At 39.2% G+C, this 57671-nt stretch carries 61 protein-coding genes, 5 tRNA genes and 2 pseudogenes; 10 read left to right on the top strand and 58 right to left on the bottom strand.

Annotation, left to right across the window (positions count from 1 at the left end; translation table 11 throughout):
* Positions 1-92 precede the first annotated feature (92 nt).
* From proW to nrdH, 6 genes are all read right to left on the bottom strand, one after another.
* Positions 93-1322 (bottom strand): glycine betaine/L-proline ABC transporter permease ProW, encoded by a 1230-nt coding sequence (proW, locus tag HMPREF3129_RS09840; RefSeq protein WP_004252252.1) that lies wholly within the window; start codon positions 1320-1322, stop codon positions 93-95.
* The gene (proV, locus tag HMPREF3129_RS09835; protein WP_004247426.1) at positions 1315-2514 is read right to left on the bottom strand and encodes a glycine betaine/L-proline ABC transporter ATP-binding protein ProV; all 1200 of its coding nucleotides are present in this window, start codon (positions 2512-2514) and stop codon (positions 1315-1317) included. The genes proW and proV overlap by 8 nt, the downstream gene beginning before the upstream one ends.
* A 609-nt stretch (positions 2515-3123) precedes the next feature.
* Entirely contained in the window at positions 3124-4092 is a 969-nt protein-coding gene (gene nrdF / locus HMPREF3129_RS09830; RefSeq protein WP_004247427.1) for a class 1b ribonucleoside-diphosphate reductase subunit beta, read from the bottom strand.
* Positions 4093-4117: 25 nt separating this feature from the next.
* Complete coding sequence (gene nrdE, locus HMPREF3129_RS09825) at positions 4118-6244, bottom strand: class 1b ribonucleoside-diphosphate reductase subunit alpha (protein WP_004252248.1); 2127 nt, start codon at positions 6242-6244, stop codon at positions 4118-4120.
* Positions 6245-6272: 28 nt separating this feature from the next.
* A complete protein-coding gene (gene nrdI, locus HMPREF3129_RS09820; RefSeq protein WP_004246072.1) occupies positions 6273-6677 on the bottom strand; it encodes a class Ib ribonucleoside-diphosphate reductase assembly flavoprotein NrdI in 405 nt (134 codons plus the stop codon).
* An 11-nt stretch (positions 6678-6688) separates the two neighbouring features.
* Positions 6689-6913 (bottom strand): glutaredoxin-like protein NrdH, encoded by a 225-nt coding sequence (gene nrdH, locus HMPREF3129_RS09815; protein WP_004246071.1) that lies wholly within the window; start codon positions 6911-6913, stop codon positions 6689-6691.
* Between the two features lie 281 nt (positions 6914-7194).
* Here nrdH and HMPREF3129_RS09810 point away from each other — a divergent pair, with 281 nt between their 5' ends.
* Both HMPREF3129_RS09810 and cspE read left to right on the top strand, forming a co-directional pair.
* The gene (locus tag HMPREF3129_RS09810; protein WP_004246069.1) at positions 7195-7668 is read left to right on the top strand and encodes a methylated-DNA--[protein]-cysteine S-methyltransferase; all 474 of its coding nucleotides are present in this window, start codon (positions 7195-7197) and stop codon (positions 7666-7668) included.
* 197 nt (positions 7669-7865) lie between these two features.
* The gene (cspE, locus tag HMPREF3129_RS09805; RefSeq protein ID WP_004246068.1) at positions 7866-8075 is read left to right on the top strand and encodes a transcription antiterminator/RNA stability regulator CspE; all 210 of its coding nucleotides are present in this window, start codon (positions 7866-7868) and stop codon (positions 8073-8075) included.
* Positions 8076-8377: 302 nt separating this feature from the next.
* Here cspE and HMPREF3129_RS09800 read toward each other — a convergent pair whose 3' ends face one another.
* The 11 genes from HMPREF3129_RS09800 to rsfS all read right to left on the bottom strand — a co-directional run bounded on the left by HMPREF3129_RS09800 (position 8378) and on the right by rsfS (position 18547).
* Positions 8378-8866 carry a hypothetical protein gene (locus HMPREF3129_RS09800; protein ID WP_004246061.1) on the bottom strand — a complete coding sequence of 163 codons (489 nt, stop codon included), beginning with the start codon at positions 8864-8866 and terminating at the stop codon, positions 8378-8380.
* A gap of 608 nt (positions 8867-9474) precedes the next feature.
* Positions 9475-9849 (bottom strand): fluoride efflux transporter CrcB, encoded by a 375-nt coding sequence (gene crcB, locus HMPREF3129_RS09795; RefSeq protein WP_004246058.1) that lies wholly within the window; start codon positions 9847-9849, stop codon positions 9475-9477.
* Positions 9850-9864: 15 nt separating this feature from the next.
* Positions 9865-10830: a lipoyl synthase gene (gene lipA, locus HMPREF3129_RS09790; protein ID WP_004246057.1), complete on the bottom strand. Its 966-nt coding sequence runs from the start codon at positions 10828-10830 to the stop codon at positions 9865-9867.
* Between the two features lie 101 nt (positions 10831-10931).
* Positions 10932-11576 (bottom strand): lipoyl(octanoyl) transferase LipB, encoded by a 645-nt coding sequence (lipB, locus tag HMPREF3129_RS09785; RefSeq protein WP_004246056.1) that lies wholly within the window; start codon positions 11574-11576, stop codon positions 10932-10934.
* A 357-nt stretch (positions 11577-11933) separates the two neighbouring features.
* Positions 11934-12197, bottom strand: coding sequence for a DUF493 family protein YbeD (gene ybeD / locus HMPREF3129_RS09780; RefSeq protein WP_026090527.1), 264 nt, complete (start codon positions 12195-12197; stop codon positions 11934-11936).
* Positions 12198-12395: 198 nt separating this feature from the next.
* Positions 12396-13607, bottom strand: a complete 1212-nt coding sequence (gene dacA, locus HMPREF3129_RS09775) for a D-alanyl-D-alanine carboxypeptidase DacA (RefSeq protein WP_004246054.1) — start codon at positions 13605-13607, stop codon at positions 12396-12398.
* A 126-nt stretch (positions 13608-13733) separates the two neighbouring features.
* On the bottom strand, positions 13734-14687 hold the full coding sequence (rlpA, locus tag HMPREF3129_RS09770; protein ID WP_070486967.1) for an endolytic peptidoglycan transglycosylase RlpA: 954 nt from the start codon (positions 14685-14687) through the stop codon (positions 13734-13736).
* Between the two features lie 10 nt (positions 14688-14697).
* The gene (gene mrdB, locus HMPREF3129_RS09765; RefSeq protein WP_004246052.1) at positions 14698-15810 is read right to left on the bottom strand and encodes a peptidoglycan glycosyltransferase MrdB; all 1113 of its coding nucleotides are present in this window, start codon (positions 15808-15810) and stop codon (positions 14698-14700) included.
* A gap of 4 nt (positions 15811-15814) precedes the next feature.
* A complete protein-coding gene (gene mrdA, locus HMPREF3129_RS09760) occupies positions 15815-17710 on the bottom strand; it encodes a peptidoglycan DD-transpeptidase MrdA (protein ID WP_004246051.1) in 1896 nt (631 codons plus the stop codon).
* A 37-nt stretch (positions 17711-17747) separates the two neighbouring features.
* Positions 17748-18218: a 23S rRNA (pseudouridine(1915)-N(3))-methyltransferase RlmH gene (gene rlmH / locus HMPREF3129_RS09755; RefSeq protein ID WP_004246050.1), complete on the bottom strand. Its 471-nt coding sequence runs from the start codon at positions 18216-18218 to the stop codon at positions 17748-17750.
* Between the two features lie 2 nt (positions 18219-18220).
* Positions 18221-18547 (bottom strand): ribosome silencing factor, encoded by a 327-nt coding sequence (rsfS, locus tag HMPREF3129_RS09750; RefSeq protein WP_004246049.1) that lies wholly within the window; start codon positions 18545-18547, stop codon positions 18221-18223.
* 390 nt (positions 18548-18937) lie between these two features.
* On the opposite strand from rsfS, the gene HMPREF3129_RS09745 reads away from it, so the two are divergent.
* Positions 18938-19693, top strand: coding sequence for a YbgA family protein (locus HMPREF3129_RS09745; RefSeq protein ID WP_036919930.1), 756 nt, complete (start codon positions 18938-18940; stop codon positions 19691-19693).
* 13 nt (positions 19694-19706) lie between these two features.
* Here the strand turns inward: HMPREF3129_RS09745 and nadD are convergent, their stop codons facing one another.
* From nadD to HMPREF3129_RS09705, 8 genes are all read right to left on the bottom strand, one after another.
* Positions 19707-20378: a nicotinate-nucleotide adenylyltransferase gene (nadD, locus tag HMPREF3129_RS09740; protein ID WP_004252240.1), complete on the bottom strand. Its 672-nt coding sequence runs from the start codon at positions 20376-20378 to the stop codon at positions 19707-19709.
* Positions 20371-21405 (bottom strand): DNA polymerase III subunit delta, encoded by a 1035-nt coding sequence (gene holA / locus HMPREF3129_RS09735; RefSeq protein WP_004247438.1) that lies wholly within the window; start codon positions 21403-21405, stop codon positions 20371-20373. Before holA ends, nadD begins: the two co-directional genes overlap by 8 nt.
* Positions 21402-21950 carry an LPS assembly lipoprotein LptE gene (gene lptE, locus HMPREF3129_RS09730; protein WP_004246045.1) on the bottom strand — a complete coding sequence of 183 codons (549 nt, stop codon included), beginning with the start codon at positions 21948-21950 and terminating at the stop codon, positions 21402-21404. The genes holA and lptE overlap by 4 nt, the downstream gene beginning before the upstream one ends.
* Positions 21951-21962: 12 nt before the next feature.
* Positions 21963-24545, bottom strand: a complete 2583-nt coding sequence (leuS, locus tag HMPREF3129_RS09725; protein ID WP_036919931.1) for a leucine--tRNA ligase — start codon at positions 24543-24545, stop codon at positions 21963-21965.
* A 359-nt stretch (positions 24546-24904) separates the two neighbouring features.
* Positions 24905-25630 (bottom strand): amino acid ABC transporter ATP-binding protein, encoded by a 726-nt coding sequence (locus HMPREF3129_RS09720; RefSeq protein ID WP_004246043.1) that lies wholly within the window; start codon positions 25628-25630, stop codon positions 24905-24907.
* On the bottom strand, positions 25631-26305 hold the full coding sequence (gene gltK, locus HMPREF3129_RS09715) for a glutamate/aspartate ABC transporter permease GltK (protein WP_004246042.1): 675 nt from the start codon (positions 26303-26305) through the stop codon (positions 25631-25633).
* Entirely contained in the window at positions 26305-27045 is a 741-nt protein-coding gene (locus HMPREF3129_RS09710) for an amino acid ABC transporter permease (protein ID WP_004247440.1), read from the bottom strand. Before HMPREF3129_RS09710 ends, gltK begins: the two co-directional genes overlap by 1 nt.
* A 118-nt stretch (positions 27046-27163) precedes the next feature.
* Complete coding sequence (locus tag HMPREF3129_RS09705) at positions 27164-28057, bottom strand: amino acid ABC transporter substrate-binding protein (RefSeq protein ID WP_004246040.1); 894 nt, start codon at positions 28055-28057, stop codon at positions 27164-27166.
* 356 nt (positions 28058-28413) lie between these two features.
* Here HMPREF3129_RS09705 and HMPREF3129_RS09700 point away from each other — a divergent pair, with 356 nt between their 5' ends.
* The 4 genes from HMPREF3129_RS09700 to HMPREF3129_RS09685 all read left to right on the top strand — a co-directional run bounded on the left by HMPREF3129_RS09700 (position 28414) and on the right by HMPREF3129_RS09685 (position 32154).
* Positions 28414-28803 carry a hypothetical protein gene (locus HMPREF3129_RS09700; protein WP_004246039.1) on the top strand — a complete coding sequence of 130 codons (390 nt, stop codon included), beginning with the start codon at positions 28414-28416 and terminating at the stop codon, positions 28801-28803.
* 80 nt (positions 28804-28883) lie between these two features.
* On the top strand, positions 28884-30920 hold the full coding sequence (locus tag HMPREF3129_RS09695) for a protein-disulfide reductase DsbD family protein (protein WP_036919932.1): 2037 nt from the start codon (positions 28884-28886) through the stop codon (positions 30918-30920).
* Positions 30920-31651: a DsbA family protein gene (locus tag HMPREF3129_RS09690; protein ID WP_004247442.1), complete on the top strand. Its 732-nt coding sequence runs from the start codon at positions 30920-30922 to the stop codon at positions 31649-31651. Before HMPREF3129_RS09695 ends, HMPREF3129_RS09690 begins: the two co-directional genes overlap by 1 nt.
* Complete coding sequence (locus HMPREF3129_RS09685; RefSeq protein WP_036919933.1) at positions 31651-32154, top strand: protein disulfide oxidoreductase; 504 nt, start codon at positions 31651-31653, stop codon at positions 32152-32154. Before HMPREF3129_RS09690 ends, HMPREF3129_RS09685 begins: the two co-directional genes overlap by 1 nt.
* A gap of 8 nt (positions 32155-32162) precedes the next feature.
* Here HMPREF3129_RS09685 and HMPREF3129_RS09680 read toward each other — a convergent pair whose 3' ends face one another.
* The 6 genes from HMPREF3129_RS09680 to miaB form a co-directional block, all read right to left on the bottom strand.
* Entirely contained in the window at positions 32163-32846 is a 684-nt protein-coding gene (locus tag HMPREF3129_RS09680; RefSeq protein WP_070486965.1) for a hypothetical protein, read from the bottom strand.
* A 76-nt stretch (positions 32847-32922) separates the two neighbouring features.
* Positions 32923-34446 (bottom strand): apolipoprotein N-acyltransferase, encoded by a 1524-nt coding sequence (lnt, locus tag HMPREF3129_RS09675; RefSeq protein WP_036919936.1) that lies wholly within the window; start codon positions 34444-34446, stop codon positions 32923-32925.
* Positions 34447-34453: 7 nt separating this feature from the next.
* Positions 34454-35335 carry a CNNM family magnesium/cobalt transport protein CorC gene (gene corC, locus HMPREF3129_RS09670; protein WP_004246033.1) on the bottom strand — a complete coding sequence of 294 codons (882 nt, stop codon included), beginning with the start codon at positions 35333-35335 and terminating at the stop codon, positions 34454-34456.
* Positions 35336-35405: 70 nt separating this feature from the next.
* The gene (ybeY, locus tag HMPREF3129_RS09665; RefSeq protein WP_004246032.1) at positions 35406-35873 is read right to left on the bottom strand and encodes an rRNA maturation RNase YbeY; all 468 of its coding nucleotides are present in this window, start codon (positions 35871-35873) and stop codon (positions 35406-35408) included.
* On the bottom strand, positions 35866-36927 hold the full coding sequence (locus HMPREF3129_RS09660) for a PhoH family protein (protein ID WP_004246031.1): 1062 nt from the start codon (positions 36925-36927) through the stop codon (positions 35866-35868). The genes ybeY and HMPREF3129_RS09660 overlap by 8 nt, the downstream gene beginning before the upstream one ends.
* 28 nt (positions 36928-36955) lie before the next feature.
* Positions 36956-38386, bottom strand: a complete 1431-nt coding sequence (gene miaB, locus HMPREF3129_RS09655) for a tRNA (N6-isopentenyl adenosine(37)-C2)-methylthiotransferase MiaB (protein ID WP_004246028.1) — start codon at positions 38384-38386, stop codon at positions 36956-36958.
* A 212-nt stretch (positions 38387-38598) separates the two neighbouring features.
* On the opposite strand from miaB, the gene ubiF reads away from it, so the two are divergent.
* A complete protein-coding gene (gene ubiF, locus HMPREF3129_RS09650; RefSeq protein WP_004247447.1) occupies positions 38599-39786 on the top strand; it encodes a 3-demethoxyubiquinol 3-hydroxylase in 1188 nt (395 codons plus the stop codon).
* Positions 39787-39834: 48 nt separating this feature from the next.
* Here ubiF and fghA read toward each other — a convergent pair whose 3' ends face one another.
* The 11 genes from fghA to nagB all read right to left on the bottom strand — a co-directional run bounded on the left by fghA (position 39835) and on the right by nagB (position 46662).
* Positions 39835-40665, bottom strand: a complete 831-nt coding sequence (fghA, locus tag HMPREF3129_RS09645) for an S-formylglutathione hydrolase (protein ID WP_004247448.1) — start codon at positions 40663-40665, stop codon at positions 39835-39837.
* A 53-nt stretch (positions 40666-40718) separates the two neighbouring features.
* On the bottom strand, positions 40719-41831 hold the full coding sequence (locus HMPREF3129_RS09640; protein ID WP_004246024.1) for an S-(hydroxymethyl)glutathione dehydrogenase/class III alcohol dehydrogenase: 1113 nt from the start codon (positions 41829-41831) through the stop codon (positions 40719-40721).
* A 19-nt stretch (positions 41832-41850) separates the two neighbouring features.
* Positions 41851-42126: a formaldehyde-responsive transcriptional repressor FrmR gene (gene frmR / locus HMPREF3129_RS09635; protein ID WP_004246023.1), complete on the bottom strand. Its 276-nt coding sequence runs from the start codon at positions 42124-42126 to the stop codon at positions 41851-41853.
* 262 nt (positions 42127-42388) lie between these two features.
* Positions 42389-42473: transfer RNA gene (locus HMPREF3129_RS09630), tRNA-Leu, on the bottom strand.
* 51 nt (positions 42474-42524) lie between these two features.
* Positions 42525-42599, bottom strand: a tRNA-Gln gene (locus tag HMPREF3129_RS09625).
* 44 nt (positions 42600-42643) lie between these two features.
* Positions 42644-42718 (bottom strand) — tRNA-Gln (locus tag HMPREF3129_RS09620).
* Between the two features lie 25 nt (positions 42719-42743).
* Positions 42744-42828, bottom strand: a tRNA-Leu gene (locus HMPREF3129_RS09615).
* An 8-nt stretch (positions 42829-42836) separates the two neighbouring features.
* Positions 42837-42913: transfer RNA gene (locus tag HMPREF3129_RS09610), tRNA-Met, on the bottom strand.
* Positions 42914-43327: 414 nt separating this feature from the next.
* Complete coding sequence (nagC, locus tag HMPREF3129_RS09605; protein ID WP_004246020.1) at positions 43328-44560, bottom strand: DNA-binding transcriptional regulator NagC; 1233 nt, start codon at positions 44558-44560, stop codon at positions 43328-43330.
* Between the two features lie 9 nt (positions 44561-44569).
* Complete coding sequence (gene nagA, locus HMPREF3129_RS09600; protein WP_004246019.1) at positions 44570-45733, bottom strand: N-acetylglucosamine-6-phosphate deacetylase; 1164 nt, start codon at positions 45731-45733, stop codon at positions 44570-44572.
* A 122-nt stretch (positions 45734-45855) separates the two neighbouring features.
* Positions 45856-46662 carry a glucosamine-6-phosphate deaminase gene (nagB, locus tag HMPREF3129_RS09595; RefSeq protein WP_004247451.1) on the bottom strand — a complete coding sequence of 269 codons (807 nt, stop codon included), beginning with the start codon at positions 46660-46662 and terminating at the stop codon, positions 45856-45858.
* Between the two features lie 387 nt (positions 46663-47049).
* Between nagB and nagE the strand changes: the two genes are divergently transcribed.
* Positions 47050-49053, top strand: coding sequence for an N-acetylglucosamine-specific PTS transporter subunit IIBC (gene nagE / locus HMPREF3129_RS09590; RefSeq protein WP_004252221.1), 2004 nt, complete (start codon positions 47050-47052; stop codon positions 49051-49053).
* 227 nt (positions 49054-49280) lie between these two features.
* Here the strand turns inward: nagE and HMPREF3129_RS09585 are convergent, their stop codons facing one another.
* The 12 genes and pseudogenes from HMPREF3129_RS09585 to HMPREF3129_RS09540 all read right to left on the bottom strand — a co-directional run bounded on the left by HMPREF3129_RS09585 (position 49281) and on the right by HMPREF3129_RS09540 (position 54730).
* The gene (locus HMPREF3129_RS09585) at positions 49281-50282 is read right to left on the bottom strand and encodes a tyrosine-type recombinase/integrase (protein ID WP_026164649.1); all 1002 of its coding nucleotides are present in this window, start codon (positions 50280-50282) and stop codon (positions 49281-49283) included.
* Positions 50239-50484: an excisionase gene (locus HMPREF3129_RS09580; RefSeq protein WP_004246013.1), complete on the bottom strand. Its 246-nt coding sequence runs from the start codon at positions 50482-50484 to the stop codon at positions 50239-50241. Before HMPREF3129_RS09580 ends, HMPREF3129_RS09585 begins: the two co-directional genes overlap by 44 nt.
* Positions 50485-50518: 34 nt before the next feature.
* Positions 50519-51121 (bottom strand): annotated as a pseudogene (locus tag HMPREF3129_RS09575) (MT-A70 family methyltransferase).
* A pseudogene (locus tag HMPREF3129_RS18945) lies at positions 51118-51591 on the bottom strand (SAM-dependent methyltransferase). The pseudogenes HMPREF3129_RS09575 and HMPREF3129_RS18945 overlap by 4 nt, the downstream one beginning before the upstream one ends.
* A 43-nt stretch (positions 51592-51634) precedes the next feature.
* A complete protein-coding gene (locus HMPREF3129_RS09565; RefSeq protein ID WP_017827453.1) occupies positions 51635-52330 on the bottom strand; it encodes a hypothetical protein in 696 nt (231 codons plus the stop codon).
* A 71-nt stretch (positions 52331-52401) separates the two neighbouring features.
* On the bottom strand, positions 52402-52911 hold the full coding sequence (locus HMPREF3129_RS09560; protein ID WP_017827452.1) for a single-stranded DNA-binding protein: 510 nt from the start codon (positions 52909-52911) through the stop codon (positions 52402-52404).
* Complete coding sequence (locus HMPREF3129_RS09555; RefSeq protein WP_017827451.1) at positions 52911-53522, bottom strand: ERF family protein; 612 nt, start codon at positions 53520-53522, stop codon at positions 52911-52913. Before HMPREF3129_RS09555 ends, HMPREF3129_RS09560 begins: the two co-directional genes overlap by 1 nt.
* 1 nt (position 53523) lies before the next feature.
* On the bottom strand, positions 53524-53844 hold the full coding sequence (locus tag HMPREF3129_RS09550) for a hypothetical protein (protein WP_017628824.1): 321 nt from the start codon (positions 53842-53844) through the stop codon (positions 53524-53526).
* Positions 53841-53993: a hypothetical protein gene (locus HMPREF3129_RS18710; protein WP_017628823.1), complete on the bottom strand. Its 153-nt coding sequence runs from the start codon at positions 53991-53993 to the stop codon at positions 53841-53843. Before HMPREF3129_RS18710 ends, HMPREF3129_RS09550 begins: the two co-directional genes overlap by 4 nt.
* Positions 53990-54253: a hypothetical protein gene (locus tag HMPREF3129_RS09545; RefSeq protein ID WP_036919938.1), complete on the bottom strand. Its 264-nt coding sequence runs from the start codon at positions 54251-54253 to the stop codon at positions 53990-53992. Before HMPREF3129_RS09545 ends, HMPREF3129_RS18710 begins: the two co-directional genes overlap by 4 nt.
* Before the next feature lie 7 nt (positions 54254-54260).
* Entirely contained in the window at positions 54261-54416 is a 156-nt protein-coding gene (locus HMPREF3129_RS18705; protein WP_165439118.1) for a hypothetical protein, read from the bottom strand.
* A gap of 53 nt (positions 54417-54469) precedes the next feature.
* Entirely contained in the window at positions 54470-54730 is a 261-nt protein-coding gene (locus tag HMPREF3129_RS09540; protein ID WP_036919939.1) for a hypothetical protein, read from the bottom strand.
* A gap of 199 nt (positions 54731-54929) precedes the next feature.
* Here HMPREF3129_RS09540 and HMPREF3129_RS09535 point away from each other — a divergent pair, with 199 nt between their 5' ends.
* Positions 54930-55427, top strand: a complete 498-nt coding sequence (locus HMPREF3129_RS09535) for a YjcQ family protein (protein WP_017628819.1) — start codon at positions 54930-54932, stop codon at positions 55425-55427.
* Positions 55428-55448: 21 nt separating this feature from the next.
* On the opposite strand, the gene HMPREF3129_RS09530 is transcribed toward HMPREF3129_RS09535, so the two are convergent.
* The 4 genes from HMPREF3129_RS09530 to HMPREF3129_RS18940 form a co-directional block, all read right to left on the bottom strand.
* Positions 55449-55766 carry a transcriptional antitermination N peptide gene (locus tag HMPREF3129_RS09530; protein ID WP_004245994.1) on the bottom strand — a complete coding sequence of 106 codons (318 nt, stop codon included), beginning with the start codon at positions 55764-55766 and terminating at the stop codon, positions 55449-55451.
* Between the two features lie 454 nt (positions 55767-56220).
* A complete protein-coding gene (locus HMPREF3129_RS09525; protein WP_036908285.1) occupies positions 56221-56586 on the bottom strand; it encodes a hypothetical protein in 366 nt (121 codons plus the stop codon).
* Positions 56583-57362, bottom strand: a complete 780-nt coding sequence (locus tag HMPREF3129_RS09520; protein ID WP_036908283.1) for a hypothetical protein — start codon at positions 57360-57362, stop codon at positions 56583-56585. Before HMPREF3129_RS09520 ends, HMPREF3129_RS09525 begins: the two co-directional genes overlap by 4 nt.
* A 34-nt stretch (positions 57363-57396) precedes the next feature.
* Positions 57397-57671: LexA family protein (locus HMPREF3129_RS18940; RefSeq protein WP_302622747.1), on the bottom strand; the 275-nt coding region annotated here is incomplete at its 5' end.

The following is a 57671-nucleotide window of genomic DNA, read 5'->3' as shown; positions in this document are numbered from 1 at the left end:
GAGATAATAGTCGCTGTGTCGTGCTACTGTTATCTCTTATATTAATTGAATAAATATGTTTGATTGTTAGTTAATCTTATTGCCAGTATGAGTTATGCGGCTTTTTTACCAAACAGGCGGCAGATCAAACCAATCGGGCCTGTCATATACCAGCGTCTATTACCTTTCAGGCGACTATTTTGGCCTAAAGATTGAGTTAAGCGGTCAAGAATAATCGCGAGGATCACAATACCAGCACCACCTACAGCCGCTAATCCCATATCTAGGCGACCAATACCACGTAATACCATTTGACCTAAACCACCAACGGCTATCATTGATGCGATAACAACCATTGACAGTGCTAACATTAAGGTTTGGTTTACCCCTGCCATAATTGTTGGCATTGCCAGCGGTAATTGTACTTTAAACAACATTTGTCGAGGATTTGCCCCAAATGATTGAGCCGCTTCAATGAGATCTTCCGGTACTTGTTTGATACCTAAAATAGTTAATCGCACTATCGGTGGTAAGGCGAAAATAATCGTGACAACTACACCGGGTACGTTACCAATCCCGAATAACATCACGATAGGTACTAAGTAAACGAAAGCGGGTGTTGTTTGCATGGCATCTAAAAGTGGTCTGACAATTTTTGATGCTCTGTCACTATGTGCAAGCCATATCCCTAAGGGGAGACCAATAATCAGGCAGAATAGTAATGAGGTCAGCACTAATGCAAGGGTTATCATCGCTTCAGACCATGCACCAATAGCACCGATTAAGATCAGTGAAATAAAAGCGCTTATTCCCATCACCTTACCTGAAAGTTGCCATGCAATCAGTGAAAATAAAATAATCGCAACAGGTGCAGGCATTGAGGTAAGAAAGTTTTCAAAGCCACCTAATACTAAATCGACTGGAACGCGTATCCCTTGGAAAATAGGACGAAAATGCAGCACAATCCAGTCAATACCATCCGTTACCCAAGAATCTAGTGGGATCAGCGTATGATTAAATGGATCCATAATATTAAAGTGATCAGGTGTACTTTCTGTTGGCATGGCATCTAGCCAATCAGTACCAGAAGAGAGATCACTGCCGTCAGTGCCACTCCCTGTACCCCAAGGATCAGCATCAGCTCCACCGGTATCACCGCCAGCGCTACTACTCCAAGGGTCGGTATCAGTAGTGTTGCTATCCGTGGTTGCCCAAGGATCATTGTCTGTATCTGTGTTGTTATGCGTTTCTTGCGCTGAATTTTGTGTTGTATTGGCGTTTTCTGTTGCCGCTTCTTGAGTGTCCGTTTCCCAAGGATTGGCTTGGTTATTTGTCTTACTCATTTGGTGTCTCCTTATCCAGTGCTTGTAACAACATTCCTTTCGAAATTAAACCGATATAACGGTTTTTTTCATCAATAACAGGGATCGCACAGGGAGATTGCGCAACAGTAGAAATCAGTTCATTTAATGGTGTATCACCATTAATCGCACAAGGTTCAGTTAAAATAGCGGATCCAATAGGTTGCTTCGCTTTTAATGCTTCTTCAAGAGAAGTGACAGAAACAATACCTGCAAATTTCCGTCCTCGCTCAATTAAATAACCAAAGTTTCTATCTTCATCTTCCAGTACTTTTAATGCTGAACGGGGACCAAAACCTGGCGCAATATGCAGTAGTGTTTCTGGGCGACGTTTAGCAATATCTTTAGCGCTAAATACATGACTGATATCAACGCCACGGAAGAAGGTACGTACATAATCATTGGCTGGATTATTAAGAATTTCATCAGGGGTACCTATTTGTACCACCACACCACCTTGCATAATCGCGATACGATCGCCAATACGCATGGCTTCATCCAGATCATGAGAAATAAATACAATGGTGCGTTGTTTATCACCCTGTAAGCTTAATAACTCATCTTGCATTTCTGTTCGGATTAATGGGTCAAGTGCGGAGAATGCCTCATCCATTAATAAGATATCAGGATCATTGGCCAGTGCACGAGCAAGCCCAATACGTTGTCGCATCCCACCGGATAACTCATCCGGCCAAGATTGAGCATGAGAGCTTAAGTTAACTTGCTCTAATGCTGCCATGGCTTTTTCATAGCGCTCTTCTTTGCTAATGCCTGCAAGCTCCATACCAAATGCTGTATTATCGAGTACATTCATATGAGGCATTAAAGCGAATGATTGAAACACCATACTGATTTTTTTACGTCGAACTTGTCGTAAATCTTTATCAGACATGGTGGTGATGTTTTCACCATCAATAAGGACTTCGCCTTTAGTGGGATCTATCAGACGATTGAGAAGGCGCACTAATGTAGATTTACCAGAGCCTGATAATCCCATGATGACAAATATTTCGCCTTCTTCAATGGCCAGATTGGCATTTTGCACACCAACGGTTAACCCTGTTTTATCAAAGATTTGGTCTTTGTTCATACCAGATTCTAATAATTCAAAGGCACGTTTAGGGTGCTCACCAAATATTTTATATAGGTTTTTTACTTCGAGTTTAATTGCCATGCAATATCTATTTTCCTATTTAAATATGAAAGGAATAAATTAAATGTTAATAAATTAGTTTGTTGTTTTTCCTAAATTGAGATTTTTAGTAGGGGAATTACCCTATCATAATGAACAAGCCTGACAACCCTATGTTAATTATAATTAAACAAATAATTTTGTGATTTTTTTAGGTTTTTTTTGATAATTAATATTTAAATAAAGTAAAATTATAGAAAAGAAAGAAGTCAAAAAAACCATACTAACTGTATGAAATAACATTATTTTTATTCAGATGTTAATTTTAATTATCATCACAATAGAAATAACAACAAAATAAAAAAATGTAAAAAGATACTAATAAAATAAAAATAGAAAAAAATGCATTAACATTAAAAAATCTTATGATTTTTAAGGGGTGATCTTAAGTTATCGATAACTAGTCATAAAAATCATTCGTAAAAAATTGATAATTCTGGTTAATGGGACGGTAAAAATCACACAATCAGGTTGTTTTTCAAGCAAATAAAAAGGCACTAAAAAATAAGTTTTATTTTTCAGTGCATTATATTAATCGATTAATTCATAATTAATATGAATGTATTCTGTTTTTTTACTATAGAGGGTTAGCTAGAAATCCCAGTCATCATCTTCGGTATTGATCGTTTTACCGATAACATAAGAAGAGCCTGAGCCAGAAAAGAAATCATGATTTTCATTTGCATCTGGCGATAGTGATGAAAGTATTGCTGGACTAACATTAGTTATTTCATCTGGAAATAGTGCTTCATAACCTAAATTCATCAGCGCTTTATTCGCATTATAATGAAGGAATTTTTTTACATCTTCTGTCCAACCGACAGAGTCGTAGAGATCTTCTGTATATTTAACTTCATTATCATATAAATCTAATAATAATGAGAAAGCAAAGTCTTTAATATCTTGTTTCTCTAATGATGATTTATTTAATAACTGATTTTGGAATTTATAGCCAATATAATAACCATGCACAGCTTCGTCACGAATAATTAAACGAATTAAGTCGGCTGTATTGGTTAATTTCCCTCGACTTGACCAATACATTGGTAAATAAAATCCAGAATAGAATAAAAAAGACTCTAAAAATACACTGGCAATTTTTTTCTTTAATGGATCACTATCTTGATAATAACGCAGAATAATATCTGATTTCTTTTGCAAATAGGTATTTTCTTCACTCCAACGATAAGCATCATCAACATCTGTTGTTAAGCAGAGTGTCGAAAATATCGAGCTATAAGAGCGAGCATGTACCGCTTCCATAAAACAGATATTCGATAATACCGCCTCTTCATGAGGAGTCTGAGCATCAGGCATTAAGGTTGGTGCCCCGACCGTATTTTGTATCGTATCGAGCAGTGTAAGCCCTGTAAATACACGGATAGTCAACTGTTTTTCAGCTTGGGTTAAGGTATTCCATGAAGGTATATCATTAGAAAGTGGAATTTTTTCGGGTAACCAAAAATTCATGGTTAAACGGTTCCAAACTTCTAAATCTTTTTCGTCTTCAATACGATTCCAATTTATCGCATTAACACGACTTAAATAAGATGCAGACATAGTAACACTTTCCTTATCATTATTATTAAAGGGCGCATGAAACACAGCCTTTTATTTCTGTGCCGGCTAATGCTGTTTGTCTAATACGAATGTAATACAAGGTCTTTATACCTTTACGCCATGCATAAATTTGTGCTTTATTAACATCCCTTGTGGTTGCTTCATCAGAAAAGAATAATGTTAGCGACAATCCTTGGTCGATATGTTGTGATGCTTGGGCATAGGTATCGATAATTTTTTCTGCGCCAATTTCATAAGCATCTTGATAAAAATGACGGTTTTCATTGGTCATAAAAGGGGCGGGGTAATAAACCCGACCGATTTTACCTTCTTTTCTTATTTCAATCGGTGCCACAATGGGGTGAATACTCGATGTAGAGTGATTGATATAAGAGATTGATCCTGTTGGTGGTATTGCTTGTAAGTTTTGATTATAAATACCGTGAGTCATAATCGAGAGCTTAAGTTTTTGCCAATCTTCTTGGGTTGGAATATGAATATTGGATTGGCTAAATAGCTGGTGGACTTTTTGGGTTTTAGGTAACCACTGTTTTGATAAATATTTATCAAAATACTCCCCAGTGGCATATTTTGACTGTTCAAACCCTTTAAAGCGCTGTTTAGTCTCTATCGCTAATTGGTTAGAGGCTAAAAGGGCATAGTATGTTACGGTATAGAAATAGATATTGGTAAAATCAAGTCCTTCTTCTGAACCATAATAAATCCCTTCACGGGCTAAATAACCATGTAAGTTCATTTGCCCTAAGCCAATGGCATGAGATGCTTGGTTGCCTTTTTCAATAGAAGGTACAGATTCTATTTTAGTCATTTGTGCCACACTCGTCAGTGCTCTGATGGCAACATTTACGGTATGTGCAAAATCTGGTGAGTCCATCGCCATGGCGATATTCATTGATCCGAGATTACAGCTAATATCATGACCAATTTGTCGATAACTTAAATCAGGATTGTATTCACTGGCACTATTTACTTGTAAGATTTCTGAGCATAAATTGCTCATATTAATTCGGCCCGCAATCGGATTTGCGCGATTGACGGTATCTTCAAACATAATATAGGGATAACCTGATTCAAATTGAATTTCAGCTAAAGTTTGAAAAAATGCCCGTGCTTTAATTTTTTTCTTACGTATCTCTGCATTGTTGACCATTTCAGTATATTTTTCGCTAATACTGATTTCTGACATAGGAACGCCATATACTCGTTCTACATCATAAGGTGAAAATAGATACATATCTTCGTTGCGTTTAGCTAATTCAAAGGTGATGTCGGGAATAACGACACCTAATGAAAGCGTCTTAATACGTATTTTTTCATCAGCATTTTCTCGTTTTGTATCTAGAAAATGATAGATATCAGGATGATGAGCATGGAGATAAACCGCTCCAGCACCTTGTCTTGCGCCTAATTGATTGGCATATGAGAAGGCATCTTCAAGCATTTTCATTACCGGTACTACGCCAGACGATTGGTTTTCAATGCGTTTTATGGGGGCTCCTGCTTCTCGTAAATTAGTCAGTAAGAAAGCAACACCTCCGCCACGTTTCGACAATTGCAACGCAGAATTGACTGCTCGGCCAATGGACTCCATGTTGTCTTCGATACGTAATAAAAAACAAGAGACCAATTCGCCACGCTGTTTTTTTCCACAATTTAAGAAAGTAGGGGTTGCAGGCTGGAAACGGCCACTAATTATCTCATCGACAAGGTGAGTGGCGAGTTTGGTATTCCCCTGTGCTAGGGTTAAGGCAACCATACAAACACGATCTTCATAGCGTTCGAGATAACGCTCACCATCAAAGGTTTTTAAGGTGTAACTGGTGTAGTATTTAAATGCACCTAGGAACGATTGAAAGCGAAATTTTTTGCTATAGGCATGCTTAAAAAGCTGTTTGATAAACGGGAAATCGTACTGCTCTAATACTTGTGCTTCGTAGTAGTGTTGTTGCACCAGAAAATCGAGCTTTTCTTTTAGATCATGAAAAAACACCGTATTTTGATTAACGTGTTGACGAAAAAAATGGTGGGTGGCTAATTTGTCTTTATCAAACTGGATATTGCCTTGCTCATCATAGAGATTGAGCATGGCATTTAAGGCGTGATAATCGAGTTGTTCTATAGAATGGGTCATGTTTTTTATCTCATTCACTTTTTAGTCATTATTTGCTTGCTGACCAAAATGTGCTTAATCCGGTTTTTACACGTTTAACATCTTCAGGCGTACCAAGTAACTCAAAACGATAGAGAAAAGGGACTTGGCATTTTTGTGCAATAATGTCACCTGCTAAGCCGTAAGCAGAGCCAAAATTGGTATTTCCTGAAGCAATAACACCGCGTATTAATTGGCGATTTTCAGGGATATTTAAAAACTGGATCACCGCTTTAGGCACTGCGCCTTTAACGCCACCGCCACCATAAGTTGGGCAGAGCAACACAAAAGGTTGTGTGGCTTGTAGTGGTTCATCCTCTTTTATCCTTGTCGCTTGTAGATTAAGTTTTTGTACGAAGCGGTGACAATTTTCTGAGCGACTAGAGAAATAAATTAAAGGGGCAGTCGATTGCATAAGTTGCTCCTTTAGCGCGCTATTTGACGAATTTTATCTGGGCAAAAGCCAGACCAATGTTCGTCACCATTAACGACAACCGGTACTTGGCGATATCCCATAGAAACTATTTTTGCTAATGCTTGAGTGTCTTGGGTGAGATCAACCGCAGTGAAAGGAATTTTTTGTTGTTGTAATGCGCGCTCGGTTGCACTGCATTGAACACAATTTGGTTTGGTATAGAGGATCACAGACATAGAATAACCCTTATAAAAATGTGAATGTGTCTGCTCACAGTCACAATGAAAAGTGCTTAAATACTATATATAGGTTTATTCTTTTTCAACCACACTAGATATGGTGTTTTTTATTCTTGATAATGATTATTATTAAAATTAAGCAGTTAGCAGATTTATTTTATTTTCTTATCGCTCATTTGAGCAATTTTTATTAGGTATAGTAGAAAATTAGATGATTGATTTACTTACAAAGCATGTTTTAATCTTGATGATACAGACAAATCAATAGAGAACACATTATGTACCAAGATTATCTCAATACGCCGAAAGGTTTTCCAAAGCCTTATATATCCATTACCGCAGATGATGATGGCATCACCAGCCTTAACTTTGTTAGTGAAAAAGAGGCGTTAGTTAATTCAAATGCCATAATTGACCTGTGTATAAAACAGTTAAAAGAGTATTTTTCGGGTAAACGAACCCTATTTTCAGTGCCACTAGCGCCAAAAGGAACCGAATTTCAAATACGCGTTTGGCAGACTTTACAGTCTATTCCTTATGGTGAAATTTGGAGTTATAAAAAGTTGGCACTTACATTAGGTTCCGTCAACTATTGCAGAGCGGTAGGAATGGCAAATTCACGTAACCCAATCTCGTTAATTATTCCTTGCCATCGCGTCATTGGTCATAATGGTAAGTTAGTAGGCTATACTGGGGGACTTGATATCAAACGTTGGCTATTACACTATGAAAAAGTGGATATTGATGAATAGTTCATATTGTAAGTATTAAGCACTATTTCTTAAGTGATTAATGGCTTAAGTTATGGGATTTGTCTGAATAATAATCGTTTAACAGAAAAAAAATACGCGTTTCGTGATCTAGACTGTGGACAGCGAATCATCATTTTTGTTTTACTATAGCCAACGCAAAACGCTTGCGTTTATTTTCTATTTTAAAGGTAAACTTGATGTCTAAATTAAAAGGTAACGTTAAGTGGTTTAACGAAACTAAAGGTTTTGGTTTTATCACTCCAGAAGATGGCAGTAAAGATGTGTTCGTCCACTTTTCCGCTATTGTTTCAGAAGGTTTTAAAACACTTGCTGAAGGTCAAAAGGTAGAGTTTGAAGTTACTGACGGCGCGAAAGGGCCATCTGCTGCAAACGTTGTCGCTATCTAATTAACGACTTCTCCAAAAGTAAAAAACGTTTTTGAAATGACCCCCAATAGTTGGACAACCAATTATTGGGGGTCTTTTTATGTCAAATACAGGGGGGATTTAAACATCATCATTGCCAATCAATGGTCAGCGGATGAAGCATTTCAGACACTTTCTGAACAGTATTTATTAAAATAAATTAAAACTATTTTACTAAAAGCTGACTATCTTGTTCTGCCTTCTTTTTAGCCTGCTGAAAACGAAGAAGTAACTCATTTTTCTGGACTTTAATAGCGTTATAGTCAACATTGTCGTTTTTCTTTTTAGATATTTGTTTGTATAACAAAATAAGCCTCCTCAACGTAAACATTTAAATTTTTCGATTCAGCGTACTTATTAATTAATCGAATATAAACTCTTCTGAGCTCTTCACTGTATGCTTGGAAAGTCAAAATATCTATTTTTTCAGTTTGTGCTATCAAAAGAATAATGTCAATGAGTGTTATGTAAAGATACCGAGTTTCTGATGATGTCAAATTAATTGAATCTGGCGGTTTATCAAACATATCACAATTTTGATAGTTTTCAGTCTCTATATTATAAAAACTAACAACACTAATAGTTAAATTTTTTATATTTTCGGCATATAACTTATTAATTAATGAATGATAATTTTCATCTCGGCAAAAAATAAGCCTGTAAATAACACTCCTTTTCCTATTATTGGAAAAAATAAATTTAATATCTATATATTTAAAGATATCAAAACCAATAAGCTCATCATGTAAAATGTAATGTGAATGGTGAGGCATTTAATTTCTCATTATTATAAAAATAATTGAATTAATTTAATAACAATTAAATCATCAAGATACCAACAAAAAATTTCATTTATTAGATATAAAACCCTCATCAAAAACAATAATAAAAAACCTAAAAATAACAAAAATTGAAAATAGATAATAATAAATTAAACTGTTTTCTTAAAAATACTATTTGAAATACTCTAATAGTTGGACAACCCATTATTGGGGGTCTTTTTATGTCAAATACAGGGGGGATTTAAACATCATCATTGCTACTTAGGGTGACAATGCTTGCCACACTGCATAACTCTCGCTCGTTTTGATGATGAAAAAAGACTTGAGAAATTTAAAGAGGAGCTTGCGTATTTAGCTGCGGGATAAATACCGTGGTTGAAAGTTTTTTAAATTATTAAAATCAAGAATACATCATAGCTATCATTTTAAAATATCAATGAATGTATTGATAAAATTGGCTAATTTATTGAGTAATACCACCGGGAACAAAATCAAATTAAAAGGCCTGACATTGGTTGAATATTAAGTTCAGGCCTTATAAATCGCTTAACTAAAAGAGTACAACTTTATGATTAACGGTTTTTATCTTGTTAAAGAGACTACATTTCACGGAGTAGCCAGAATGCGAATGCCGTCATCAGAAACGAGCCCGCTAAGTTTGCCCCCATGGTGCCTAATGCCCAGCCTATTCGTCCTTCATTAAATAAGGCGACCACCTCAACAGAAAAAGTAGAAAAGGTGGTTAAGCCACCACAAAAACCTGTGGTAAGCATGATTTTCCAAATAGGGTCAATATTGGGAGCTTTACTAAACCAAGCAATGCCAAAGGCGATAATAAAGGCACCAATACAGTTAGCGACCAAGGTCCCCGTTGCAAAATGGGGAAAAAGAGAATTAAGGCGGTAGCTAATTAGCCAGCGTAGTACGCTACCTAAACCACCGCCGATAAATACAGCTATTGCAATGTTAAGCATAAGAGAGATTAATCGTTATTTAACCTCAATCCCTTGAGCTTGAAGATCAGCATGATAAGACGAACGAACAAATGGTCCACAAGCGGCGTGGGTAAAGCCCATTGCTAATGCTTGCTCTTTCATATATTCAAACTCGTCAGGACTGACGTAGCGTTGAACAGGAAGATGGTGACGACTGGGTTGTAAATATTGCCCTAATGTCAGCATCGTTACACCATGTTTACGCAGATCGCGCATCACGTCAATAATTTCTTCATTTGTTTCACCTAAACCGACCATTAACCCCGATTTAGTTGGAATATTTGGGTGGGCTTGTTTAAAGCGTTCTAGTAACGTTAGAGACCATTGATAGTTCGCACCAGGACGCACTTGACGATAAACACGAGGTACGTTTTCTAAATTGTGGTTAAAGACGTCTGGTGGTGTGTCAGTGAGGATCTCTAATGCTTTATCCATACGACCACGGAAATCAGGGACTAAAGTTTCGATGCGAATATTAGGATTTTTTTCACGGATAGCGGTAATACAATCGGCAAAATGTTGTGCACCACCATCGCGTAGGTCATCGCGATCTACTGAGGTGATAACAACATAACGTAATCCCATATCTTTTATCGTTTGGGCTAATTTAATTGGCTCTTGGGGATCGGGTGCGTTAGGACGACCATGAGCAACGTCGCAAAATGGGCAACGACGCGTACAGATTGCCCCTAAGATCATAAAGGTTGCGGTACCGTGGTTAAAACATTCTGCAAGATTAGGGCATGAAGCCTCTTCACAAACAGAATGCAGGCCATTTTTACGCATGGCCGCTTTAATACCTTGAATTTTACTTGAATCTGCGGGCAACTTTATTTTCATCCACTCAGGTTTGCGTAGCAGTTCTTCACGTTCTGTAACGATTGTTTTAACAGGAATAAGTGCCATTTTATCGGCGTCACGATATTTTACGCCGCGTTCCATCTGAATAGGTTTACTCATAATTGTGCCAGTTCCAGTTATCTAGGGTGATTAACACGATGTGACTGAGGTAATCAAGGTTTTAAAAAAAAATGATAAATGTTAAAAAAATTATAGCATTTTTATTGCTGTGGTTGGAATCCCAGTTGTGTACAAAAATGGTTGATTAATAATGATGCCACTTGTTCCGATGTTGCATTCGGCGCCAAATCAACCAGTTGTGTCATTTTTAGATCAGGATAACCACAAGGATTTATTCGCGTAAAAGGAGATAAGTCCATATCAACATTAAGTGCTAGACCGTGAAAAGAGCAACCTTTGCGTATACGTAATCCCAAAGAGCAAATTTTATCACCATTAACATACACGCCCGGTGCATCTGCACGAGCATATGCGTCTACATTAAATTCTGCGAGTGTGTTGATCACAGTATTCTCTAAAACAGTGACTAATTGGCGAACGCCAATATGGTTACGTTTTAGATCAAGCAAAACATACATCACTTGTTGGCCAGGGCCGTGGTAGGTTACTTGTCCACCGCGGTCAGATTGGATCACCGGTATAGAGCCTGTGTTTAAAAGGTGTTCTGCTTTACCCGCTTGACCTTGGGTAAAAACCTGTTCATGTTGAACCAGCCAAATTTCATCAGGTGTATGACTTTCCCGTTTTTCCGTAAACTGATGCATAGAATCAGAAACCGGTAAATAGGGTTTCATACCCAATTGGCGAATAATGATTGTTTTATCTTGCACCGTGAAAATCTTCATTTGTAGCGTAATTGTGAAAGGCAGTATAACGCTCCAACAAATGAACTACCAGAATGAGATGAGATTATTGCTTCAGTTTGTGTTTGATAAAGGAATATTGATAAAAAAACGACGTAGTGAGAAGGGGGATAGATGTGATTAACCAAGAAGAGCTTAATTGGCGATTAACCCCAATTAGGCTTTTATTTTAGTGAGACTTGCTAAAACTAGGTGACAAATCAATAACGAAATAATAAGAATTAATATAAGAAGTAAGGTGAAAGAGAAAGAGAAAGATAAAGAGAAGATACTGCGTAATATTGCTTCTTAAGTACGTCTAATGCCCCCTAATAGGGTAAGGGGGCAAATAGAAAAAAATTATAACACCATGCGAACAAGCTCTAATTCACCTAACTCTTTATAGAGGGTTTCTACTTGTTCAATATGCGTTGCGTTGATAGTCACAGAGACTGAGTGATAGTTACCTTTGCTACTTGGTTTTACTGAAGGTGTATAATCACCGGGTGCATGACGCTGGATCACTTCAACGACTTGGTCAACTAATTCAGGTTTAGCATGTCCCATGACTTTGTAAGTAAATGAGCAAGGGAACTCTAATAGTTCGTTTAATTTTGTTTTCATCATAATGTAATCCTTAAGACAACAGGCGATGTTGTTTTAATAATCTCTTTTACACCTCATCAGCACAAATAAAAAGCGCATTCCTCCTATAATGAGGAATGCGATACTGATAGTTAGGGTAAATATAGAATGGGTAAATGTGTTTATTCCAATATCGATATAATCTTTATATATGGACACATTTATCCTTTTCAAGCCTTAACCAAACCAACGTGAAAATAATAATTTGATGTAATCAATCAAGCGGCTGAAAATGCCACCTTCTTTCACTTCATTCATAACAACAAGTGGACGTTGTTCAATGACTTGCCCATCAAGTTGGAAATTAATGGTGCCAACCACTTGGTTTTTACTGACTGGGGCATGTAATTCAACATTATCTAATACATAGCTGGCCTTTAGATCTTTGAGTCGGCCACGGGGGATCGTGAGATAAACATCTTTATCAACCCCTAATTGCACTTTATCAGTATCACCATACCAGATAGGTTCAGCAGCAAATTCTTTACCCACTTGCAGTGGTTTTACCGTTTCAAAGAAGCGAAAACCCCAAGTAAGTAGTTTTTTACTTTCAGCATCACGGCCTTTAGATGAGTGTCCCCCCATCACGGCAGAAATCAAGCGCATATTTCCTTCTGTTGCAGAGGCAACAAGATTATAACCTGCAGCTTCAGTATGACCCGTTTTAATACCATCAACATTGAGGCTAGTATCCCAAAGTAAACCATTACGGTTAGTTTGACGGATATTATTGTAGGTAAACTCTTTTTCTTTATAAATGGCATATTCTTCTGGAACATCACGAATTAATGCGGCGCCAATCAATGCCATATCTCGTGCACTACTGTATTGCCCAGGTGCATCTAAACCATGTACAGTTTGAAATTGTGTGTTTTGTAAACCTAGACGCTTAACATAGTCATTCATCATAGTGACAAAGGTATCTTGGCTTCCCGCAACATAAGAGGCCATTGCTACACAGGCATCATTACCTGATTGTAGATTGATACCGCGTGTTAATTGTGAAACGGTGACTTTATCACCGGGTTTTAAAAACATTAATGATGAGCCGCGAAATACAGGGTTGCCCGTTGCCCATGCTTCTTCACCAATAGGAACAATATCGTTGTTCGATATTTTTCCTGCACGAATGGCTTGACCTATAACATAACTGGTCATCATTTTGGTTAAACTGGCTGGATCACGACGGACATCTGCATTTTTTTCCGCAAGGACTTTCCCAGAATTATAGTCGATAAGAATATAGGATTCGGCTTCGATATTAGGAACAGCGGGTATCATTGTTTTTAATGTGTCATCAGCAATAGCATGATGGCTAATAGCTAATAATATAAAGGTTGCACTAAATAGACGTGTTCTTAGTAATTTCACTGGGCGTGTCTGTTTCATTCTGTTTGTCTGTTCCGGAAATTCAGGGAAAATAAATAAAAGTTGATAAGAAAAATATCAGCAAACTCAGGTGATTCTATGCCTGAATTTGCTTTTAGAAAAAGAGTTTTTACGAATTATTACCCTTTATTGGCTAACAATAAACCCATCGATATTTTTACTTTGTTTCAAAGCACTTTTTATTGTTTCGGCTTGCGTTTTTGATGAGTAGGGGCCTAATTGCACTTTATGTAGTCCATCAGTTGTATTAATGACACCTTGGGTATTTAAAGCATTGGTTAATTCAGTTAACCATGTTTGTGCATTAGTTTGATTACTTAAAGCACCTACTTGTACATAGTAGCCTTGCGCTATTGCACTAGATGAAGATACTGGCTGTGGAGCTGGAGCTGGAGCTGGAGCTGGAGCTGGAGCTGGTTGAGTCACTGTTATGGGAGACGGTGCTGTTACAGAGGGTTGGGGAGCCATTGTCGATGGCTGAGTATTAAAGTTAGGACGCTCAGGTAATGTAGTGGCTCTTTTCTCTATTTGTGCACCTTGAGTACCAATACCACTTATTTGGCCATTTTGATCAACGACAATACCTTCAATTTGAATAGGGGTTGTTGGCATTAACTGCAAACTGTTATAAACAGCAGGTGTAACCTGTATTTGTTTGCCTTCAACGTAAGGGCCACGATCGTTAATTCGCACAATCATTGTGCGTCCATTGATTAAGTTTGTTATTTTCGCATAACTTGGAATAGGCAATGTTGGGTGTGCCGCAGCAAACTCATAAGGGTTGACTCGTTCACCTATGGTTGTTAAGCGACTCATTGCTAAGCTGTCGTAAACAATCGCTTGTCCTCGTTCACTAAAGTTCGCCGGATCTTTGACTATGCGATAAATTACCCCATTTTTACGATAATCTTGATTCGCAGTCGGGTGATAAGGCTCATAACGAGGCTCTATACCTAATACGGGTTGTGTAGGTACATTTGGCAACCTTGTGGTTGGCTGATTATTATTCACAGGTTTATCAGCAACACATCCTGCAAGTAGCAATGCACTGACACCCATCAAAACCCATTGCAAACGCATAGAAACCTCATTATAAACTTTTTGATAATAGTTTTCGGTGTGTATGAATTGACATAACAATGCCAAATCCTGCCATTAGTACAATTAATGCCGATCCCCCATAGCTTACCAGTGGTAATGGCACGCCGACTACTGGGAGGATCCCACTCACCATACCAATATTGACGAAAACATAAACAAAGAAGATCAGCATTAATCCACCAATCATGACTCTGCCAAATGTATTTTGTGCTTTTGTCGCGAGATAAAGACCTCGAGCAATTAAGAGTATATAGAGCGTTAGTAGGATTAAAACACCAATCAGTCCTAATTCTTCTGCGAGTACGGCAAAAATAAAGTCGGTATGGCGCTCTGGTAAAAATTCAAGTTGAGACTGAGTCCCTTGTAACCAACCTTTGCCATGTAATCCACCAGAACCGATAGCAATTTTAGATTGGATAATGTGATATCCGGCTCCTAAGGGGTCAATTTCAGGATCAAGTAACATCATGACCCGTGTTCGTTGGTAATCATGCATCAAGAAAAACCAGAGTATCGGAATAAATCCAGCAATTAATAGTGTTGCGACAGTAATCAAACGCCAACTCATACCGGCAAGGAAGATAACAAAAATTCCTGAAGCAGCAATTAAAATAGAGGTACCCAAATCAGGTTGTGCTGCCACTAAAAGGGTGGGGACGAAGATCAACACTAAGGCTATTGCTGTGTTACGTAATGTTGGCGGACAAACATCACGGTTCATAAAGCGAGCTACCATTAGAGGAACGGCAATTTTGGCAATTTCAGAAGGCTGAAAACGTATGATACCTAAATCAAGCCAGCGTTGTGCACCTTTACTAATTTGCCCAAAGACATCAACAAAAATAAGTAATACAACACAAAATACGTAAAGGTGAGGAGCCCAGTTTTCATACACCCGAGGAGGGATCTGCGCCATGATAATCATAACGATAAAACCCGTAGCAATTTGTCCCAGCTTGCGTTCCATCATATCGGGATCTTGCCCACTTGCTGTCCACATAATAAATGCGCTGTAGCATAATAAGGCAATAATGCAGAGCATAAAGAATGGATCGATATGTAAACGCGTCCAGAGTGATTTTTTCTTGTTATTTTCTGTCATTGGGTTATTCCTCTGAGCCACGCGGTGAAGGCGGGGAAATAGGCAACTCGGTGTTGTTGTCTCCAAGTATAATATGATCAAGTATTTGGCGAGTAATATCCCCAACAGATGGGCCAGCACCACCATTTTCTAAAATTATAGAGACGGCAACGGTAGGGTTTTCATAAGGCGCAAAAGCAATCATTAATTTATGATCACGAAGATGTTCTGCTAATTGGCTAGCATTATAGGTTTCATAACTAAATACCTGTGCTGTACCTGATTTTGCGGCAATCTTATAAGGAGCATCAGCAAAGCTACGTCGCCCTGTACCATTGGGTAGATTGGCGACACCATACATACCGTACTTCGCTAACTCCCAATAACCGGAGTTGATATCGCCAATTTGGCGTGTCTCTTTATCCACGTAAGGTAGCATTTCATTACCTAACTTGGTGCCGTAAAGTAAGTGAGGGGTTTTAACCTGACCATCGTTAATTAAGGTCATTAACGCTTTTGACATTTGGATTGGGGTCGCCGTCCAGTAACCCTGACCTATACCAACAGGGATGGTATCCCCTTGATACCAAGGTTTTTTATATCGTTGTTGTTTCCATTCTCGGGTTGGCATAATGCCATTACGCTCTTCAGAAAGGTCAATCCCCGTGTATTCACCATAGCCAAAGCGGGACATCCATGTGGAAATACGATCAATACCCATATCATAGGCAACTTGATAGAAGAAAGTATCTGCTGACTCAATAATGGATTTAGTAACATTGAGTTTTCCATGACCCCAACGTTTCCAGTCACGATAGCGTTTTTCAGAGCCGGGCAGTTGCCACCAGCCCGGATCATGGATAGTTGTGTTAGGAGTAATAACCCCTTCACTTAGGGCTGCAACAGACATAAAGGGTTTAACCGTTGATGCCGGAGGATAGAGCCCTTGGGTTGCCCGGTTTATTAATGGTCTATCGGGATTATTAAGTAGGCCTTGATAGTCTGTATTAGATATTCCCCCAACAAATAGGTTAGGGTCATAACTTGGATTAGAAACCAGTGCTAATATCTCGCCGTTACGAGGATCTGTGACGACCACAGCCGCTCGGCTGGTGGTTAATAGCGTTTCAATATAGGTTTGTAATTCCAGATCGATAGTTAGGTAGATATCTTTACCGGCTTGTGGTGGTTGCTCATGCAATTGGCGGATCACACGGCCACGGCTATTAACTTCGACCTCTTCATAACCGGTTTTACCATGCAAAACAGATTCATAATAGCGTTCAATACCTAATTTACCGATATCTCGGGTTGCTGCGTAATTAGGATAGAGCCCTTCTTTTTCAAGACGTTCTACATCTTTATCGTTAATTTTTGCAACATAACCAATAACATGAGTAAGAGCTGAACCATAAGGGTAATAGCGACGTTGATAGCCTTTGATTTCTAATCCGGGATAGCGATATTGATTAATGGCAAAACGTGCCACTTGCACTTGGTCAAGTGACGTTTTAAGCGGAATAGAACTAAAACGACGAGAGCGTTTTCGCTCTTTTTCAAATGCAGCAATATCGTCGTCAGTTAAATCAACGACCTCTCGTAAACTCTCCAATGTTTCTTGGATATTAGCCACTTTCTCCGGTACGATTTCTAATTGATAGATAGTACGATTTAGGGCAAGTGGAACCCCATTACGATCGTAAATAATGCCTCGGCTCGGTGGGATGGGAACTAATTTGATCCGGTTATCATTCGAGCGAGTTTGATAATCATCATGGCGAGCGACTTGTAAGTGATACAAGTTAAAAACTAAGATGCCCGTTAAAACTAAGATCCCTGAAAATGCGACAATAACACGGCGGATAAAGAGTTTTGACTCCGCTGTATAATCTCGAAACGGGGTGCGTTTTCTTTTCTTCATCCCATTAGTTGATTTCACTTACTTACCCGCCAATTTATTATTCCCGATGATAAGGATGGTTTGTGGTAATACTCCATGCACGGTAAAGGCTTTCTGCTACCACTACACGTACTAGCGGATGTGGCATAGTTAATGGAGATAAAGACCAACTTTGTTCTGCAGCTGCTTTACAAGCGGGGGCTAAACCTTCAGGGCCACCAATTAATAAGCTGACATTTCTTCCATCTAACTTCCAGCGATCGAGTTGCTCGGCAAGTTTTGGGGTATCCCAACGGGCGCCAGGAATATCAAGGGTGACGATACGATTTCCTTTACCTACCGCTGCTAACATCTGTTCGCCTTCTTTTTCGAGAATACGCTTAATATCAGCATTTTTCCCTCGTTTACCCGCGGGGATCTCGATGAGTTCTAAGGGCATATCTTTGGGAAAGCGGTTAAGATAATCCATAAAGCCGGTCTGGATCCAGTCCGGCATTTTTGTACCAACGGCGATGAGCTGTAATTTCAAACTCAGCTCCAGAGTTTTTCGAGTTCGTACATACGGCGACTGTCTTCTTGCATTACGTGTACCATGGCTTCACCAAGGTCAACAACAATCCAATCAGAAACGCCTTGTCCTTCGATGCCTAAAGGTTGTAATCCTGCTTCACGACAGTCATCAACCAGATTATCGGCGACAGACATTAAGTGTCTGTTTGAAGTTCCCGTACAGATGATCATGTAATCAGTGACACTTGATTTTCCACGAACATCTAATGCGATAATGTCTTGAGCTTTAGAATCCTCAAGTTTATCAATAATAAATTGCTGTAATTCTGAGCCTTGCAAAAGGGTCACCTTTTTCTATTTAGTTAACTCAATCGAGAAAATAACAAAGCGCTATTTTAAAGGAATTTATACCAATAAATCTATTTTACTCGATGATTTATTCCAGTTGTCGATAGCAAAAACATCTATCAAGTATGGTTGCTATTCGACGCTTGATTTAGAAAAATTCATATATGCCTATTTATTGCGCCATAATAAATAATAAAAGCCGGCAGATAAGAACTTTCCAATTAGACGACAGTTTTACTCCACAGTTCCCTTAATAGGAACCGAGGGTGAGAATAACAGTAAAACAATGTCTGTCAATGCTCGTGAAATACCTGATAACGGTATCATCACGTCAATGATTGTATCATTATACGGTGTAATGTTGAGATAGTGACTAAGAGAAACAGACGAATGAAAGAAAATTATTATTATTTGGAGCAAACTTCAGAAATAGCGAGTAACAAAAACGCATTGTTACAGGCAGATTGGCAACGATTTTGTCAATTGTTATGCCATGAAGGTATTGAAATTAAACAAAATAATGATGAAAAACGACAAAATAAGGCGGTGATTTGTCGGGTTAAAATGAAAGGGGACTATTCATCAACCTTATTCACGCAGATTTTAGGGGGAGGAGAGTTACAATTAACCCTTGAACAATTTTCTCAACCTAGTGGATTGGAACATTTTCTGACACAGTTTTTTGCCTTAATTGATTATCAACAGCAGGTAAATACTAAGTTGAGCAAAAAAGCACTGATCCAATTTCATAGTCGATATAAATATTTGTTAATGGCTTATTCTCAAGTCGCTTATCGAGAATTGGGGCGTTATATGGCCAATATCCCTAATTCGCTACCGCTGTTACAATTTGCCGAGCAGTATCAAAAGGCCTTAATGAAAGCACTGTCAATACCAGCAACTCGAGAAGGGCATACCAATGCATTAATGCATATGGCGGGATATTTTAAGCGAGCACTTAGCGCAGAGCAAAAACAGTTGTTAACACAAGAGATTTTATCTTATCGGCAAGGAAAAACGAGTCTTTCGGCTCCTTTGTCACGGTTGAAAAACTACTTGGCGTTTTATCCTGATAATTATCTACTTTCTCAACGCTATTTTTCACCTTATCCAGCGGTATTTGATGACTTAAGAGCGCAATTTTAATCTCTAAGATCTGTTATCGATACAACTGATGCTGTTTGATATAGTTTTCAACAGACTCAGGCAGAAGATCATGACAATCTAATCCTGCTTTATGTCTAGCCCTAATATCGGTCGCTGAAATATTGTATAAAGGAGTATCAGCAAGAAAAATTTTCCCGGCGGGTAAACAGTGAATATCTGCTTGCTGTTTGGTTTGATGTTGTTCAAGCCAGGTTTGCATTTGTGGTGATGTAAATGTGGTTTGGTAACCCGGGCGAGCGCAAACCAATAAGTGACACACATCTAACAACTCTTCCCATTTATGCCAAGTATCAATTGAAAGTAATGAATCTTGTCCAATAATAAAGGCTAATGGCTGTTTCTCACCAATTTCTTGTCTAAACGCTTTTAATGTCTCAATGGTATAAGAGGGAGTCGGTTTCTCTAACTCTCGAGTGTCGACTTTGAAAGCACTAAAAGGTTGTAATGCGAGCCGCACCATGGCTAATCGCTGTTGTGAAGAGGCTTCTGGTTGGGGGCGATGAGGGGGAATATTATTAGGCAACCAAATCACTTCTTTTAGCCCTATCAAGCCAGAAAGGGCTTCTACAGGACGTAAATGCCCATAATGGATCGGATCAAAAGTACCACCATATAGAGCAATGGCTTGATGAATTAAAGGGGGGTTATTATTGGTGCTAGCCATGGCGAATAAATCCTTCCGGTAATGCTTTTCCACATAATAATAAGCCAAGGGCATGAAGTTCAGGCCAAACGTTTTGTCCGTGATCCTGTTTAAGGGTTATTTCAATCTGGGTAAGTAATCGCATGGCAGTGAGTAATTGATGCTCTGACAAACGTTGTAACGCGGCGGTAAATATCGGACGTCGGTTTTGCCATATCCGATGTTGATCGAAAACGGATTTTAAGGAGGCCGTTTTAGCGCTACGATGTAAGGTAATTAATTGCATTAATTCGCGTTGCAATGTTCTAAGCAGAATAACGGGTTCAATATCCTCTCTTTTTAGTTGCTGCAAGATATGCCATGCCCGTTGGGTTTTACCTGCTAATAATGCATCAATCCAATGATAAGCAGTAAAATGAGAGGCATCATTGACAGCCGCTTCAACTCTTGGCAGGGTTAATTTACCATCAGGATAGAGCAAACAGAGGCGTTCAATTGCTTGAGCTAAAGCGAGTAAATTTCCTTCATAGCAGTAACACAGTAATTGATTACCTTGTTCATCAAGCTCAAGGCCTTTTTGCTTGGCGCGTCTCGCTACCCAATTTGGTAATTTATCTAACTCAGGAGTTAAGCAAGTCACATAAATACCTTGCTGGCTGAGTGCTTTAAACCATTCACTATTTTCCTGTGCCTTGGTTAATTTATGTCCACGTAAAATTAACAAGAGATCTTCATGCAATTCGTGAGATAAGCGTAAGAGCTTTTCTGACATTGCTGCATTAGGACCATTTTCAGGAAGATGGAGTAAGATAGATTGCTTTTGTGAAAAAAGACTCAGTGACTGACAGAGTGAATATATTTCATTCCAATCAGTGCTGTTATCAAGGGTAAATTGATAATGTTCCGTAAAGCCTTGTGATTTTGCCACCGTTTGAATGGCATCTTGAGATTCTTGGAGTAATAGCGGTTCATTACCCCAAAGTAGGTAACTTTGGCGCAACCCCTCTTGGAGTTGCGCATTAAGTTGTTCTGGATAAAGGCGGATCATTTGGCTGGTGAGATTATCTGTTTCGCTTTAGCTGCCTCTGACGCTTTTTGGCGTTCAGCATTGTGAACCACCAATAATTTACGTACTAAGATAGCGGTAGCCTGTTCACGCATTTCCTGTTTGATAATATCATTTTCGGCATCTTTAGCTAATGCTTCTAATGGGTTATCAAAGAATGGACGTGAAACCTGTGATGAAATAGGGTAGATGGTTCCATCAGGCATAATCACTTGTGCATCTAGGACAAAAGTGAGCTGACGTTCAGCCGATTTACCGTCTTGATACACAGAGACAGTCTCTTTATTTTCTGAAGATCCAACAATTTTGAGAACAGGAATATCTGCTTTTGGCGTTTCAACCAGTTGAACTCCACTTAATCTCAATTGTTGACGCATTACACGAGACAGTGGCCCGTATGGGTCACCAGAGCTTAGGTAAAGCGTTTTTAATTCAGCTGGAACTTGGGTTTTACCTTGTAGGTGAAAACCGCAGCCAGCGGTGACCAACACCGCTAACGCAAAAAACAGCGAAAATAGATATCGCACTAAGCCTCCTTATCAGCCAACAACGATGTTCAGTAATTTGCCCGGTACATAAATCACTTTACGTACGGTGACATTTTCTAAATATTTAGCAACACTGTACTCTTTTGTTGCCATTTCCTGAACATAATCTTTTTCTGAATTAGCAGGAACAGTGATACGACCACGTACTTTACCATTAACTTGAACAATAATAAGTTTCGTGTCATCGATCATCGCTTCTTCATCAGCAACAGGCCATGGTGCAACATCAATATCCTCTTTACCACCTAACGCTTGCCACATGACAAAACAAGCATGTGGAATGATAGGAGAAAGCATACGTACCACTGCTTCTAATGCTTCTTGCATTAAAGCACGATCTTGCTCAGTCTCTTGTGGTGCACGTGTTAATTTATTCATTAACTCCATAATCGCAGCAATAGCCGTATTGAATGCTAAGCGGCGACCTACATCATCAGAAACTTTGGCGATAGTTTTGTGTAAATCGCGACGTAAGTCTTTCTGCTCTGTGGTTAATGTTGCCAAATCAAGTGATTGAGTCGTTCCTTTTTCGGTATGCTCATGAACTAAACGCCATAAACGACGTAAGAAACGGTTCGCACCTTCAACACTTGATTCTTGCCACTCAAGTGTTAATTCTGGTGGTGCAGCAAACATCATAAATAGACGTACGGTATCAGCACCATAACGCTCAACCATGGTTTGTGGGTCGATGCCGTTATTTTTTGATTTAGACATTTTGCTCATACCAGCGTAAGTCAGTTCATGGCCTGCACTGTCAGTTGCTTTGATGATGCGATTTTTTTCATCACGTTCAACAATCGCTTCTGCAGGAGAGACCCAATGGCGAGCGCCATCTTCACCGGTATAATAAAATGCATCTGCTAATACCATGCCTTGGCACAGTAAGCGTTTAGCAGGTTCATCAGAATTAACTAAACCAGCATCACGCATCAATTTATGGAAGAAACGGAAATACATCAGGTGCATGATAGCGTGTTCAATACCACCAATGTACCAGTCAACCGGTAACCAATAGTTAGCAGCTTTTGGATCTAACATTCCCTTGTCGTAATCAGGGCAGGTATAACGTGCGTAATACCAAGAAGATTCCATAAAGGTATCAAAAGTATCTGTTTCACGTAGCGCTGGTTGACCATTAATCGTTGTTTTAGCCCACTCAGGATCCGCTTTAATTGGACTGGTAATGCCGTCCATTTTCACATCTTCTGGTAAAATAACCGGTAATTGGTCATCAGGAACAGGAACAACGCTACCATCTTCTAAGGTTGCCATTGGAATTGGCGCACCCCAATAACGCTGACGAGAAACCCCCCAGTCACGTAAACGGTAATTCACTTTACGTTCACCCACACCCATTGCAGTAAGTTTATCTGCAATAGCATTAAAACCAGCTTGGTTATCAAGTCCTGAGAATTCACCCGAGTTAATCAGGCTATTTTTCTCAGTCAGAGCGCCTGTTGATAAGTCAGGTTGGTTACCTTCTGCATCAGCAATAACCGCTTTAATCGGCAAACCATATTTAGTGGCAAATTCCCAGTCGCGTTCATCGTGACCTGGAACGGCCATAACCGCACCTGTACCGTATTCCATTAAGACAAAGTTAGCTACCCAAATAGCGACTTTCTCTTGGGTTAATGGATGAATAGCATACAGACCTGTAGCAATACCTTTTTTCTCCATGGTTGCCATTTCAGCTTCTGCCATCTTCATGTTACGGCATTCATCAATGAAGTGCTGAATTTCAGGATTATTTTGAGCGGCTTTTTGAGCTAATGGATGACCGGCGGCCACAGCAACATAAGTGACCCCCATAAAGGTATCTGGACGTGTGGTATATACGGTCATGGTATCGTCGCTATCTGCGACATCAAAGGTAATTTCTACACCTTCAGACCGGCCAATCCAGTTACGTTGCATGGTTTTAACTTGTTCTGGCCATTCATCTAACGTATCTAAGTCGTTTAACAGCTCTTCAGCATAATCGGTGATTTTAATAAACCACTGTGGAATTTCTTTGCGCTCGACAGGGGTGTCGCAACGCCAGCAACAACCATCGATGACTTGTTCGTTAGCCAGTACGGTTAAGTCGTGTGGGCACCAGTTTACAGCAGAGGTTTTTTTATACACTAAACCTTTTTCATACAGCTTAGTGAAAAACCACTGTTCCCAACGATAATATTCTGGTGTACAGGTGGTGACTTCACGATCCCAATCATAACCAAAGCCCAGTTTTTTTAACTGGCCTTTCATATAATTGATATTTTCATAAGTCCACGGTGCAGGTGCGGTGTTATTTTTTACGGCAGCACCTTCTGCAGGTAAACCAAACGCATCCCAACCAATAGGTTGTAAGACGTTTTTACCCAACATACGTTGATAACGGGAAATCACGTCACCAATGGTGTAGTTACGGACGTGTCCCATGTGTAGTCGACCAGAAGGATAAGGTAGCATTGACAGGCAGTAATATTTTTCTTTGTTATTATCTTCTGTCACTTTAAATGTATTGTTCTTTTCCCAGTGTTCCTGGATAGTTTGCTCTATATCTTCGGGACGATATTGTTCTTGCATGGCACCGATAATCCTATGGTGAATTAATGGCTACCGAAGGGTAACCGCTATGATGAATTAAGACTTGCATAGCATAGCTGATTTTGTCTAATAGCCACAACTATTGATCTCAAGGAAAGCCATTGTTTGCATAACTTTTTTGCCACAATGGCGAGATAGCGCGAAAACAGCATTTTTTTGTTAATGATAAATGCGAGATTTTCAACCGCTTAGCCTAATTATTGCAAGAAAAATGAATTAATTGCTACTGTGTTGCGTCATCAAAGGTTGATGATTATTTTTAGCGATATTTTGCTGGCATGTAATAATTCATGCCAGCAAAGGGGAAAAGTGAGTGGGATAAAAAAGAAAATTGAAGATTAATGTAAGATTTTAGCTAGGAAATCTTTAGCCCTTTCTGATTTAGGATTATCAAAGAAGTCATTTTTCGGGCTATCTTCGACAATACGACCTTCATCCATAAAAATAATACGGTCAGCAACTTTTTTAGCAAAGCCCATTTCGTGTGTAACCACCATCATGGTCATGCCTTCATTCGCCAGCTCAACCATAACATCAAGAACTTCATTAATCATTTCAGGATCAAGTGCGGAGGTGGGTTCATCAAATAGCATCGCAATAGGATCCATACATAAAGCACGAGCAATAGCAACGCGTTGTTGTTGACCACCAGAAAGTTGAGCAGGGTATTTATTAGCGTGGTTGGCTAAGCCTACGCGTTCTAATAATTTTAGCCCTTTCTCTTTTGCTGCACCTTTCTCTCTATTAAGGACTTTCACTTGCGCTAGTGTAAGATTTTCAATAATGGAAAGGTGAGGAAATAATTCAAAGTGTTGAAACACCATACCAACTTTGGCTCGTAACTTAGCTAAATCAGTTCGTTTATCATTGACTTTTATATCATTTACTAGGATTTCACCTTGTTGTATAGGCTCTAAACCATTAACGGTTTTGATAAGCGTCGATTTACCTGAGCCTGAAGGTCCACAGACAACAACAACTTCCCCCTTTTTCACTTCAGTGGAACAATCTGTCAGCACTTGAAACTGACCATACCATTTGGATACATCTTTTAGGGAAATCATCTAAGTAGTCCTTTTTTTAAGAAAGTTCACTAACATTGAAGCGGAGAAACTAATTATAAAGTAGACAAAACCAGCAAAAAGGATCATTTCAACCTGTGTGCCATCACGCTCACCAATATTTGCCGCTGTTCGGAAAAAGTCGGTCAGACTTAATACATACACGAGTGAGGTATCTTGAAATAAAACGATACCTTGTGTGAGCAATAAAGGGATCATGGCACGAAATGCTTGAGGTAAAATCACTAAACGCATCGTTTGTGATTTTGTCATTCCTAAAGCTAAGGATGCTGAAAACTGGCCTTTACTGATACTTTGTATACCTGCTCTGATGATTTCAGAGTAATAAGCAGCTTCAAATAGAGAGAACGCTACCATTGCTGAAATTAAACGGATATCACTTTTTGGTGAAAGGCCTAGAACATTTTGTAATATGTTAGGCACAATTAAATAGAACCACAGTAATACCATCACTAAAGGAATAGAACGAAAGGTATTAACGTAAGCGGCTGCAAACCAACTGATGGGCTTAAAAGTAGATAAGCGCATCACTGCAAGTATTGTTCCCCATAAAATACCGATAACAATTGCTGTTATGGTAATTTTTAAGGTAATGACCATGCCATCCATTAAAAAAGGTAGGCTAGGAACAACAGAACTCCAGTCAAACTCGTACATTATTGACCTCCTGCTGTGCCAGGTAAACGCACCCGTTTTTCTAACCAGTGCATAATCAACATAATAATGACGTTAATAAAGACATAGGCTAGCGTGATAGCGGTAAAGGATTCATAAGCTTTAGCTGAATAATCTAATAATTTATTCGCTTGCGCAGCCATATCAATCAGGCCAATCGTTGAGGCGATTGCAGAGTTTTTGACTAAGTTCAGCATTTCAGAGGTCATTGGCGGAATAATGACGCGATAAGCATTAGGTAATAAAACATAGCGGTAGGTTTGTGGCAGTGTTAAGCCTAGTGCTAAGCCTGCTGCTTTTTGTCCTCTTGGTAATGAATTGATTGCCGCCCGCACCTGTTCACACATGCGCGCTGCGGTAAACAAACCTAAACAGAGTGCTGAAGAGACAAAGAATTGGATATTCGGCGTTAAGTCCATTTTGAACCAATCACCAATAGCTTGTGGTAAGAGTTCAGGGATCACTAAATACCATGTGAAGAATTGTACAATCAGGGGGACGTTACGAAATAGTTCAACATAGATAGCCCCTAAACTAGAGAGCAAGCGATTAGGTACGGTTCGTAAAATACCAAAAAAAGAGCCGACAATAAAAGCGATGATCCAAGCACAAAGAGATAAAGCGACAGTAACTTGAAAGCCTGAAATAAGCCAACCTAAGTAAGTGGTATTTCCAAAAGGGGCTTCTTGGAAGAATATCCCCCAATCCCAATCAATCGACATGATTTCACCTCCGGTGAAAAAAATGGGGCAGGGAACGGCTGCCCCAAACTTCACTGATCTGTCTGTCCAACAGATACTTTATAATTATTAATTTTGCATCAATTAATTATATGCATTGTTAGTTCAATGCTTTATCATTTGGTGATGCAAACAGTGCTTTCATTTCATCCGAGATAGTGAATTCTAAATTGAGGTTTTTCGGTGGAATTGGGGCATTAAACCAACGATTGAACGATTTTTCTGCTGCGCCAGATTTTTGCGCATTAGCAATGGTTTCATCAATTAACGACTTAAATTGTGTATCACCTTTGCGTAACATACAGCCATAAGCTTCTTCCGATTGAGGTGTTCCCACAATCTCCCATAACGCAGGTTTTTTCGCTTTAGCACGTTCACCCGCTAATAAGGCGTCATCCATCATAAAAGCAACGGCACGCCCTGATTCAAGTGTACGGAATGAGTCGCCATGATCTTTTGCGCTAATAATGCGCATATTCATTTTTTTCTCATCATTGAGCTTGTTGAGTAACATTTCAGATGTGGTGCCTGACGTAACAACCACATTTTTGCCCGCAAGATCAGCAAAATCTTTAATTCCACTGTCTTTTTTCGCAAGTAAACGTGTACCAACAATAAAAATAGTATTCGAGAAATCAGCTTGTTGTTGGCGAGCGAGATTATTGGTCGTTGAGCCACACTCAAAGTCAAATGTACCATTTTGTAATAGTGGAATTCGATTCTGAGAAGTGATAGGGATAAGGCGAACTTGTAGGTTAGGTTTGCCTAATTTTTCTTTTACTGCCTCAACAATTAGGTTGGAATAGTCTTGAGAATATCCGACCACTTTTTGTTGATTATCGTAGTATGAAAAAGGAACAGAGGATTCACGATGACCAACAATAATAATATCGTTATCGTTGATTTTTTTTAAGGTACCAGTGAGTTCTTCTGCTTGCACAGCTCCTGCAGCCCCTAAAATCATTAATGATAATGCTAGTTTACGCATGCGCATAATAACTCCTGTCGTGGTGATATTGATGTGTTGCTTTGTGTTACTTTTTTGTTTTAATTTGTTTTGATAATGTTAATAAATAGAACAAATAACATACGGTTGGGAAGTGCCATATTCCAAATACGAGAGCTATCTCTCAATAAAAGGATGAAATAAAAAATTGTTCAATGTTTTTTGGAAGTGATTTTCAATATTTAAAATTATTATAGTAATAACCATGAGAAGTTAAAGGTTAAAAAGAACAAAGAAGAAAAAGGCGTTAATCTAAAAAAGAAAAGAATTTGTAAAGTTTATCTTAAGGAGTTGTTTGTCTGTAGATTACCGTTAAGATAGCAGGTCAACAAATGAGGAAATCTATGCATAATTGGCGGTCAGGTCGCTGGCTAGTGTTGATAACAGTATTGCTGATCTTGTGTTGTATTGTTCAGCGCTCTATGGGGGCTCATGTGATTAGTGAGCGCTTAGCATCTGCTGTTTCGCAAACACAGTCCTCATTCTCGACGCCAATTGCAGAGCAACAAAATGCAAGTGAAGGGAAATATTCACTTTCAACCTGCGAATTAAGTGCTAAATCACTCTTATCGATTCCTCCTTTAGCGATTGAACCGCTTTTTTATACTTGGGCGGTATTACTTTTATTTGGTATGGCTGCCATTTATGTTTCTCGTCAACGTAGCCAGAAAAAACAACATCACCCACCTCCACGAATAAGGCTTCACCTTCATTACTGTATTCTAAGGGATTAGTAGCGCTTTAACTCAATAATACGTCTTATATTGAGGCGTTGTTTTATGTGTAGCGTTAGAGGATTTTTTAGGGAGTTGCTATGGTTCGTTCTTTTTTAATAGCATTGATGTTGATGCTATTTTCATTATCTTCATTAGCCGCCGATACAGGTTGGCTAACTATGCCAGACAATGATCATGCTCAGGTTAGGGCTACGGCTGACAAGTCATCGACAGGCGATGTTAAAATATTGCTTGAGGTGCAATTAGCGCCGGGCTGGAAAACATATTGGCGCTCTCCCGGAGAAGGTGGCGTAGCACCTGAAATTAATTGGACGCAATCTGTGTCTGATATGATATGGCATTGGCCATCACCTTCCGCTTTTGATGTCGCAGGTATTCATACCCAAGGTTACGATAAAGAAGTCGTCTTCCCCATTGAACTAAAATCTGTCGATAGCGATAACTTAAATGGGGTATTAACACTTTCAACCTGTAGTAATGTCTGTATTTTAACTGATTACTCATTAAATCTGGATTTAAACGAGCCTGCTCCCGCTGACTTTGAATGGCAATATAATCAAGCCATGGCCAAAGTACCAGTGACAAGTGGATTAATTTCTGCTGTTTCATCTGATTATCGAAATAGTCAATTAACCCTCTCATTACAACGAGAACAAGGTGATTGGCATCAACCTAATATTTATCTCGATCCACCACAAGGAATGCTATATGGCATTCCACAGTTAACAGCAAAAGGTGATCATTTATCTGTTACTGTCGATGTAACCGATGATTGGGGAGACGCTGCGGGTGACATTACAGGAAAACCACTCTCCTTTGTTGTGACTGACGATGGCTATTCACGTCAAGTCAATGACACTATAGGCCAAGGCGATAGCGTATCTCTGCCTACTGCTGACTCGGGGGTAGGATTATGGAGTATTTTAGCCTTTGCGCTGTTAGGGGGCTTAATTCTTAATTTAATGCCTTGTGTGTTACCTGTTTTGGCAATGAAATTGGGCTCAATTCTTCATATCGAAAAACGTGATACAGGGGCTATTCGTAAACAGTTTTCTGTTTCTGTTGTGGGAATTTTAGTGTCATTTTGGGCCTTAGCGCTGTTTATGACCGTATTACGCTACAGTCAAGAAGCAATAGGTTGGGGCATACAGTTTCAAAGCCCTTGGTTTATCGGCTTTATGGTGCTGATCACGGCTATTTTTACCGCTAATTTATTTGGCCTATTTGAATTACGTTTATCAAGTAATATGAATACCAAAATAGCGACAGCAGGAGGCCAAGGTTATAGTCGACATTTCTGGGAAGGGGCTTTTGCTACATTGCTTGCCACACCGTGTTCTGCCCCATTCTTGGGGACTGCGGTTGCTTATGCATTGATAGCACCATTAAGTGAGTTATGGTTAATTTTCACCGCATTAGGTCTTGGAATGAGTTTACCATGGATCATGGTTGCTATGTTTCCATCAATTGCCAAAGTATTGCCAAAACCCGGTAAATGGATGAATCGCCTAAGAGTTGTTTTAGGCTTTATGATGTTGCTATCTTGTATTTGGCTGATCACTTTATTGATCCCCCATTTTGGTATTGGCATTGTTGCGGCTATTTTTGTGGCTATCGCCCTGATCTTGCTTTTTGCTATTGCTAAACATTACGGCAAAAAAACGCTATTTGCTTCAATGGTGATCACCCTTATTTTGGGTGGTACAAGCTATCTATTTATTGCTCAGCCTGATACTCAGACCTTGGCGGGGCAAGATCATGTAAATTGGCAACCACTCTCAGAAGAGGCTATTCATCAAGCGTTAGCTGAAAATAAACGGGTGTTTATTGATGTTACAGCAGATTGGTGTGTTACCTGCAAAGCAAATAAATACAATGTATTATTACGCGATGATGTGCAAAAGGCACTTTCAGAGCCTGATGTTGTCGCATTAAGAGGGGATTGGACGAAACCGTCAGAACAGATCACCCAATTTTTAAAACAGCGCGGTCAAGTCGCCGTGCCGTTTAACCAGATTTATGGACCATGTAACAAGGAGGGGGAGATCCTACCGACTCTTTTAAATAAAGATCTAATGTTAACTATTCTTTCAGAGGCTAAAGGAGCCCAATAATGAAAAAAACACTTTCTGTACTGGTTATCTCTTCGTTACTTTTTGGTGCAAATGTTCAAGCTGCTGCCTTGAATGCAGCTCAAGAAAAAGAAGTACGTGCATTAGTTCGTGATACTTTAGTGAGTAATCCTGAGATTTTGGAAGAAGCTATCATGGCATTGCAAACTAAGAAGGCAGATGAGCAACAAGCACAGTTCCGTCAAGCATTGGCCTCTGAACATGATGCATTATACAACGATGCGGCAAGTCCACGTATTGGCGCTAAAGATGCTAAGTTAGTGTTAGTGTCGTTCACTGATTATAACTGCCCGTATTGCAAACGCTTTGACCCATTATTAGAAAAGATCACCGAACAATACCCTGATGTGGCGGTTATCATTAAACCATTGCCATTTAAAGGCGAAAGCTCTGCTAAAGCCTCTCAGGCGGTGCTTTCTGTCTGGAAAGAAGATCCAAAAGCATTCTTAGCACTTCATCAACGTTTGATGCAGAAGAAAACGATGCTAGATAATGCAAGTATTGAAGATGCAATGAAGAGCACTAATACTAGCAAAATTAAGTTAACTGATGACAGCTTAAAAACGTTGCAAAATAACTTAGAGCTTTCTCGTAAACTGGGTATTCAAGGTACGCCAGCGACGGTAATTGGTGATACTATTTTACCGGGTGCTGTTGATTATGATCAGTTAGAAATTATTGTGAAAGAACAACTGGCGAAAGTGAAAAAATAATGGCAAATCGTTTACGAAAATGGGGTAAAGAATTAGTTATTCTCGCCCTTATTTTTGTGGCTATTTCATTTGCTATGGACTGGTGGCGTCAACCAACGCCACCAGAACTTACTGATTTATCTACGCTTTATACAGTCGATGATAAACCAGTCTCATTGATTGCCCTTAGCCAAGAGAAACCATTACTGATCTATTTTTGGGCGAGTTGGTGTGGCATTTGTAAGTTAACTACACCGACGGTAAATGATTTAGCACAACAGGGTTATAATGTTACGTCTGTAGTTATCCGCTCTGGTGATGATGCCAAAATAATACGTGGCATTAACTCCAAACAACTGGTTTTTCCGGTTATTAATGATGATAGAGGGGCTATTTCTCAACGTTGGGGGATAAGTGCTACACCTTCTTTTGTTATTCTCTATAAAGGTGAAATGGTGCACTTTACAAGTGGCTGGACATCCTCTTGGGGATTAAAACTTAGGTTATGGTGGGCTTCAATTTAACTTGTTTATCAGAATTTAAATGAAGAAAAAATAATACCAGGTAAGCTGACAATAAAATCGATTATCTCATAGACAAGTTTTTTACGTCTGCGTTTTATTTTTGCTTCTTGGCTACCTTGAACAATTAATTCCTTTTCATTGTAAGTGCGTTTTGAGGTATTAATATGTATTGGTACAATATTAATAGGAATAACGATTTGATTATTCTTATTGGCTGGTGTTAATTGAGCTAATGTCCAACCATATTGATGTTGTTTATCTCCAAACGCATTTTTCTGGATAATACGACCGTAATAATCTTTACGAAAACCTTTTTCTTCATTATCGCTGGAAATCTGATGGGCATGTTGCCAATAAGGTAAAACATCTATTGGTGATAGAATGAGTCGCGATAGTGCTGGTGGGTCAAGTGGGATCATATTGAGACGTTTAGAGCTTGCTTCTTGTTTTTGCTCATAGGCTCTCGCTGTTTGCCAATGTAAAGGCACAATTGTTTCATCTTCAATAAGTTGATGAATCGAACGGGGTTGTTTTGATAATACCCAGCCAAATTCATTTTGTTGATTAAACATTTGGCGCTTGATCCATTTAGTTTCTTTATCTTTACGAAATCCTTTTGTTTCATTATCGGCAGATATTTTTTTCGCTCTTTGCCAAATAATATCAAGAATATATTCAGGGTAATGGATCATTGAAAAGTCCTTTTATTAGAAAAGCCCTTACTTAATTAATTGTTTTAAGATTAATTGAGCAGGGCTTTATTTAACATTAAGAACGACGCTTAATAAAAGCAAGAATTAAAAATACCCCTGCTAAAATCCACACTGGATAACTCCCCATTTTATAATAAGGTGTTGATCCTGTCGTGGGCGTCATTTTTTCAGCTAATGCACCGGCTTCAAATTGTGGAAGCTGGGCAATAACATCACCATTAGCAGCAATAAAGGCGGTAATGCCGTTATTAGTTGAACGTAATAATGGGCGTCCTAACTCTAATGAACGCATTCTAGCCATTTGAAAATGTTGCCATGGACCAATTGAATTACCAAACCAAGCATCATTTGAAATAGTTAATAAGAAACGTGTATCCGGCTTAAAGTTAGCACGAACTTGTTCTCCAAGAATAATTTCATAACAGATGGCGGCGGTTATTTTGGCATCATTTACCGTCAGTTGAGGTTGTATATATTCACCTTGGCTTAATGATGACATAGGTAAATTAAAAAATGGCGCTAATGGGCGCAATAAGGACTCTAAAGGGACATACTCACCGAAAGGCACAAGATGATGTTTGTTATAGCGATCTGTTGCCGGATATTGGTAAGCATAGTGCTCACCTAATGTAATAACACTATTATAAAAACGATAGCCTTCTAAGGTAGGACGCGCATCAATAATTCCTGTCATTAGATGCGTGTCTTGTGCTCTTAATTGTTTATCCAATTGCACTAAAAAGCCTTGTTGCTGAATTTCAACATCAGGGATAGCTGACTCAGGCCAAATAATTAAGTTTGCTTTACCCATAAAAGGGCGACTTAAAGTGAGATAGGTGTTTAACGTACTTTCTAAAGTACCGGGTTGCCATTTTAATGATTGCGCGATATTGCCTTGAACTAAGGCAATTTCTTGTGTTTCATCAGTTAAAGGTTGATACCATTGATAAGATTTAAAGCTGATAGGTAAGAGTAATAATATTGCTCCGATCACCGCACTATATAGTGATTTACGATAGATAGCGACAGCAATAAGTCCACTAATTATGGTCAGCAAAAAGGTTATCATGGTGACACCAAAAATAGGTGCAATACCTTTTAATGGGCCATCAATTTGGCTATAACCAAATTGTAACCACGGAAACCCTGATAACACCCAGCCCCTTAAAAATTCAGTGAGTTGCCATACAGCGGGAGCCGCAAAGACAAAACGCCAAAAGGTAGGTTTAGGGAAGAACTTGTTTAATAATCCGGCAAATAGGGCGGTATAAAGCGATAGGTAAAGGGCTAACAATATGACTAAGAAAATATTGATAGCAAATGGCATTCCCCCAAAATCAGCAATGCTGACATATACCCAGTTTACACCACTACCAAATAATCCAAATCCCCAGGCAAAACCAAGCCATGCCCCTTGTCGTGTGGTTCGTTGCGTTATTATCAGTAGCAAACCTGATAAAGAAATTAACGCTGCAGGCCAGAAATCAAAGGGAGAAAACGCGAGTGTGCCACTGGCACCGAAAAAAACCGCCAGTAGGGTGCGAACCCACTGGCGGTTTAATAAAGAGAAATTATTCATTAATATCCTACACATCATTACCTAGTTCAGGTACAGGCGCATCGTCAGGAATGTGCACATAAACCTGAATAATTTTACGGCTATCAGCCATAACAACTTTAAATTGGTAATTATCAATGGTAATAGTTTCACCTCTAGCAGGAAGATGACCGAAGGCTTGCATAACTAAACCACCAATCGTATCGACTTCTTCATCACTAAAGTGAGTACCAAATGCCTCATTAAAATCTTCTATTTGGGTTAATGCTCTCACTGAGTAGGTATGGCGACTTAATGGACGAATATCAATATCATCCTCATCATCATACTCATCTTCAATTTCGCCGACGATAAGTTCAAGAATATCTTCAATCGTGACCAAACCAGAAACACCACCAAATTCATCAATGACAATAGCCATATGATAGCGTTGCGAACGGAACTCTTTTAGTAAGCGGTCAACGCGTTTACTTTCTGGTACAACGACAGCAGAACGTAAAACTTTGTCTATACTAAATGGCTCAGCACCAGTACGCATAAATGGCAATAAATCTTTTGCCATTAATAAGCCTTCAATATGATCTTTGTCTTCACTGATGACAGGAAAGCGAGAGTGCGCTGAATCAATAATCACATCAAGGCACTCATCAAGGGTTTGATTGCGTTTTAATGTGACGATTTGCGAGCGGGGGATCATAATATCCCGTACACGCTGTTCAGCGATATCCATTACCCCCTCTAACATATCACGGGTATCAGGATCGATTAATTCTTTCTGTTCAGAATCGCGGATAAGCTCCATCAGATCATCACGATTTTTAGGTTCACCGTGGAATAACTGATTAAGCAATGTGAGAAACCCCTTTTTAGGACCAGGGTTATCGTTACTCGAAGATTGGTCGTCGCTCATGGCGTTTTAACTATTTTTCCTCATTGAATGGTTATTAGATATAGTATTTATCATAAAATAAAGAGAACTGTTACTCTTTTTCAATCAAATAGGGATCTTCATAACCTAATTTTTGTAAGATTTCTGTCTCTAAACCTTCCATTTCTTCAGCTTCATCATCTTCAATATGATCATAGCCTAAAAGGTGCAGACAACCATGGATAACCATGTGTGCCCAGTGCTCTTCAACAGTTTTATTTTGCTCATCGGCTTCTTTTTCAACGACCTGACGACAGATAATTAAATCACCCAGTAAAGGTAATTCCACTTCAGGCGGTGCTTCAAAAGGAAAAGAAAGTACATTAGTTGGTCTATCTTTTCCACGATAAGTTAGGTTTAACTCATGGCTTTCCGCTTCATCAACGATACGGATAGTCACTTCACTAATAGGCTGAAATTGCGGTAGTACGGCTTCCAGCCAAGTGATAAATTGGGCTTCACTCGGAAGCCCTTGTGTATTTTCAGTGGCAACTTGTAAATCAAGAATCACTTCACTCATGATTTTCTCTCTGCAGTCTCTCTTTTTCTGCTTTAATTGCTTGGCGGCGTTTTTGATCTTCAACTTCCCAAGCTTCATATGCGACAACAATCTTAGCAACCACAGGATGGCGAACCACGTCTTCACTATGGAAGAAGTTAAAGCTTAAATCATCGACATTAGATAGCACTTCTATGGCATGACGCAATCCGGATTTATGACCTCGAGGAAGGTCGATTTGCGTGATATCACCTGTGATGACCGCTTTAGAGTTAAAACCGATACGCGTTAAAAACATCTTCATCTGTTCGATTGTGGTGTTTTGACTTTCATCGAGAATAATAAATGCGTCATTGAGTGTACGACCTCGCATATAAGCTAAAGGGGCCACTTCAATCACATTACGCTCTATCAGTTTCTCAACTTTTTCAAAACCTAACATCTCGAATAACGCATCATAAAGTGGTCGTAAATACGGATCGACTTTTTGGCTTAAATCGCCGGGTAAAAAACCGAGCTTTTCACCCGCCTCTACCGCAGGGCGAGTCAGTAAAATACGGCGTACTTCTTGACGCTCAAGGGCATCGACAGCGGCAGCAACAGCCAGATAGGTTTTCCCTGTACCTGCAGGCCCGATACCAAAAGTAATATCGTGAGTTTGGATATTGGCAATATATTGCGCTTGGTTAGGCGTACGTGGTTTTATCACGCCGCGTTTAGTGCGAATATTGGTCGATTTCCCAAATTCAGGCACATGCTCATCACTTTGCTCAAGCACTCGGCTCTCTTTGATGGCAAGGTGAATTTGCTCAGGGTCGATGTCGGGTATCACACCTTTAATAGGTGAGGTTTCCACATACAGATGTCGCAAAATTCCTGCAGCTGCATTCACATTCAGTGATTTACCCGTTAGTTTAAAACGGTTATCACGGTGATTGATCTCGATACCTAAACGGCGTTCAAGTTGCTTAATATTGTCGTCAAATGGGCCACATAAACTCATTAAACGGTCATTATCTGCGGGCTCTAAGAAAATCTCTTGGGTCGCTACCTGTGTATGGGCTATTACTGTCACTGAGTATCCTTTTGTTAAGTCTGATCAATTAAGGTTGGTAAACACCTACACCTAATTCATCTTCTTTACGAGTACGGGCAATAACGGATTCTGGTGATTCATGGATACGTAAATCCATTTGATCTTCCGTTCTGACCACTTTACCACGCAATGAGTTAGCGTAAACGTCAACAATTTCGACATCAACGAATTTACCAATCATATCCGGTGTACCTTCGAAGTTAACCACGCGGTTATTTTCGGTACGACCTGAAAGTTCCATCACATTTTTACGTGAAGGGCCTTCCACAAGAATACGTTGTACGCTGTTAAGCATGGCACGGCTGTAGTTCATTGCTTGCTGATTAATGCGCTGTTGTAACAGATATAAACGCTGTTTCTTCTCTTCTTCGCTCACATCATCAGGTAAATCAGCCGCAGGGGTTCCTGGACGGGCTGAATAGATAAAGCTAAAGCTCATATCAAAGTTTACATCCGCAATTAATTTCATGGTTTTTTCGAAATCATCTTGCGTTTCACCTGGGAAACCAATGATAAAGTCTGAGCTTATCAGAATATCAGGGCGTGCTTTGCGTAATTTACGAATAATGCTCTTATATTCAAGAGCTGTATGATTACGCTTCATTAAGGTTAAAATACGATCTGATCCGCTTTGTACTGGTAAGTGTAAGAAGCTAACCAATTCAGGGGTATCTTCATAAACCGCAATAATATCGTCAGTAAACTCAATAGGGTGGCTGGTAGTAAAACGAATACGATCAATACCATCAATCGCTGCCACTAGGCGCAGTAATTCTGCAAAGCTACAGATTTGCCCGTCAAAGGTTTCACCACGATAAGCATTGACGTTTTGACCTAATAGATTAACTTCGCGTACCCCTTGAGCGGCCAGTTGTGCGATTTCAAATAGAATATCATCACAAGGGCGGCTGACTTCTTCACCACGCGTATAAGGCACTACACAAAATGAGCAGTATTTATTACAGCCTTCCATGATAGAAACAAATGCAGAAGGGCCTTCAGCACGAGGTTCAGGTAGACGGTCAAATTTTTCAATTTCAGGGAAACTGATATCGACCACTGGGCTTTTGGTGCCTTTTACCTGATTAATCATTTCTGGTAAGCGGTGTAAGGTTTGTGGTCCGAAGATAATATCGACACACTGCGCACGTTGACGAATGTATTCACCTTCTTGAGAGGCAACACAACCACCAACGCCGATGATAATATCAGGTTTATTATCTTTAAAATTTTTCCAACGTCCTAACTGATGAAAGACTTTTTCTTGTGCTTTCTCACGGATAGAACAGGTATTTAGCAGTAGAATGTCCGCATCTTCGGCGACATCGGTTAACTGATAACCGTGGGTGCTTTCGAGTAGGTCTGCCATTTTAGATGAATCGTACTCATTCATCTGGCAGCCCCAAGTTTTAATGTACAGTTTTTTTATCGTCGACATTGTATAAATCCGGTATTTACAGTGAGATAATAGCTAATCACTGAAAAACGTTGCGTGTAATAAGCCAATAAGGCGGTTATTGTAGTCATTTGTGTGGTCAGTGACTAGAGTCAGTCGGCGCTAATTCTTTCTGGCGTTCAGTTTTGCTTATTTCTAATAAACTGATATAGCGCTTACCTATTATTTTTAAAGCAATGAGTTATGGCATAACAATGATGAGAAATGTAAAAAACGATTTTGATGCAGTCATTGCCGGTGGTGGCATGATTGGCGCAGCCGTTGCCATTGGGCTAGCGCAAGAAGGGTTGCGTGTTGCAATGGTAGAACGGCAATCTCCAGCACCTTTTGATGCCTCATCTCATCCTGATATTCGTATTTCTGCGATCAGCTGCGCGTCCGTTAGTTTATTAAAACAGCTAGGTGCATGGCAACATGTTTTAGCGATGCGCAGTGCGCCATACCTAACCCTCGAAACATGGGAAGAAGATAATGCCCATGTTATTTTTGATGCGAAAAGTCTTGGTTTACCTGAATTAGGTTATATGGTTGAAAATCGCATTTTGCAATTGGCATTGTGGCAAGAAGCAGAACGTTATAGCAATATCACTTTATTATGCCCAAATAGTCTAAGTAACATGAAATACTTAGATAATAAATGGCAAGTCACGCTTGCTGATGGTCAGGAAATCACCACTCAGTTAGTTGTAGGGGCCGATGGGGCTAATTCGCAAGTACGTCAAATGGCAGGGATTGGCAGTAATGGTTGGCAGTATCGTCAATCCTGTATGTTAATCACCGTGAAAACGCAATTGCCACCAGAAAAGGGTACATGGCAACGCTTTTACCCTTCAGGGCCACGGGCTTATTTGCCTTTGTTTGATAATTGGGCTTGCTTAGTTTGGTATGATTCTCCGCAGAGAATTAGAAAGCTACAAACGATGCCAATGGCACAGTTAGAAAAAGAAATCGAACATGCTTTCCCTGAACGCTTAGGCAAAGTGACACCTATTGCTGCAGGCTCTTTCCCATTAACTCGTCAGCATGCTAGTCGTTATGTTGATAATGGTGTGATTTTAGTGGGGGATGCGGCACATACTATTAATCCATTAGCAGGACAGGGGGTTAACCTCGGTTATCGTGATGTGGATTGCTTGCTTAATTTAGTGGCGCAAGCGAAACAGCATTTTGAACCTTGGCATTCAATGGCATTGTTAAAAAAATATCAGCGCCGTCGTATGCCTGATAATATGCTGATGCAGGCAGGAATGGATCTTTTTTACCACGCTTTTAGCCATCAATTACCAGGTTTAAAATTAGCCAGAAATATCGGGTTGTTAGCGGCGCAGCATGCAGGAAAAGCGAAAGAAGCCGCGTTACGTTATGCTTTAGGGATTAAATGATGAGCAATGCGATGATCTGAATTGTATTCATCGATCATCGCATTAGGTTTAAGCCTTTAAGTGCTTAGCATGAAAGGCTATATGTTCACCGATAAAACTCGCGACAAAATAGTAACTGTGGTCATAGCCTTGATGTAAATTTAAACAGCATGCAAACTGTTTTTTATCACACACTTGTGCTAAACGTTCTGGCTGTAGTTGCTGTTGGTAAAAAGGATCATCAAGACCGACATCCACTCGTATGGGTACTGTCTGTGGTGTTTTATTCAGTAATTCAATCGTGTCATATTGTTGCCATTGTGCCATATCGTCGCCTAAATAAGCGCTGAAGGCTTTTTGTCCCCAAGGGACTTGGGTTGGTGCAACAATGGGTGAAAACGCTGAAATACTGCAATAGCGAGACAAATTACGCAAACCAATCATCAATGCACCATGTCCCCCCATTGAATGTCCACTAATAGCACGTCGCTCATTGGCAGGAAAATGTGTCTCAATCAATTTAGGGAGTTCATTAACAATGTAGTCATACATTTTATAATGACTATCCCAAGGTGCTTGTGTGGCATTCAGATAAAAACTAGCACCTTGTCCTAAATCATAAGCACTATCATCAGCCACATTTTCACCACGAGGGCTAGTATCAGGTACCACTAAAATAACACCGTGTTGCGCAGCATATTGCTGTGCTCCGGCTTTGGTAATGAAGTTTTGTTCATTACAAGTTAATCCAGATAACCAATATAAAACCGGATATTTTTGCCCATCTTCCATAGGCGGGAGATAGATAGCAAATTTCATCTCACAATTGAGGGTGGTAGAGGTGTGTTGATAAACCTCTTGCCAACCGCCAAAACAGGCATGGCGTTCAATGTTGTTCATTTTGACTCCTTAACAACAAAGTCAGACCTATTTGATAATAGGCCTGAGAGTGATTAATCGAAATGAATAACAGTTCTAATTGATTTACCTTCATGCATTAAATCAAAGGCTTCATTTATTTTTTCAAGAGGTAAAGTATGGGTCACAAAAGGTTTGAGTTCGATTTTCCCATTCATTGCATCTTCAACCATATTGGGTAGTTGGCTACGACCTTTTACTCCGCCAAATGCAGTCCCTTTCCATGAACGACCTGTGACGAGTTGGAAAGGGCGTGTTGAGATCTCTTGTCCTGCCCCCGCAACACCAATAATGATAGATTGCCCCCAACCACGGTGAGCACTCTCTAGAGCGGCTCTCATCACATTGACGTTACCAATACACTCAAAAGTATGATCAACGCCCCACTGAGTCATTTCAACCAGTACTTCTTGAATAGGTTTGTCATAATCATTGGGATTTAAACAGTCTGTGGCACCAAATTGGCGTGCTAATGCAAATTTTTCAGGATTAGTATCAATCGCAAAAATACGGCCTGCTTTGGCTTGTCTAGCGCCTTGCAGTACAGCAAGACCAATGCCACCTAAACCAAATACAGCCACCGAGTCACCTTCTTGTACTTTTGCCGTATTATGTACAGCACCAATACCTGTTGTCACGCCACAACCAAGTAAGCAGACTTCTTCATGGTTGGCTTGTGGATTGATTTTAGCGAGTGATACTTCAGCTACTACCGTATACTCACTAAAGGTAGAGCAACCCATATAGTGATAAATAGGTTGTCCATTATAGGAAAAGCGCGTTGTGCCATCAGGCATTAAGCCTTTACCTTGGGTTGCTCTTACTGCTACACAGAGATTCGTTTTGCCTGATTTACAAAATAGGCATTCGCCACATTCTGCTGTATAGAGAGGGATCACGTGATCACCCGGTTTGACACTGGTGACGCCTTCACCTACTTCAACCACCACCCCCGCGCCTTCATGACCTAAAATGGCCGGGAAAACACCTTCAGGATCATCACCTGAAAGGGTAAAGGCATCAGTATGGCATACGCCAGTGTGACTAATTTTAATCAATACCTCACCTGCTTGAGGTGGCATCACATCAACTTCAACAATTTTTAAAGGCTCTCCTGGTCCAAAGGCGACCGCAGCACGAGATTTCATAATGATATCCTTGTTGTTATTAGCGCAGGTAAGTGCGTATTAGTGAGATTGCATCATCAACGGAATTTTTTTGATCTTCAGGAGAAGCGACGGCATCCATTAGACCTTCACGTAAATGACTTTCGAGTACGCCCGCCATCAGGCCATTGATAGCACCCCGAATGGCAGCAATTTGCTGTAAAACTTGGCCGCATTCATTTTCGTTTTCAAGGGCGGTTTCTAATGCCAAAATTTGCCCTTTGATTTTTCTTACACGGGTTAACGCGGCTTTTTTTTCTGCAGGTGAGTGTGGCATATATAATCCTTAAATATACTATGGGGGAGTATAGTATTGGCGTGAATGTATGTACAGCTTGATCAAAAAATAACGTTACGATGAGTCTATGTAGATTATCGAGCAAACAATGATAACTATGAGAGTAATGAGGAAATAGACAAGGCGTCAGCGTGTTGATAAAGGGTGAGAGTGAGGGGATATTTAAGGCTAAAAACAAAAAAGACCCGCCATAGCGAGTCTTGTTTGTTGATTTTAGTTAGTGTTTGACACTATTAATCAATGGTGCGGGAGGCGAGACTTGAACTCGCACACCTTGCGGCGCCAGAACCTAAATCTGGTGCGTCTACCAATTTCGCCACTCCCGCAACAACCTTTGAGAAAAAAAGACTCGTTTAACGAGTCTCTCTTTCAGAATATGGCTGGGGTACCTGGATTCGAACCAGGGCATGCCAGGATCAAAACCTGGTGCCTTACCGCTTGGCGATACCCCATCCGCTAATTCAATTGTCAACACGCATATTATCTATCAGGAAAATGGCTGGGGTACCTGGATTCGAACCAGGGTATGCCAGGATCAAAACCTGGTGCCTTACCGCTTGGCGATACCCCACCTGATAAATTGACGACGGTTAAAATGGTGCGGGAGGCGAGACTTGAACTCGCACACCTTGCGGCGCCAGAACCTAAATCTGGTGCGTCTACCAATTTCGCCACTCCCGCAAAAAAGATGGTGGCTATGACGGGATTCGAACCTGTGACCCCAACATTATGAGTGTTGTGCTCTAACCAGCTGAGCTACATAGCCATCTTTTTTTTGCATAACCTTCGTCGGCGTTGCGGGGCGCATTATGCGTATTACAGACAAATCCGTCAACTGCTTTTTGCATTAATTTTCGAGAAAAGTGTTCGTTTGCTCGCTGGTTAATCATTTTGTCGAAAAAAGATCCAAAAAACAACCTTGTTGATGAAAAATCTTACTAAGTAAATAACAACAGATTGTCTGAATAAAAAGAAAAAACAGCCTAATAGGTGATAATTTGATAGCACAGGGAAGGGGATATTGCGGTGTGGTGGTGACATAATAAAACAACGCACAGTTATTTTAGCTGCACGTTGTTTTTTAAACAAAGATGACTGGTTGAAATTTATCCTAAAATTAATCTTAATTGAGATAAATAACAGCCTTCATTTAAAAATCCGTTTTATTGTAACAAAAAGATTATTTGTCGAATAAATATTGTAGTAACTCTCCATTAAGCATTGCTCGCTTGGTAAGTGCAAATGCCCCAATGGCTGAGCGATGATCAAGTTCGGAGATAACAACAGGAAGCGCTTCTCTAAACTCTTTTAATACTTGGGTATTAATGCAACTTTGGATCGACGGTAGTAATATTTCAGCCGCTTCGGTCACTTCTCCTGCCAGAACCACTTTTTGTGGGTTAAATAGGTTAATTGCAATGGCGATGGCTTTACCTAGATGAAGACCCACTTGTTTAATGGTTTCAACAGCGAGGGGATCGTTTTTTACCGCTGCATCGCATATATCTTGAATTTGGCATTGTGTTGCAGATAAATGCTGGCTGGGATAGCCTTGTTCAAGTTGGTAGCGGACTTTAGCTTCTATTGCGCTATTGGACGCAATGGTCTCTAAACAACCAAAGTTACCACAGTGGCAACGCTCTCCTAATGGATCTATTTGGATATGACCAATTTCACCAAGATTACCACGCTGGTTGAGCAAAATTTTGTTGTTGATAATAACACCAGCCCCTGCGCCACGATGAATACGAACCAAGATAGAATCTTCACAATCTCTGGTGGCACCAAAATAGTTTTCTGCTAAGGCGAGACTCCGAATATCATGGCCCGCATAGCAAGGCAGATCAAAGTGTTTTTCTAAGTTATCAACGAGTGCCCAGTTATTTACCTTCATATGAGGCATATAGTGGACAATGCCTTTATTAGGATCAACTAACCCGGGCAAGATAATTGAAATTGAAATAAGCTCATTAATACGACGTTGATTTTGTTTAATAAAATCATCAATAGCATTAATAAGCAAGGTTTCAACTTCTTGTTGGGTGCTTTGTTCTAAAGGGTAGTGTTGCTCTACTAAGGCTTTGCCACTGAGATCATAAAGAGCAACAGTGGCATCATTGCGTCCTAATCGGACGCTGACGGTATTAAAACGGCGATGTTCCACAACAATGGATATTGCGCGACGACCTCCGGTTGAAGCCTGTTGATCAACTTCTTTAATCAAGCCACGTTCAAGAAGCTGACGAGTAATTTTAGTGACACTGGCAGGGGCGAGTTGGCTCTGCTCGGCGATTTGAATACGAGAAATCGGCCCGTGTTGATCAATGAGCCGATATACAATCGCACTGTTAAGTTGCTTAACAAGATCGATATTGCCAATTTGCGTTTCAGTGTTGTTGTGACTCATCAGCATTTACATCCATTAGTTATCTGTTATTTCAATACCATTGACAAATGTTGTGCAAAGGTTGAAGTCCTTATCAAAAGAAGCAATATTTGCTATTTTACCTGCTTCAATTGTACCGAGTTCGTTATCTGCACCAATCGCACGGGCAGGGTAAAGTGTTGCCATACGCAATGTTTCATCTAATGGAATACCAACATGAAGTACACTATTTTTAATAGCGTCAATCATCGTGAGTGATGAACCACTTAATGTACCGTCCGCATCCACACACAGCCCATTGCGATAATATATCGTTTTTCCAGCAAAAACGAAGCTATCCATCTCATTTTTATTTGGATCAAGCCCCGCAGGAGCTGTCGCATCTGTCACTAATAACAGTTTTTCACCTTTTAAGCGCTTACTGTTACGGATATTTGCCCATGAAACATGTAAACCATCGGCAATGATCCCTGCGTAAACCTCAGGGGTATCATAAATTGCCCCTACAAGACCCGGGCCACGACCTGAAATATAAGGCATTGCATTATAAAGGTGAGTCGACAATGAAATACCGTTACGAAAGCCTTTACGCGCTTCTTCATAGGTGGCATTTGAGTGGCCAGCAGAAACAACAATACCTGCTGTGATTAATTGACGAACATATTTTTCATCGACCATTTCTGGTGCGAGTGTAATTTTAGCGATGACATCAGCGTTATCACACAAATAGTCAATCATCTGTGCACTTGGTTGACGAATAAATTGAGGATCATGTGTCCCTTTTTTAATGATATTGATATAAGGACCTTCTAAATGTAATCCCAACACTTTATTTTGGTGTTTTTGCATATAAGCGCGAGTTGCTTCAATGCCTATTTTCATCAATTCATCAGAACAGGTAATTAATGTTGGTAAATAGCTAGTACAGCCTAAGCGTTCATTGGCTTTTTGCATAATCTCTAGCGTTTTTACTGTGACATTTTCCGCGGTGTCATTAAATTGTACACCGCCACAGCCATTGACTTGTAAATCAATAAAACCGGGGGAGACAATCGCACCTTGCATATCACGAGTGGCTATATCTTTTGGTAGTTGATCCTGTGGGCAAACCTGCTCAATACGTGACCCGTTAATAATAATGGCGTGATCTTCTAAACGGTCATAACCTGTATAAATAACAGCATTTGTTAAGGCAAACATACCTTTGTCTCCTAATATAAGGGAAGTCAATCTAAAAAACCGATATCAGCCAGCAAATTCTGGCTGATAAGTAAGAGAGCTTAGTTTTCCACTACTTATCGTAGGTACTTAATTTACTAAACTTAGTCTTGGTATTGCTGGCGCTCTTGCGCTTCAATTTGCTGAAAATAACGCAGTGTTTTCACACGCAGTTCCATTGTCGCCGGATCATCACAGACTAAAATTGCTTTAGGGTGTAATTGCACGCAAGAGATAGTCCATAGATGATTAACAGCACCTTCTGTTGCCACCTGTACTGCTTGAGCCTTATTGATGCCAGTCGCTAAAATCATTAACTCTTCTGCATCTAATAATGTCCCTACACCGACAGTTAGCGCATATTTAGGCACTTTATTGATATCGTTGTCGAAGAATCGTGAATTAGCGAGACGAGTATCTTCAGTCAGTGTTTTCATCCGTGTACGAGAAGCGAGTGATGAGGCGGGTTCATTAAAAGCGATATGACCATCATTACCAACACCTCCCATAAACAGATTGATTTTGCCATAAGACTTTATTTTCGCCTCATAACGTGCACATTCTGCTTGTGGATCTGTTGCATTACCGTTTAATAAATTGATATTTTCATCTTTAATATCAATATGATTAAAAAAGTTCTCATACATAAAAGTACGATAACTTTGTGGGTGATCTGCTGGAATGCCAACATATTCGTCCATATTGAAGGTGACAACATGCTGGAAACTTACTTTACCTGCACGATGTAGTTCAATTAGCGCTTTGTACGTTGCTAATGGCGTACCACCAGTAGGTAAACCAAGAACAAAAGGACGATCGGCGCTTGGCGCAAATGCGTTAATTTTCTCAACGATATAATTAGCCGACCATTTTCCCACTTGCTGTGCCGTGGATAGGGGGATTAACCTCATAATAACCTCATAGAAAAAAGACAAATCTGACAATCAAGTTACATACTATTTCAATGCGTGATTATCAGTGACTCATCTATAACACGAATTGCTTTTCATTTTTAGTCAATGAAGACATCAATCCTTCAAAAGATATTTTTAATCATAAAATAAGCTTTCTGACTTAGCCAGCATTTAAGCTAAAAAATATCCTATATAGGTGACTTTAATCACAAATTAGCACTAATTAATTTGCGATACAAAATAATTTTTTTAGACTAAAAATGGAATTAAATAATTAACTCATCAATAAATATAAATGAGTATAAATAAGATCCCAAATAGGGGTTATCCAAGGGGGAGTGTGTGAATATTTTAAGTTATCTGCAAAAGATAGGACGGGCATTGATGGTGCCCGTTGCGACATTGCCAGCTGCAGCAATTCTGATGGGAATAGGCTACTGGATTGATCCGGTAGGCTGGGGAAACGATAATGCGCTAGCTGCTTTACTGATCAAATCAGGTGCTGCCATTATCGATAATATGTCAGTATTGTTTGCGATAGGTGTTGCTTATGGTATGTCAAAAGACAAAGACGGGGCGGCGGCCTTAACTGGCTTTGTCGGCTTTTTAGTGGTGACTACACTTTGTTCACCTGCTGCGGTATCGATGATCAAAGGTCTACCACTTGCAGAAGTGCCTGTGGCTTTTGGTAAAATAAACAACCAGTTTGTCGGTATTCTGGTTGGGGTACTTTCAGCTGAGCTGTATAACCGCTTTAGCAGTGTCGAATTACCTCGTGCATTATCATTTTTTAGTGGTCGTCGCTTAGTGCCGATCCTCACGTCATTCTTGATGATTATCGTCGCCTTTATTCTAATGTATATCTGGCCGGTAATTTACGGTGGCTTAGTGAGCTTTGGTGAAAGCATTAAAGATATGGGGGCTTTGGGCGCCGGTATTTATGCTTTCTTTAACCGCCTATTAATTCCTGTTGGTTTACACCATGCGCTGAACTCTGTGTTCTGGTTTGATGTGGCGGGTATTAATGATATTCCTAACTTCCTTGCTGGTCAGCAAGCGATTGATGCGGGCTTGGCAACGGTCGGTGTGACAGGACGTTATCAAGCAGGTTTCTTCCCAGTTATGATGTTTGGTTTACCAGGGGCAGCACTGGCTATTTATCATTGTGCGCGCAAAGAGCATAAAGCAAAAGTTGCCGGTATCATGATGGCTGGGGCATTTGCGGCATTCTTTACGGGGATCACTGAACCGCTTGAATTCTCCTTTATGTTTGTTGCTCCAGTGCTTTATGTTATTCACGCATTCTTAATGGCGATTTCTGTTTATATTGCCGCAAGTATGGAGTGGATTTCAGGCTTTGGCTTTAGTGCGGGCCTTGTGGATATGTTCTTATCTTCACGCAACCCTCTGGCGGTTAAATGGTATATGTTGATTGTGCAAGGTATCGCATTCTTCTTCATTTACTATGGTATTTTCCGTTTCACTATTACTAAATTTAACCTGAAAACACCGGGTCGTGAAGATGAAGTGGCGGGGGATGAAACCGCAGACGGCTATGATGAAGATATCAAAGCCGTCCCCACTAATAGCAAAGAAGCAGTGCAACAAGAAGCACGTCAATATATCGCTGCAGTTGGTGGCTCAGATAACTTAACTGGTATTGATGCTTGTATTACTCGTTTACGTTTAAATGTAAAAGATGCCAGTGTAGTCAACGATGCTTACGCAAAACACCTAGGTGCTTCAGGGGTTATTCGCTTAAATAAACAGAGTGTTCAAGTGATTGTGGGCACACGGGCTGAAATTGTTGCAAGTGCCATGCGTGATGTATTAGCACAAGGCCCAGTTGCCGCTTATGCTGGTAGACATACAGATAACGCGGTATCGACAGAAAAAACATCAGAAAAACAGACTAATAATGATGCCAAAGTCATTCTTGAAATGGTCGCGCCATTTGATGGTGAAGTGGTTGCATTAAAAGATGTGCCTGATGAAGCTTTCTCAAGCGGTGTCGTGGGAGATGGTCTTGCTATTAAACCCACATCAAATATTGTGATGGCACCTGCTGCCGGTACGGTAGTAAAAATCTTTGATACTAACCACGCATTTTGCATTGAAACGGATAACGGTGTTGAGATTATCGTCCATATGGGGATTGATACGGTCGCATTAGGAGGAAAAGGCTTTAAACGTCTGGTTGAAGAAGGTACAGAGGTTAAACTCGGCCAGCCTATCTTAGAGCTAGATCTTGAGTATTTAAACACTAATGCTAAATCAATGATAAGTCCGGTTATCATCAGTAATATCGATGACTTTGATAAAGTGAGTGATATTGCATCCGGCCAAGTGACGGCAAATAACACCATAATCTATAAAGTATTAAAATAAATATCATATAGATATTTAATCCTCTATAAAGAGATGGTTAAATAAGACGATAAAACGGGGAGTGTTGTCTACTTCCCGTTTTTTTATCCCTATCTTGATAAATATCTCTGCGCTCTCTTTCGCTAGGGTATTTATGAAACCTGCTTATTGGATTATAGTGGTGTTCGTTTTTTTGTATTATAAATCAATGTCATACATATCGATACTCACAATCACTCACTATTAACTCACAATTCAACGTAGCCATTACCTCTATCATCAAGGTATTTATCTGTCATTCTCATAGATTTGTGGCCAAGTATTTTCTTTGCAAACTCAGCACTTTTTTCTTCTTCATATAATCTTGCAGATAAACTTCTAATTTCATGAAATGTTGGTTTATTTTCCAAATACTCAGGTAGGGCTTCGATAAACTTACCTCTTAATGTTTTTGCTGTGGTATTGCCACAGATTTTATCTGAGTTCCTATTCATGAGATTTAAAACATCTTTAATAGAATAACCAATAGACTCAAGTCTTAATGAGAGTGGTATTGCTACTTTAGAACCTGTTTTTATTTGGGTGACATACAGCCTATCATTTTTTATATCATCCCACTTCATATTGATAATATCGCTAATGCGCTGAGCTGTAAGGACCGCTAGTAGAAACATATGCCTATATTTGTCATTTGTGTGCTCCAAGGCGTATTTAAACTCTTCTAGCGATAACCTTGAGCGCTGAACGCTTGTTTTTGGCGGCTTTGTCACGGAAACGGGATTTTCCTTTATCACACCATCCGCAATGGCTTCATTAAAAGCATCTAGCATAGTGGACCTTAGTAATTTTGCCATTGCCTTTTTAGGGTACTCTGAAATAAATGTGGCTACATCTCTTGGTGTTACATTCTCAATTGGACAGTCATTAAAGTGTAATTTGATTAACTTTATTCTTGATTCGTAATCGTAGAGCGTCTTCTCTTTTAACCCCCGGCTGTTTACCTTCCCCCTATAAGTATCAAGCCACTCATGCAATGTTACACAGTGAACATTATTAATTCTGTCAACTAATGGCTCTTTAGGTTTATAAATAGCTAAATTGGCTTGTATGGCTTCGGTTATTGCCAATGATTTGTTTGAGCCAACAGAAAATTCCTTTTTAGTTCTTACATCCCTGTAATAGTAAATCCCTTTACGCAAATACAAGTTAGGCGGTAGCCCCTTGTTCTTTGCACTTCTGCTTCTGCCCATTAATTTTCTCCATTAAATATTGCGGTTCCCTTACCATTTTGTCATTTGTTAGAATTGTCCACGGCTCTAACTCATATTCTCTACCAACCTTTTCTGGAGCAGGGTATAACCTACCTTCCTTTATATAGCGAGATAATTGCCGTGGACTTCTAGGTTTGGCGAAATATTTATTATTCCATTCTGATAATGTTATCCGCTTCATTTATTGTTTCTCCTATTTACTTTTTTTATTCCTTTTATATTAATTGAATACTTTCTTCCGCTTGGTCGCCATATACATCCCTATCACCGTATTTCTCTCGAGCAAATAATTCGATGCGAGGAACATCTCCGTATAATTCTTCTAAACGATGATGTACCTCTTTGAGCTTTTAGCTGTGTTCATCTAAGCACAAATAAATAACTTGTCGAACACTTGCAGATTGACGAGGTAATCCATTTCCTCTTGTGGCTATTAAACACATTTCGATATTTTGACGAATATAATTACCACAATTAATTTTCGTCTCATTATTTAATATTTCCATGAAATCGAAAAAGTCCTTTGGCTGTTTTTTATTTATTCTATCTTCTGCATTTTTATTTAATTTAACCCATGCGAACCCAAACATATTTTTAACTTTAAAATCCCAAGCTTCAGCTAACCTGATAGCCTCGAGTACAAAATTGCCTGTATACCACATGGCAAGAACTGCGTTATCAGATGCAATAGAATGAATAGGGATATGGGTTAAATTGAAGAGGGAGGTTGTTGGATAATGATTTTTAGCAGTACCGTTTGAAACTTTATTTTTGTAATCCCACGGAGGATCACAATAGATAAGGTCGTATTTTTTCATTTAACCTCCTTAAGAAAAGAGATCCAGTGCGTCTTATCATTTTTCCCTACACGCTGTACTGCTGTTGGTTTTTGGCCTGTTAGTGTTAAAATTTGTTTAACAGGTATTTGGGTTTCATTCCATTTGAACAGCAATGTTCTTCCAGGCCTAAGCACTCTAAATGCTTCACTAAACCCTTTACTTAAATCTTCTCTCTATGAGTCTTTATTTAACGAACCGTATTTTTTAAACATCCAACTATTTTTACCAACTCTCATTAAATGAGGAGAGTCAAATAGCACTTAATAAAATGAATTATTTTGGAAAGGAAGATTTTTAAAATCAGAAATAATATCTGGTGTTATATTTAAAATTCTTCCATCACATAAAATATGTTCTTCAGCTCTAATATCATTAAATAAAACTCGGTCGTCTTGTTTATCAAAATAAAACAAGCGAGAGCCACAACACATATCAAGTATTGGCTTCATTGTATCCTCTAAAGATTAGGTGTAAAAACCTGCTAGTGCAGGTTTAAATTCTTTTTTTTAATTTATTTATTTCATTCAAAAAGTATTTTCCTTTCTTATTACTGAAATCTTTTATTATTATTAATTTCATCCTAATTGGGAATTTATCGTTTGAGAGTTTATCTATTACCACATTTTTTATAAATTTCGTGAGCCCTTCAGTAAAATAATTTATTTCTTCAACAAGTTGAGCGGTAGATGATGAACATGAATGCCTTTCGCGCATCGATTCGTTAATAAATCCTCCATGCTCAATATGCACTGGTTGGTATTGTATTAACTCGTCAGTACAATCTAAAGCTATAAAAGCGCATGAAATATGCTTACCTTGCTCGATCATGATTTTTTTATATTTTGTTTCAAAGTCATCAATTGCGAAATCCATTATATTAAGTATAGTTGTTTCATGACTATTTAATGCAGCACTCAGGCTCCTCTTTACTATATCATCTCTTTCTTTTTGCATTTTTAATGAGTCATTTTTTTGCCAAAAGTAAACAACAATAGTCGCAAATAAAGCTAATGCAGATAAAAATGCAAATACGGTAGATAGATAGGAGAAGATAATGCTCAGTTTGTCTTTTCCTTTAGCATCGGTGACAAAGATATCGATAATGAAAATACCAAATACAATTAAAGATACTGAAGTTAATGATATCCAAAAAATAAAGTTTTTAACTTTTGATGAGATTTCAATCATTGCATATACCTAGTGTAAATATAATATAGTACTCACAATCATATGACTAATCCACTGTCACATAACATTTCCTAAATTATATTAATCAAATGTCGTGGATACATAAGCCCAATCGGCGCAAAAGGAATATCATCATCAAAATCCATTGGAGGTTCATTACGCTTAGGAGATTGTTGAAGGCTCCATCCGTGTTGATGAGGTGATGGTTGTGATTTCTGGCTACCAGCCTGATTGTTGTTACCTAAAATTTGCATTGAGCCATTAATATTCACTACAACTTCCGTGCTGTATCTGTCTTGTCCATTTTGATCTTGCCATTTACGTGTTTGTAATTGACCTTCGATATAGACTTGTGAACCTTTACGCAGATATTCGCCAGCAATTTCGGCGAGCTTTCCAAATATCACAACTCTATGCCATTCGACACGTTCCTTGGTTTCACCTGATTGTTTATCTTTCCATGAATCGCTGGTGGCTAATGTAATATTAGTAACTGCATCGCCATTTGGGAGGTAACGCATTTCAGGATCTTGACCTAGATGTCCTATCAATAAGACTTTGTTTACACCTTTACTTGCCATTACATCGCCTCCAATTCTGATTTTCTGATGTTATATACTTCCTTTGCTTTTGATTGTTCAGGCGTTTTCCTGAGTAACTTCCATGTTTCACCAAATTCTTTTTTCAAAATATTGAGATCTGTAATAGCCATTGCTGAATTAGTAAAATCTTTCAATATTTGATCTGGTGTTCTCGGTGCTACATTGTGGACTTCTGCATCAGCATCGATTGCCGTTTCTTCGGTTGGTATACAAAATGTTTGGAAAGCTGCGTATTTATATGCAATAGACATGGCTTTATTTGTGGCTTTGTCTCCGCTATCCATTGCTTCACCATAAGTCACAACCGTGTGTTTGCTTCCGTCTTCAACAGAAACAAATTCAAACTCAGCTTTCACTACGACATAGAATAACAAGCTACCTCTTTGTGTTTGTCTTTCCGTGACGGTACGTTCAATGATCCGTGGAAGAATAAGTAATCCATGTTTAACTAGAGCAGGGGCAAGGGCGTTATATACTGCATCGATTCCTCTGAACATAAATCCTTGTTGTTGGTTTACACTTCCTTTTTTAATGCCCGTTTCAGCCATTTCTCTAGCAACATTACTAATAGCTTTGTATACAGCAGTCATATTAATCCCCTAAATATTGACCCTGACGGCGATCGCTTCCGTAGTAATCGACTTCAAACTTATTACTCGGTGCAGAATTCCTTTCCGCATCACGTAATGCCTGAATATGAGCAGGTAGAGGAGGGTGATTTTTCGATGCGTCCAAGTTCATGTGTAGCAGTTCCATTGCTAATCGTTTTTCCCTGTCTGGCGCACTCGTATTTGGCAAACACCCCTCAATCATTGCAATAGCTTGAGCCAGAGCTTCCTCTCTGTTTTTTGCTAATGACGGTGATGTTAATTGGGGGTATTTATCGGTAGGGTATGAGTTAGAAACGTTCATTGAAAATCTCCTGAAAAGTCCTTGAGAGGCATAGACAATCCTTGTCGTCCTAACACTTCCGTTTGATACATAAATTCATCGTGTTCGCGTTCCTGCGATTCTTTACGCTTCCTGCGTAATTCTTCTAGCCATTGTTGATGCTGAGTCACGCAGCCCTCCTTAGCTTAGAAATGCGCAATATCCTGCTAATAAAGGCTTCCTTGCCTATCGCATTGATAGTCCGTTCAAGCGATTCATCGTCACAATCGAGCACATATTCCATTGCCTCAACTGAGTCAATCTCCGTTAACTTGGCCAACTCACTGAAACTTCCTGTCTCAATACTAAGCTTGCTACTTTCGTCAAATTCCATGACTGTTTTACCGTCTATTACCCGAGTTCCGTTCGAGTAGCTGTATGAAATTTGCATAATCACCTCAATTTACAAATGTCGGTATTACGCCAACGGTTGTCACAATGACCACGGCTAAACTGAATAGCCATGGGCTTGTACGTTTATTCTTACGTGCTTGAGGCGTAGTGATACGCACCGCCATGCAATCACGCATAGCGCTGTAATAGTTAGTTTTCATTGTTACCTCGCTAGGTGAGCGATAGGGGGGTTATCTGGTGTTGGTGCGGTAGGTTAAATTCCGAGGCGTTTTGCTAACTCAACAGCCTTAAATAGACCACCTCGTTTAACGCTTCGCTTGTGCTGATATTTGTTTGTTGTTGGATAAAATAGAACCTTTCCTTTTTTTGTTTGAAAGTGAATAGTTCCACTTGAATCTCTGGTGTACGGAATATCTATATCCTTTAGTTGCTCCGTATTATTTTTAAGTCGCTCTAATTTCCGCTCTTTTACCATTTCCTTGTATGCGCGAAAATCGCCTCCTACATCACCCATAATTAATTCCTTATGTGCGTATTCCTCACTATTAATAGCGATATGAATGATTAAGTGGTGGGTTACTGCTGACCGATGGCTTTTTCTCCTATATTTAATAATGATAACAGATAGTTATTTTTGATTGATCGTAATAAGACCTATGTAGCATTGCTCTATTGTATTATCATTAATTCCATTACAATGTGAGGCAATAAGAATGACTTCTTTATCTGAAATACAACGCAATATCTTGATAGCACTAAATAATCGCAATTATCCAATGAAACCAATAAGCAATAGTCAACTTACTGAATTAGAGATACGTATTGGTAAGGATACACTGGCATATAATATCAATTATTTACAAGATCAAGGTTTAATTAAAGATGGTGCAATTCAGTTAAGCGGGACTGGTAAATTCGGATATATCCTGCCTAAGATGGCTCTCACTTCAAAAGGATTTGATTATATAAATGAGGATTCCATTGGCAATGAACTAAATTCAGTGACTATTAAAATCCATCAAGACACTATTAATAAACTAGAATCTATGATTCATGATGCTAGTATTTCTGATGCCGAAAAGACAACGCTCATCCGCTATATAAAAGAAAAAGGTGTTGAGAGTGTTATCGGAAAATGTATTGACATTTTGATTTCTAATACCGGTTCTTTTACTAAATTGCTTTCTGATCTAGCTAAAAGCATTATGTAATGGCAAGCCCATCCGTGGGCTTTATCTTGCCGTCACCCCGAACTCACTGCTCGGCTGTTTTGTTTTAACTCCTGAAAATACTGCTACATTAGGTAAGCAACAGTTATCTACCGATGGTTTGAATTTAGGTTCAATATTTCTAGTAACTGGTATGTGACTTAATGACAGTGTTTTTTCTACTGATGTAAGTCTTTTCTCCTGAGGGAATACTGATTCTAATTTCAATTCAATATTCTTTTTTGCAATAGCTTCTGCTTTCCGTCTGGCGTGACGTCTATTTGCAGATGCTCCACGTAAAAACTCAGGCTTGCGTGACTTTTTAACTGTAATAGTTGCCATATATCCTCCAAACAGTTGGCTTTAGTGAGCGCAGGGATCGAAACCATGTTATTTCTGTTTATACATGGGATAGTTTCCATGTCGGGGCAAATCTCTCTATGGTGGGAGTGAATACCCTGCACTCATTAAAACCTTCTGAGAAGGTTGACGCTTTATCAGCGTCACCGTTCTGATAGCTAATACACAACTCGCCATCATCGTTGTTAAAGAACATCAACGTGCTGTGTTCCGTTGATGGATAGTATATTCACAAATTGTGATTTTAAAGTCAACCACAAAACGTGTTTATTTGTTTGTTTTTAAATTAAGCTGATGATTTGAAATATAAAATAAATGATAAATAAACACGAAATGTGTTGTTGGTCACATAAGGTTGGAACTCAGATCACTTCTTTGGCGGGGATAGGGCACAAAAGAGCCCTCGCGGGGAGGGCTTGATAGTTAGTATTAGTAATTAATCTTCAAGTTTTTTTATTGTCTTTTCAATTGCCATAACACTGGATTCAGCTTCGCTTTTAAAAACCTGTTTATTCAACTCATAATCAGCCATATGTCTTTTTATTATTTGTTGCTTAAGAACAGCACCAACAGATATTAATATTTTTTGATCAAAAGGCTCTTTTTTTCTTTCTGCTGGGCTAAACAAATAATTAATAACGCCTTGATGGGTAGTTGGTGGACAGTAAATTAGTGATGAACATGTTGCATGATATAGTGAATAATATGCTCTTGAGATACAGTTTCTATGCTCCATTTCGCTACTATTTTCTGATAGATTGCTTTTCGCTAAATCCAAAAAATCTTTCGCTGTTACACTCATTTCAATAGCTCCGCATAGTTTTCTTTACTTTCATCGCTACGGAACCATGCTGTAACATTTTTATCTGATAAATCATTATTTTCAGCTAATGCGCATGCTATTTCTATATCCATATCTGAAAGTACATCAGGATCTGAAGTCGTAACTGAAACAATAACCGCAAAGTCGTTATTATCTGAACTTGTATAAAATTCGCTAGATAAACATCTTATTTTTTTACTGGCTGCAACTTCATTAGCTTTTTCAACGATCCATCTAGCATTCGGCTCTGATATTTTGCCAGACTTCATAAAAACCTCTAACTCAGTTAATGGTTGAGAAAAATCAAGATATGGGTATTGATCTAGATTTACATTCCCGTGCAGTTTAACAAGTTTTTCTGTCAGTAGTGAGGAATTTTTTATATCGGCAAAGGAATAAGCTATGTTCCTTGCCACAAATGTGAGGTATTGATTATCATATTTATTAGCAAGTTCAATTGATTTCTTGTAGCTTAATTTGAATTGTAAAGTTTTTGTCAAATAAGTTATATAGTTTTTAGCAACGCTAATATCGCCATATTTCATTGCAATATCGAAGTACTTTAAAGCATTTTGATTATCTTGATAAGCCCCATACGCAAGGGCTTTAACCATGTACATTGTCGGCTCATCATCTAAATACTCAGAGTCTTTTAACATTTGCTCAAATGTGAACCGATCTAATTTGGTTAGATTATCTATGTGATTAAAAACCAAACCTAGCTTTTCGATAGCTCTTTTCTGAGGAATACCCATATCATATTCTCATTTTAATTAATATTTGTTTACCCTAAAACGTGTCGTCAGGCCATTGTGACTTGATTACCTTACCTATGATTGTGCAGTTCCCATTAATAGGAATCAGGTCGAAACGAGGGTTTAATGGCTCTAAATACTCAACGCCACCTTCTCTAATCAATCGTTTGAATGTGAATTCATCATTTAGCAAACGAGCGACACAGAAATCTCCGAATTCCACTTCTTCATCAGGATCAACCAAAATAAGCATTCCTTCGGGAAAACTTGGCTTACCTCCTGGTGGTGCTGTCATTGATTGGCCTTCAA

It is taken from the genome of Proteus sp. HMSC14B05 (assembly GCF_001808035.1).
GTDB lineage: Bacteria > Pseudomonadota > Gammaproteobacteria > Enterobacterales > Enterobacteriaceae > Proteus > Proteus mirabilis.
Note: the sequence above shows the minus strand (reverse complement) of the source record. Positions and strands in the feature narration are given on the sequence as shown.

Bases quoted from the DNA above. Each gene is read 5' to 3' on its own strand.
- proW (WP_004252252.1), bottom strand. From the start codon at position 1,322: ATGAGTAAGACAAATAACCAAGCCAATCCTTGGGAAACGGACACTCAA.
- proV (WP_004247426.1), bottom strand. From the start codon at position 2,514: ATGGCAATTAAACTCGAAGTAAAAAACCTATATAAAATATTTGGTGAG.
- nrdF (WP_004247427.1), bottom strand. From the start codon at position 4,092: ATGTCTGCATCTTATTTAAGTCGTGTTAATGCGATAAATTGGAATCGT.
- nrdE (WP_004252248.1), bottom strand. From the start codon at position 6,244: ATGACCCATTCTATAGAACAACTCGATTATCACGCCTTAAATGCCATG.
- nrdI (WP_004246072.1), bottom strand. From the start codon at position 6,677: ATGCAATCGACTGCCCCTTTAATTTATTTCTCTAGTCGCTCAGAAAAT.
- nrdH (WP_004246071.1), bottom strand. From the start codon at position 6,913: ATGTCTGTGATCCTCTATACCAAACCAAATTGTGTTCAATGCAGTGCA.
- HMPREF3129_RS09810 (WP_004246069.1), top strand. From the start codon at position 7,195: ATGTACCAAGATTATCTCAATACGCCGAAAGGTTTTCCAAAGCCTTAT.
- cspE (WP_004246068.1), top strand. From the start codon at position 7,866: ATGTCTAAATTAAAAGGTAACGTTAAGTGGTTTAACGAAACTAAAGGT.
- HMPREF3129_RS09800 (WP_004246061.1), bottom strand. From the start codon at position 8,866: ATGCCTCACCATTCACATTACATTTTACATGATGAGCTTATTGGTTTT.
- crcB (WP_004246058.1), bottom strand. From the start codon at position 9,849: ATGCTTAACATTGCAATAGCTGTATTTATCGGCGGTGGTTTAGGTAGC.
- lipA (WP_004246057.1), bottom strand. From the start codon at position 10,830: ATGAGTAAACCTATTCAGATGGAACGCGGCGTAAAATATCGTGACGCC.
- lipB (WP_004246056.1), bottom strand. From the start codon at position 11,576: ATGAAGATTTTCACGGTGCAAGATAAAACAATCATTATTCGCCAATTG.
- ybeD (WP_026090527.1), bottom strand. From the start codon at position 12,197: ATGAAAACAAAATTAAACGAACTATTAGAGTTCCCTTGCTCATTTACT.
- dacA (WP_004246054.1), bottom strand. From the start codon at position 13,607: ATGAAACAGACACGCCCAGTGAAATTACTAAGAACACGTCTATTTAGT.
- rlpA (WP_070486967.1), bottom strand. From the start codon at position 14,687: ATGCGTTTGCAATGGGTTTTGATGGGTGTCAGTGCATTGCTACTTGCA.
- mrdB (WP_004246052.1), bottom strand. From the start codon at position 15,810: ATGACAGAAAATAACAAGAAAAAATCACTCTGGACGCGTTTACATATC.
- mrdA (WP_004246051.1), bottom strand. From the start codon at position 17,710: ATGAAGAAAAGAAAACGCACCCCGTTTCGAGATTATACAGCGGAGTCA.
- HMPREF3129_RS09745 (WP_036919930.1), top strand. From the start codon at position 18,938: ATGAAAGAAAATTATTATTATTTGGAGCAAACTTCAGAAATAGCGAGT.
- nadD (WP_004252240.1), bottom strand. From the start codon at position 20,378: ATGGCTAGCACCAATAATAACCCCCCTTTAATTCATCAAGCCATTGCT.
- holA (WP_004247438.1), bottom strand. From the start codon at position 21,405: ATGATCCGCCTTTATCCAGAACAACTTAATGCGCAACTCCAAGAGGGG.
- leuS (WP_036919931.1), bottom strand. From the start codon at position 24,545: ATGCAAGAACAATATCGTCCCGAAGATATAGAGCAAACTATCCAGGAA.
- HMPREF3129_RS09720 (WP_004246043.1), bottom strand. From the start codon at position 25,630: ATGATTTCCCTAAAAGATGTATCCAAATGGTATGGTCAGTTTCAAGTG.
- gltK (WP_004246042.1), bottom strand. From the start codon at position 26,305: ATGTACGAGTTTGACTGGAGTTCTGTTGTTCCTAGCCTACCTTTTTTA.
- HMPREF3129_RS09710 (WP_004247440.1), bottom strand. From the start codon at position 27,045: ATGTCGATTGATTGGGATTGGGGGATATTCTTCCAAGAAGCCCCTTTT.
- HMPREF3129_RS09705 (WP_004246040.1), bottom strand. From the start codon at position 28,057: ATGCGCATGCGTAAACTAGCATTATCATTAATGATTTTAGGGGCTGCA.
- HMPREF3129_RS09700 (WP_004246039.1), top strand. From the start codon at position 28,414: ATGCATAATTGGCGGTCAGGTCGCTGGCTAGTGTTGATAACAGTATTG.
- HMPREF3129_RS09695 (WP_036919932.1), top strand. From the start codon at position 28,884: ATGGTTCGTTCTTTTTTAATAGCATTGATGTTGATGCTATTTTCATTA.
- HMPREF3129_RS09690 (WP_004247442.1), top strand. From the start codon at position 30,920: ATGAAAAAAACACTTTCTGTACTGGTTATCTCTTCGTTACTTTTTGGT.
- HMPREF3129_RS09685 (WP_036919933.1), top strand. From the start codon at position 31,651: ATGGCAAATCGTTTACGAAAATGGGGTAAAGAATTAGTTATTCTCGCC.
- HMPREF3129_RS09680 (WP_070486965.1), bottom strand. From the start codon at position 32,846: ATGATCCATTACCCTGAATATATTCTTGATATTATTTGGCAAAGAGCG.
- lnt (WP_036919936.1), bottom strand. From the start codon at position 34,446: ATGAATAATTTCTCTTTATTAAACCGCCAGTGGGTTCGCACCCTACTG.
- corC (WP_004246033.1), bottom strand. From the start codon at position 35,335: ATGAGCGACGACCAATCTTCGAGTAACGATAACCCTGGTCCTAAAAAG.
- ybeY (WP_004246032.1), bottom strand. From the start codon at position 35,873: ATGAGTGAAGTGATTCTTGATTTACAAGTTGCCACTGAAAATACACAA.
- miaB (WP_004246028.1), bottom strand. From the start codon at position 38,386: ATGTCGACGATAAAAAAACTGTACATTAAAACTTGGGGCTGCCAGATG.
- ubiF (WP_004247447.1), top strand. From the start codon at position 38,599: ATGATGAGAAATGTAAAAAACGATTTTGATGCAGTCATTGCCGGTGGT.
- fghA (WP_004247448.1), bottom strand. From the start codon at position 40,665: ATGAACAACATTGAACGCCATGCCTGTTTTGGCGGTTGGCAAGAGGTT.
- HMPREF3129_RS09640 (WP_004246024.1), bottom strand. From the start codon at position 41,831: ATGAAATCTCGTGCTGCGGTCGCCTTTGGACCAGGAGAGCCTTTAAAA.
- frmR (WP_004246023.1), bottom strand. From the start codon at position 42,126: ATGCCACACTCACCTGCAGAAAAAAAAGCCGCGTTAACCCGTGTAAGA.
- nagC (WP_004246020.1), bottom strand. From the start codon at position 44,560: ATGCTGATGAGTCACAACAACACTGAAACGCAAATTGGCAATATCGAT.
- nagA (WP_004246019.1), bottom strand. From the start codon at position 45,733: ATGTTTGCCTTAACAAATGCTGTTATTTATACAGGTTATGACCGTTTA.
- nagB (WP_004247451.1), bottom strand. From the start codon at position 46,662: ATGAGGTTAATCCCCCTATCCACGGCACAGCAAGTGGGAAAATGGTCG.
- nagE (WP_004252221.1), top strand. From the start codon at position 47,050: ATGGTGCCCGTTGCGACATTGCCAGCTGCAGCAATTCTGATGGGAATA.
- HMPREF3129_RS09585 (WP_026164649.1), bottom strand. From the start codon at position 50,282: ATGGGCAGAAGCAGAAGTGCAAAGAACAAGGGGCTACCGCCTAACTTG.
- HMPREF3129_RS09580 (WP_004246013.1), bottom strand. From the start codon at position 50,484: ATGAAGCGGATAACATTATCAGAATGGAATAATAAATATTTCGCCAAA.
- HMPREF3129_RS09565 (WP_017827453.1), bottom strand. From the start codon at position 52,330: ATGATTGAAATCTCATCAAAAGTTAAAAACTTTATTTTTTGGATATCA.
- HMPREF3129_RS09560 (WP_017827452.1), bottom strand. From the start codon at position 52,911: ATGGCAAGTAAAGGTGTAAACAAAGTCTTATTGATAGGACATCTAGGT.
- HMPREF3129_RS09555 (WP_017827451.1), bottom strand. From the start codon at position 53,522: ATGACTGCTGTATACAAAGCTATTAGTAATGTTGCTAGAGAAATGGCT.
- HMPREF3129_RS09550 (WP_017628824.1), bottom strand. From the start codon at position 53,844: ATGAACGTTTCTAACTCATACCCTACCGATAAATACCCCCAATTAACA.
- HMPREF3129_RS09545 (WP_036919938.1), bottom strand. From the start codon at position 54,253: ATGCAAATTTCATACAGCTACTCGAACGGAACTCGGGTAATAGACGGT.
- HMPREF3129_RS18705 (WP_165439118.1), bottom strand. From the start codon at position 54,416: ATGAAAACTAACTATTACAGCGCTATGCGTGATTGCATGGCGGTGCGT.
- HMPREF3129_RS09540 (WP_036919939.1), bottom strand. From the start codon at position 54,730: ATGGGTGATGTAGGAGGCGATTTTCGCGCATACAAGGAAATGGTAAAA.
- HMPREF3129_RS09535 (WP_017628819.1), top strand. From the start codon at position 54,930: ATGACTTCTTTATCTGAAATACAACGCAATATCTTGATAGCACTAAAT.
- HMPREF3129_RS09530 (WP_004245994.1), bottom strand. From the start codon at position 55,766: ATGGCAACTATTACAGTTAAAAAGTCACGCAAGCCTGAGTTTTTACGT.
- HMPREF3129_RS09525 (WP_036908285.1), bottom strand. From the start codon at position 56,586: ATGAGTGTAACAGCGAAAGATTTTTTGGATTTAGCGAAAAGCAATCTA.
- HMPREF3129_RS09520 (WP_036908283.1), bottom strand. From the start codon at position 57,362: ATGGGTATTCCTCAGAAAAGAGCTATCGAAAAGCTAGGTTTGGTTTTT.